A 42,432-nucleotide genomic window follows, 5' to 3' on the forward strand; every position below is an offset into this window, starting at 1 on the left:
CAGATGCTCCACGCGGCAGTGGTACTGAACCATGATCGACAGCCGTCCCCAATCACCGCCGCCAGGACCCGCCGCCAGACGCTCGACCACTTCTTTCTGCAGCATGAAGTGCATGTCGCGGATCAGGTAAGCGTTCTGCAGCAGATGGAAAATCAGCGGCGTCGAGATGTTGTACGGCAGGTTGCCGACGACACGGAGGCTGTTGGGTGCTGCGTTCAGGCTGGTGAAGTCGAACTTCAGCGCGTCACCCTGGTGCAGACTGAAATTCGGCTTGCTGCCGAACTGATGCATGAGAATCGGCACGAGGTCTTTGTCGAGCTCGACGACGTCCAATAGTGCGCCGCTGTTCAGCAGGCCCTCGGTCAGGGCGCCTTGTCCCGGGCCGATTTCCAGCATGCGGTCCTCGGTCTTGGCCCGAATGGAGCGCAGGATCTTGTCGATCACGCCGGCATCGTGCAGGAAGTTCTGGCCAAAACGCTTGCGCGCCTTGTGTTGGAATTGCTCGTTCATGAATGGGTCTCGGCCATCTGATAGGCGGTTTCCAGAGCGACCCTGAGGCTGCCGGTGTCAATCTTGCCGGTGCCCGCCAGATCCAGCGCCGTGCCGTGATCGACGGAGGTGCGAATGATCGGCAGGCCCAGCGTGATGTTGACGGCGGCGCCGAAGCCTTTGTACTTCAGCACGGGCAGGCCCTGGTCGTGGTACATCGCCAGCACTGCGTCGCAGTGCTCCAGATATTTGGGGGTGAAGAGCGTGTCGGCAGGCAGCGGGCCATGTAAATCCAGGCCCTCGCTGCGCAGACGCGCCAGGGTAGGTTCAATGATGTCGATTTCTTCGCGGCCCAGGTGACCGCTCTCGCCGGCATGGGGGTTCAGGCCACAGACCAGAATCCGCGGGCGGGCGATACCGAATTTGTTGACCAGATCCGCGTGCAGGATGCGCGTCACGCGCTCCAGCCGTTCAGCGGTGATCGCGTCGGCGACGTCACGCAGGGGCAGGTGAGTGGTCACCAGCGCCACCCGCAGATCACCGGTTGCCAGCATCATCACCACCTGTTCGGTGTGGGTCAGCTCGGCAAGAAATTCAGTGTGCCCGGAGAACGCGATGCCACTGTCGTTGATCACGCCCTTGTGCACCGGCGCTGTGATCATGCCGCCGAAGTGCCCGTCCAGGCAGCCCTGGCCGGCGCGGGTTAGGGTTTCGAGCACGAAGCCGCCATTGGCTTTGTCGAGCTGGCCGGCAATGACCGGCGCCTGAACCGGGGTGTCCCAGACATACAGACTGCCAGCGGGGGCCGGGACGTCAGGCCAGGCGGCGGGTGTGACGGGGATCAAGCTGACAGCCACACCCAGCTGGACGGCCCGCTCGGTGAGCAGGTCGCAGCTGGTAATGGCAATCAGGGGATGGGGCTGGGACTGCGCGGCGAGCAGCAGGCAAAGGTCGGGACCGATGCCGGCCGGCTCGCCGGGTGTCAGGGCGAAACGCTGGGGTTTCACTTGGCCGCCTGATCAGCTCCGGGGAGCTTGATCTCGACGTAGGCTTCATCACGGATCTGACGCAGCCAGGTTTGCAGCTCTTCGTCGTACTTGCGGTTACGCAGCACAGTCATCGCCTGTTGCTCACGGGCCTGACTGGTGCTGTCAGTCGAGCGACGGCCGAGGACTTCCAGAACGTGCCAGCCGAATTGAGTCTCGAACGGCTTGGACACGACACCCTGAGGTGTCTCGTTCATGACGTCGCGGAACTCCGGAACCAGCGAACGCGGGTCAACCCAGTTCATGTCGCCGCCGTTAAGCGCCGAACCCGGGTCTTCGGAAAAGCTCTTCGCCAGTTCGCCGAAGTCTTCGCCATTCTGGATCCGGTCGTAGATCCGTTGCGCCAGCAGCTTGGTCTCGGCTGGGCTACGGATTTCGCTTGGCTTGATCAGGATGTGACGAACGTGGACTTCGTCGCGCATCTGGGTCTGAGTCTCGCCGCCGCGTTTTTCCAGCAGTTTGAGAATGATGAAACCGCCCGGTGTACGCGCAGGAGGGGTGACCTCACCCGGACGCATCGACGATAGCATGTCACCAAACGGAGGCGGCAACTGAGCGGCTTTACGCCAGCCCATGTCACCACCGTCCAGAGCACTTTCACTGGCCGAGGACGCGATCGCCATCTGCTCGAAGTTCGCACCCTGTTGCAGCTTGCCGTAGAGGTCCTTGGCTTTAGCTGCAGCGGCCTGAATTTGATCCGACGTCGCGCTGTCCGGCGTCGGGATCAAGATGTTGGCCAAGTGGAATTCTTCGGAGAACTGAGCCTTACCCAGGTCGGAAGCGAGGAAGTTCTTCACTTCCTGCTCCGAGACCTGAATACGTTCGGCAACCCGGCGCTGCCGCACACGGCTTATGATCATTTCCCGGCGGATCTGCTCACGTGCGCTGGTGTATGACAACCCGTCGTGGGTCAGCGCAGCCTTGAACTGGTCAACGCTCATGTTGTTGCGTTGAGCGATGGTTGCAACCGCCTGATTCAGTTCTTCATCGCTGATGCGAATGCCGGAGCGTTCGCCGATCTGAATCTGCAGGTTTTCCAGGATCAGACGATCCAGGACCTGAGACTCCAGCGCGCTGGCAGGCGGAACGCCCTGCCCGCGCTTGGCGATGGTTTGCTGAACCTCACGGGTGCGCTGGTCGAGCTGGCTTTGCATGACCACGTCGTTGTCGACGATGGCAACTACCTTGTCGATGGTGCGCACTTCCGCGTGCGCAACAGTACCGATAAGCAGCGCGCCCAGCATCAGCGGGCGCAGACAATCAGAAAGCTTGGTCTTCACGTTCACGATAACCTTGGATGCCTTTGTCGAGGAAGCTTTCAACTTTTTGGCCAACGACGCCGCCAAGTCCCTTCAACACGATTTGTAGGAAGACGCCGCGGTCGCCTTTTTCGTTCTGCGGTATCTCTTGAGTGGACTCGTCATAGTCGACCCAGTACCGGTTGATCAGACGCAGCTTCCAGCAGCAGTTGTCATATTCAAAACCACCAAAGGCTTCGAGGGTGCGGTCACGGTTGTAGTCGTACTGCCAGCGAGCGATGGCGCTCCACTGCGGGACCACAGGCCAGATGACCGAGAAGTCATGTTGCTGAATCTTGTAGTAGTCCTTGATGACCCTGCCATCCGGGTAGGTGTAATCCCCCCCACCGACGCTCCACTTACCGGTGGTCTGGTCATAACGAACCTGGTCGTTGCGATAGCGATAGCCGGCGTTGATGATCTTGCCGGGGTTGTCTTCAGGCTGGTAGTGAACCATCGCGCTGCCGGAGCGAGTGCTGCGGCTGTCCGGGTCCCAGTTGAAGTCCGACGTGGCACGCCAGTCGCGGTTGAAGCGGTATTCGTATTCGAGTGCGTAAGGCGACACGTCGGACTGGGCGTCCTTGCGGTCTTCGAACGCGATGCCTGGCAGTTGCACCTTGCGATCTGCGAAGTACACGGCCTGACCGACGCTGACGCGCTGACGTTCGAAGCCGTTGTCTTCGATCCAGCGGTTGGTTACGCCCAGCGACAGCTTGTTCTCGTCACCGATACGGTCGGAGCCGACGAAGCGGTTGTCGCGGAACAGCGAGGCGTAGTTGAACGTGGTTTCACCCGAGTCGAAAATCGGGATATCGGTTTGATCTTTCTCTGGCACGTAGAGGTAGTACGCACGAGGCTCCAGCGTCTGGCGGTAGTTTTTCCCGAACCAGTTGGTGTTGCGATCGAAATACAGGCCGCTGTCGACGCTGAAAATTGGCACGCTGCGGTTTTCGCTGCTGTGATAAGTCTCATCCGCCAGCAACGTGCTCTTGCCCTGCGAGTCCAGGTCCAGATCGTACTGGGTGTAAACGTACTTCAGCTTGGGCGTTACAAAACCGTAGCTGGCAGTCAGCGGCAGGCTGATGGACGGCGCCAGGTTCAGACGATCGCCGTTCGCACGAGCAAGCCCCCGGACGTTGGTGTCCAGACGCGGCGAAGTCACGTCGTCTTCGTTGGTGTAGCCACCGGTTCTCAAATCACGATCAAAGCGAACAAGCTCAGTCTCGTAGTCGAACTTGAAGCCTGCAGGCTGGAACGGCAGCGAACCATTCAGCGTGAGCTGAGGCAGGCGGCCATAAGGCGTGATCTGGGTCACGGTGGTCAGTTGATACTGCTGAGCGTTCAGCGTCGCGGTGTAGTTGTCACCACGATAGTAGACCGCGCCCTGCTGGTTCAGGTAGTCGTGGGTGCTGACGCCTTCCTGACCGCTTTTCAGGTCCTTGAAGTAGTAAGGATCGCTGACTTTGGTGTAGTCGATCTTGCTGGTCAGACGCGAATCCAGACCACTTCGATCCTGCCAGTTGATCAACCAGCGGGTGTCTTTGTAGTCCGACTGATTTTTGCGATCGTCGTTGTCGTCGTTCAGGTAAGCCGCACCGAACTGACCTTCACTGCTCTTGGTCAGGTAACGGAACTCGCCTTCCAGCAACATGCCGCGCTTGGCCATGTAGGTCGGGTACAACGTGGCGTCGTAGTTCGGCGCCAGGTTGAAGTAGTACGGAGTGAGCAACGAGAAGCCGGTGTCGCTGTCCGTGCCGATGGTCGGTGGCAGGAAGCCGGACTGGCGACGGTCGTCGATCGGGAAATAGATGTAAGGCGTGTAAAGGATCGGAATGTCATGAACGCGCAGTGTGGCGTTGGTGGCAGTACCGAAACCGGTGGCCGGGTTCAGGGTGATGTTGTTGCCCTTAACGGTCCACGCGTTACTGTTCGGTTCGCACGTGGTGTACGTGCCGTCCTTCAAGCGGATGATCGCGTTCTCGGCACGACGAGCGTACAGGGCGTTACCGCGAACGTTGTTCTTGTGCAGCACGTATTCGGCGTTGTCGACTTTGGCTTCGCCGGTGTCGAGCTGAACTTCAGCATGGTCGCCGACGATCAGGGCGCCGTTGTCGCGCAGACGGACATCGCCGTTCAGCTCGCCACGGTTCTCGGCCTGATGCAGGCTGGCTTCGTCAGCCTCGACCTGCATGCTGCCCTGACGCAGGACGACGTCGCCGGCCAGAGTCGCAACCTGTTCTTCCTGCTGATAACGGGAAGCCTTGGCACCGATGAAAGTCGGTGCGTCGCTCTTCGGCGTCTTGTCGTCCATGCCCGGACGGATCGGTTCGATGTAGGCGCCCGAGCAGTACGGACCGGTCTCGGCCAGTTGGGCTGCGGTCAGCTTCTCGCGCGGAACCCAGTCAAGGTGGCTGTAATCGGCGCTGCGCGATTTCAGGCCACGGCCCTTGGCCTCGGTGACCAGCATCGTTTTGGGCACGACTTCGCCATCGGAGGTGGTGGTCGTCTGAGCGCCATCTGCCGTGCTGCTGTTGGACGAAACACTGTTGGCGTCGTGCACGGGGCGCGGAGGCAACTGGGCTGCGTTGGTTTTCGGAGAGCAATCCCATGCACCTGTTGCAGACACCGAGCAGTCATACTGTTCGGCGGCAACCACGTACGGGACGGCCAGGGGTTGCATCGCCAGCAAACTGCCGGTTACGAGCAACGGAAATTTTTTACGAAACGCGGGGGATTTCAATGCCATCTTATTAGTCCGGGCTTCCTGCGCGCCATCTGCCCGCGGGGGGGCCGCACGCCTCTCGATGGGCTGAAAAAGATGTCGGATAATAAAGCATGACCCGCTTGACGGCTAGCGCCGTCGGAGACCCTTGCAATGCCAGATCAAGATGTACGCCTGCAACACCTGAAAGTTTGGCTCGATGAGCAGCTCCCGCGGTTATTTGAGGCCCAGGGCTGGGGCCCGATTCCCCCGGCCACGTTGACTGCCGCCAGTAGCGACGCCAGTTTCCGTCGCTACTTTCGCTGGGAGGGGGAGGGCCGAACTTTTATTGTCATGGACGCGCCGCCGCCCCAGGAAAACTGCAAACCCTTCGTGGATATCGCTCATTTATTGAGCGGGTCGGGCATTAATGTTCCGAAAATTTATGCCGAAGACCTGAATCAGGGCTTTCTTTTGTTGAATGACCTGGGTCGTCAGACCTACCTGGATGTCATCGACGAGCAAAACGCCGATCGGCTGTTCATGGACGCAATCGACGCACTGCTCGCCTACCAGCAACTGCCGATGGACGCGCCGTTGCCGAGTTACGACGTGGCACTGCTGCGCCGCGAGCTGGAGCTGTTTCCCGAGTGGTACGTGAAGCGTCATCTGGGCGTCGAGTTTGACCAGGCCCAGCAGGCCAGTTGGCAGGCAGTCAGCGATCTGCTGATCGAAAGCGCGCTGGCCCAGCCAAAGGTGCTGGTGCACCGTGACTACATGCCGCGCAACCTGATGCTCAGTGAACCGAACCCTGGCGTGCTGGATTTTCAGGACGCGGTGTACGGCCCGGTCACCTACGACATCACCTGCCTGTTCAAGGATGCTTTCCTGAGTTGGCCGGAGGAGCGCGTAGCGGCATGGCTCGAGCTGTACTGGAACAAGGCTGCGGCGGCGGGCATCCCGGTGCAGGGCGAATTCGATGAATTCCGGCGTGCCAGCGATTTGATGGGCGTGCAGCGGCATTTGAAGGTGATCGGTATTTTCGCCCGCATCTGCCATCGTGATGGCAAGCCACGCTACGTCGCCGATGTGCCGCGCTTCTTATCTTATATAGAAGCGGTGTTGGCGCGACGCCCGGAGCTGGTTGAACTGAGTAATCTGTTGACCAGCCTTGGCCATACAAAACCGACACAGGCAAAACCAGCATCTGTTGTGTAACGGAATGGACTGCAATTGAAGAGGGACTGCACGTGAAGATTGTCTTGATGAGGGCCGCATGAAAGCGATGATTCTGGCGGCGGGTAAAGGCGAGCGCCTGCGCCCGTTGACCCTGCACACGCCCAAACCGCTGGTGCGAGCCGGCGGTGTTCCACTGATTGAATATCACCTGCGCGCAATCAAATCGGCCGGATTCGAGAGCGTTGTGATCAACCACGCGTGGTTGGGCCAGCAGATCGAAGATCATCTGGGCGACGGTCACCAGTGGGGTCTGAATATCTCCTACTCCCCTGAGGGCGAACCGCTGGAGACGGGCGGCGGGATCTTTCGTGCGCTGCCGCTTCTGGGCGACGAGCCGTTTCTGGTGGTCAACGGAGACATCTGGGTCGATTTCGATTTCAGCGTGTTGATGAAGCCGCTCAAGGGGCTCGCCCATCTGGTGCTGGTGGACAACCCACCGCATCACCCCGGCGGGGATTTCGCGCTGGTCGACGGGCACGTGCACGACGATGCTGATCAGCCGCGCCTGACCTACAGCGGTATCGCGGTGCTGCACCCGCAACTCTTCGCGGGCTGCACCGAAGGCGCGTTCAAGCTGGCGCCTCTGTTGCGTGACGCCATGGCGAAAGGCCTGGTGACCGGCGAACGTTTTGCCGGCCGCTGGGTGGATGTCGGTACCCATGAGCGACTGGCCGAAGTCGAGCAGATCCTTGCGGTGAAGCCCTAGATGCTGTGGCCATTCACGGTGGTTGGCGGTGGCGTCGGGTATCTGATTGCCAGCATTCCCGGCGCCATGCTCGGCGCGCTTCTGGGGCAGGCGCTTGATCGGCGGCTGCATTTCCGGAGCTGGGCGGAGATGCGCGAGCGTGCCAATGGCCGCACCGTGCCGCGCGACGACGAGCTTATTTTCATTCTGCTGGGGCGTCTGGCGAAGAGCGATGGCCGTGTGGTCGACGGGCACATTCAGCAGGCGCGCGTGGAAATGCGCCGACTGGACCTCAGCGAGGCGGCGCAGCGTCGGGCGATTCAGGCGTTCAATCGGGGCAAGGACGGGCGCGACAATTTGCGCGTCCACCTCACGCGCCTGAAAAGCCAGCCCCATGCGGCAGAGGGTTTGTTGCGTGCCTGTTGGCGCATGGCGTGGGCGGATGGCAGGGCGTCGCGCACCGAACGTGAATTGATTGTGCTGTGGGGCAAATGGCTGGGCTGGCCGGCGGGCAAAGTCGAAGGCTTGTCATCGACCGAAGACGAGCAGCGTTCGCGGGGTGCTCCCGCCAGCAGTGGCGGCGAGTTTCAGGATGCGCTGCGTTTGCTGGGCGTGAAAGCGGATGCGGAACCAGCGCAGATCAAGCGCGCCTACCGTCGATTGCTCAGTCGCCATCACCCGGACAAGATCGCTGGCAGTGGCGCCAATCAGATACAGGTTCGTGATGCCACCGAGAAGACCCGCGAGCTGCACCACGCCTATGCGGTCATTCGTGATCGGCGCGGGTTTCGCTGAGGCTTTGGGTCTGGATGCTGCCCGCAGCATGGGCAGCGTCGAAGGCGGTAATGGTTACTTTGCGGCGTCACCCTCCAGCCAACCCCGAACGCGACGAAACAATTGATCTTGCTCCATCGCGGGATTGCCGGGAATGGCGCTCAACGCCACTTGGGTGAACCTGGCGTTCTTGTTTCGTTTGCTGGCATCCAGGCGGTCTTGTGCCTGCTGACGCGGCACCGAACGGTCCTTGTTGACGAAGTCGGCCGTCGGGACTTTCAGCGTGGGCAGCAGCTCCATCAGCGACGGCGTTTCCTTGCCGGTGTCCACGGCCGTGACCATGACCAGGCGTTGAACGGCTGGCGAGGGCCGCTCGCTCATGTAACGCGCCGCCCAATACGCGCCGCTGCCGTGACCGAGGAGGACGATGCTCCGGGCTTTGTTCTGCTGGGCGAACGCCACGGCGCTGTCGATCCGGGTAAAGATTTTCTCGGCGCTGGCCTTGGCCATCTCGGCTTGGGCAGCTGCCTGTTCGGCGGCCGCTGCGGCCTCCGCTTCAGCAGTGGCTGCAGGATCCGGTGCCTTGACCGGCGCGTCCTTGGGTTTATCACCCGTAGAGGCCGCAGCCGGAGCATCCGCCGCGCGCGCGAATACGCCGTCATTGTGAGCGTCCGGCATGCTCAGACTGAGGCTGGACCACCCGACGTCCGGCAACTTGCGGCGCAACGGTGCCACCGCAGTCGGCCAGTCTGCTGACTCATCGGCCCCCGGCACGATGATCACCGCGCCTTTGGGCTCGTCGACATTCGCCGGTTTCCACAACGCCAGAAAAGCCTCGTCGCCCGCCTGCAACTGCTGCTGCTCGGCTTGCGGCACCTGACGCTCCAGCGCCAGGGTGTCTTCTTGAGTACGCGACGGCAGTGCCGCCCGCTCGACCGGCGCTTCAGCAGGCTTGGCGTCTTTATCGGGCGCCGGGTCAGCAGCCATTACAAGCGGCGAGCAAGGTAGTATCAGCGTCAGGCACAGCGCAGGAAATAGTGCGCGAAGGGTGTAGGACATCGAGTATTCCAAAGGCCGGAAACAATTCCGGCAGACTAATGGGTTGACGGCGGTTTGTCAGGCCAGGCAATCGCCGCGCCTCAGCGAGCGACAGGCACAGAGCATGATCGGCATGGGATTCAGGGAAATGGAGACGACAGTTTGAGAATCCGTGCGCTGTGCCTTCGGGTTATCGGCGATACCCGCGCGCTCTTGATCGGCCTGATGCTGATCGCGTTGCCAATGTCGCACTACGCCGTCGCCTCGCCCATGCAGGCCGACCCCTTGAGCCGCGAGCAGCGTGACTGGCTGACCCAGCGCGGGCAATTGCGTGTGGGGCTCGTCCTTCAAACGCCTTACGCCCAGCTCGATCGTCGTGCGCAGCAGTTGTCCGGCGCTAACGTCGACCTCATCAATCTCATGGCAAAGACCCTTCAGGTGGAGCTGCTGTGGCGCAGTTATGCCGATCAGGCCGAGCTCGAAAAAGCCTTGGCCGACGGCCAGATCGACTTCGCGCCGGGCCTGACCCAGACGCCCGCCGGCTTGCGCCTGTGGCTGTATTCCGATCCGTACATGCGCGTTCCGCAACTGATCGTTGGCGAACGTGACGGCGCCGGCGTGGTGGATCTGGAGAAGCTCGACGGCCAGGTGCGCGTCACTGTGCGCATGCCCAGCGCCACCGCTGACTACCTGCGCAGCAATTACACCCATCTCAATCTGCAAGGCGTGCCGCTGGAGCGTCAGGCGTTGCAGCTCTTGCTCAGTCAGCAGGCGCGATACGCCGTGATCGATGAGGCGCAACTCAGCCGTCTGTCCCGCGAAGCCGAGTTTGCCGGGCTCGCCGTGGTTGGCGACATTGGCTTCCCGCAGCTGCTGCGCGTGGCCTCCCGACGTGACACGCCGCAGCTCGCCGAGATTATCAGCCAGGCATTGAGCGCCATTCCGGCCCGGGATCTCGAACAACTGCATACGCAGTGGCTCCAGCCCAAATACCCGCAGATCAGTGAATCGCCGGGGCTGTGGAAGAACATCGCGCTGCTGCTGTTGGTCCTGCTCCTCGCCTGCGCGGCGATTGTTTACTGGCAGCGCAAACAACAGCAGCAACTGGAGAAACAATTACTCGCCGCCCGGGATGACATCGCCAGGCGTCTGGCAGGGGAGGAGGCATTGCGGCTGGCGCAGTTCTCCATCGATCAGAGCACCGTCGGCATTCTCTGGGTCAATTGGGATAGCCACGTGCGCTACGCCAATCAGGCCGCCGAAACCATGTTGGGTTATGCGCCGGGTGGAGTGGTGGACCGGCCGCTGATTGCTTTCGAGCCGGGGCTGAACATGGATCGCTGGCTCAATCTGTGGAAAACCGCACGCTCCAGCGAGGAAGGGCCGCAGAACTACGAAAGCAATTGCGTGCGCGCCGATGGCAGCATTCTGCCTGCCGATGTGTCGCTGAGCTTCCTGCGTTTTCGCGACGCCGAGTACCTGGTGGTGTTCATCACCGACGTGACCGAACGACGCCGGTCCCTCGCCGCGTTGCAGGAGAGCGAGGCGCGCCTGCAGGTGCTGGCCGAGCAGTTGCGCGAGCTGTCGGCTCACCTGGAAACCGTGCGCGAAGAAGAAAAGGCCCGAATCGCCCGGGAAGTTCACGACGAGCTGGGTCAGATGCTGACCGTGCTCAAGCTGGAAACGTCCATGTGTGAACTGGCCTACGCCGATCTTGACCCTGGCCTGCGTGATCGGTTGAACAGCATGAAGCGCCTGATTGCGCAGTTGTTCCAGTTAGTGCGGGACGTGGCGACCGCGCTGCGGCCACCGATTCTCGATGCAGGCATTGCGTCGGCCATTGAATGGCAGGCCCGGCGCTTCGAGGCACGCACCCAGATTCCGTGTCTGGTGCAGGTGCCGGACAACTTGCCCAGCCTGCCGGACGCAACGGCCATCGGGCTGTTCCGCATTCTTCAGGAGTCGCTGACCAACGTCATGCGCCATGCCGAAGCGCACACGGTCGAGCTGAGCCTGACGCTGAGCGATGGCGTGCTGTGCATGCGCATCGCCGACGACGGCAAGGGTTTCGATCAGCACGCAGAACGTCCGGCGTCGTTCGGCCTGGTGGGCATGCGCGAGCGGGTTCTGATCATGGGCGGGCAATTGCATCTGGACACCTTGCCCGGAGAAGGCACAACCTTGCGCATCCACATTCCGCTGGACCCGGTCGCTGAGGAGCACGTGCATTGATTCGCGTATTGGTTGCCGAAGACCACACGATTGTCCGCGAGGGCATCAAACAGCTGATCGGCCTGGCGAAGGATCTGCAAGTGGTCGGAGAGGCCAGCAATGGCGAGCAGTTGCTGGAGGCTCTGCGCCACATACCGTGCGAGGTGGTGCTGCTGGATATTTCCATGCCGGGGGTCAATGGCCTGGAGGCGATCCCGAGAATTCGCGCGCTGAACAATCCGCCCGCGATTCTGGTGCTGTCGATGCACGATGAAGCGCAAATGGCCGCGCGGGCCTTGAAGGTCGGCGCCGCCGGCTACGCGACCAAGGACAGCGACCCCGCGTTGCTGCTGACGGCGATCCGGCGGGTGGCTGCGGGCGGGCGTTATATCGACCCGGACCTGGCCGATCGCATGGTGTTTGAGGTCGGTCTGACGGACAGCCGGCCGTTGCACTCATTGTTGTCCGAGCGCGAGTTCTCGGTGTTCGAGCGCCTGGCCCAGGGCGCGAACGTCAACGACATCGCCCAGCAACTGGCGCTGAGCAGCAAGACCATCAGCACCCACAAGGCGCGCCTGATGCAGAAGCTGAAAATCAATTCGCTGGCCGAGCTGGTGAAGTATGCGATGGAGCACAAGTTGGTTTGATTGCGTGTCTAAAAACGACTTCCTGTGGTGCTTCGTAAAACGCTATCGCGAGCAAGCTCACTCCTACAGGTTATTGCGATCCCCTGTAGGAGTGAGCTTGCTCGCGAAGAAGCCAGACCAGGCCATAAATAACTTCCGGGCGACATACCTATCCCCGCCATCCCTGTAGGGCAATCCCTACCCGAAACCTTCCACCCCACCTAGGTCATTCTCTCTCACGCCCCGATTTGCGCGGCCTTCAGGCTCATCTATGTTTGATCCCTACGGTGGATCAAACAAAGGTGTGGGCAATGAGCAACGTCGATTCAAGCGCTGGGGCGAGTGATGTTCTGGTCAGCTTTCGCGGTGTGCAAAAGAGCTACGACGGCGAAGCCCTGATCGTCAAAGACCTCAACCTGGATATTTGCAAAGGCGAATTCCTCACCCTGCTCGGGCCGTCCGGCTCCGGCAAAACCACTAGCCTGATGATGCTCGCCGGGTTCGAGACGCCAACCGCCGGCGAGATCCTGCTGGCCGGCCGCTCGATCAACAATGTGCCGCCGCACAAGCGCGACATCGGCATGGTGTTCCAGAACTACGCGCTGTTCCCGCACATGACGGTCGCCGAGAACCTCGCGTTCCCGCTGTCGGTGCGCGGCATGAGCAAGACCGACGTCGCCGAAAAGGTCAAACGTGCCCTCGACATGGTGCAGCTCGGCACCTTCGCCCATCGCTACCCCGCGCAGTTGTCGGGTGGTCAGCAACAACGTGTCGCGCTGGCCCGCGCGTTGGTCTTCGAACCGCAGCTGGTACTGATGGACGAACCCCTCGGTGCGCTCGACAAGCAACTGCGCGAACACATGCAGATGGAAATCAAGCACCTGCACCAGCGCCTGGGCGTGACCGTCGTCTACGTCACCCACGATCAGGGCGAAGCGCTGACCATGTCTGACCGCGTCGCGGTATTCCATCAGGGCGAAATCCAGCAGATCGCCCCGCCGCGCACCCTCTACGAAGAACCGAAAAACACCTTCGTCGCCAACTTCATCGGCGAGAACAACCGCATCAACGGCACCTTGCTCAGCCAGAGCGGCGACCGTTGTGTAGTGGGCCTGGCACGCGGCGAAAAAGTCGAAGCGCTGGCGATCAACGTCGGCGCCACCGGCAGCCCGGTCACGCTCTCTATTCGTCCCGAGCGCGTAAACCTCAACGGCCGCAGCGAGAGTTGCGTCAACCGCTTCTCCGGCCGTGTTGCCGAATTCATCTACCTGGGCGACCACGTGCGAGTGCGCCTGGAAGTGGCCGGTAAAACCGATTTCTTCGTCAAGCAGCCCATCGCCGAGCTGGATCCGGCGCTGAGCGTTGGCGATGTCGTGCCCATTGGATGGCAGGTCGAGCACGCGCGCGCGCTGGACCCGTTGCTGGATGCACATTGATACACCCGCGTTACGCGTCAACCGAAGAACCCAGAGGCGAGCCAAATCGCCCCATCGCTTAACCAACATTGTTCGTGGAGAGAAAAACTGATGCTCAAGACATTGAAGCTCACCGCCTTATCGGTCGGCATGATGTGCGCGGCGCAAGCCATGGCAGCGGACCTGACGGTCATTTCCTTCGGTGGCGCGAACAAGGCGGCCCAGGAAAAGGCCTTCTATGCGCCGTGGGAAAAAGCCGGCAACGGCAAGATCATCGCTGGCGAATACAACGGTGAGATGGCCAAGGTCAAAGCCATGGTCGACACCAAGAGCGTGACCTGGGACCTGGTGGAGGTGGAATCGCCAGAGCTGTCCCGTGGCTGTGACGAAGACATGTTCGAGTCGCTGGCCTCGGTCGATCTCGGCAACAAGGACAACTACGTCAAGGGCGCCATTTCTGAGTGCGGCGTAGGCTTCTTCGTCTGGTCCACCGTGCTGGCCTACAACGCCGACAAGCTGAAATCCGCACCAACCGGTTGGGCTGATTTCTGGGACACCGAGAAATTCCCGGGCAAACGTGGCCTGCGCAAGGGCGCCAAATACACCCTGGAATTCGCCCTGATGGCCGACGGCGTTGCGCCGAAAGACGTCTACAAAGTGCTGGCGACCAAGGAAGGCCAGGACCGCGCCTTCAAGATGCTCGACAAGCTCAAGCCAAGCATTCAGTGGTGGGAAGCGGGCGCACAGCCGCCTCAATATCTGCAATCGGGCGACGTCGTGATGAGCTCGGCCTACAACGGTCGCATCGCTGCCGTGCAGAAAGAGAGCAACCTGAAAGTGGTCTGGACCGGCGGCGTGTATGACTTCGACGCATGGGCCATTCCGAAGGGCGCAAAAAACGCCGAAGAAGCGAAGAAGTTCATCGCTTACTCCCTCAAGCCAGAGCAGCAGAAGACCTATTCCGAAAACATCGCCTACGGCCCGGCCAATACTGGCGCGGTCCCATTGCTGAGCGCTGACACCCTGAAAAACATGCCGACCACCCCTGAGAACATCAAGGATCAGGTGCAGATCGACGTGAAATTCTGGGCCGACTTCGGTGAGTCGCTGGAACAGCGCTTCAACTCTTGGGCCGCCAAATAAGAGCACTGCCCAGTAAGCGCTTCGTTGTGAGTTAGATCCGGGTGCGTCGTCTGACCTGTCTGAAAGCAGGGCAGAGGACGCGCTCTTTGTTCAAAGATTTCGGAGTTCACTATGGCCATCGCCGTGCCCCTGACTGAAGGCGCCAGCCCGACCCTGAAGCAACGCCTGGCCCGTGCCGAGCGCGTCAATCGCTGGAAGGCTCAGGCGTTGATCGCGCCATTGGTGATCTTCCTGTTGCTGGTGTTTCTCGTGCCGATCGCGGCACTGCTCTACAAAAGCGTCAGCAACCCGGAAGTGGTGGGTGGCATGCCGCTCACTGTGGTCGAAGTGGCGAAATGGGACGGCAAGGGGCTGCCGCCGGACGCGGTGTACAAAGCCGCGAGCCAGGACCTGGCCGAAGCGCGCAAGAATCAGACCCTGGGCGATTTGTCCAAACGCTTGAACCAGGAGTTGGCGGGCTACCGCAGCTTGTTGGCGAAAACCGCCCGCGCCATGCCCTTCAAGGAAGAGCCGGCCTCTTATAAGGAAGCGCTGGAAGCCGTCGATGAACGCTGGGGCGATCCTGCGTATTGGCAGGCGATCCGCCGCAACACCTCAAGCTTTACCCCCTATTACTTGCTGGCCGCTGTCGACCATCGCATTGATGACCTCGGTGAAGTGGCGCCCGCGACGCCCGATCAGGCGATTTACATCGACATCTTCGCCCGCACTTTCTGGATGGGCCTGGTGATCACCGTGATCTGCCTGCTGCTGGCGTATCCGCTGGCGTACCTGTTGGCCAATCTGCCTGCGCGGCAGAGCAACCTGTTAATGATTCTGGTCCTGCTGCCCTTCTGGACGTCGATCCTGGTGCGCGTCGCCGCCTGGATTGTGTTGCTGCAATCGAGCGGCCTGATCAACGGCGCGCTGATGGCCATGGGCATCATCGATAAACCGCTGGAATTGGTGTTCAACCGGGTCGGCGTTTACATCTCGATGGTGCACATCATGCTGCCGTTCATGATCCTGCCCATCTACAGCGTGATGAAAGGCATCTCGCCGACCTACATGCGCGCCGCGATCTCCCTGGGCTGCAACCCGTTCGCGAGTTTCTGGCGCGTGTATTTCCCGCAGACCTACGCCGGTGTCGGCGCGGGCTGTCTGTTGGTGTTCATTCTCGCCATCGGTTACTACATCACCCCGGCGCTGCTGGGCAGCCCGAACGATCAGATGGTCAGTTATTTTGTGGCGTTCTACACCAACACCAGCATCAACTGGGGCATGGCGACGGCGCTGGGCGGGTTGTTGCTGCTGGCGACCGTCGTGCTGTACCTGATCTATAACTGGCTGGTCGGCGCCAGCCGCCTGCGTCTGAGCTGAGGAGAACGACCATGTTGAGCCCTTATTCCTCGCCCATCGAGCGGGTCTGGCATTACACGCTGCGCACGCTGTGCGGGTTGATTCTGCTGTTTCTAGTGCTGCCGGTGCTGGTGATCGTGCCGCTGTCGTTTAACTCCGGCAGCTTTCTGGTCTACCCGCTGCAGGGGTTTTCTCTGCACTGGTATCAGGACTTTTTCGGCTCGGCAGAGTGGATGCGCGCCCTGAAGAACAGCCTGATCGTCGCGCCAGCCGCCACGGTGCTGGCGATGGGGTTCGGGACGTTGGCGGCCATCGGTCTGACGCGCAGCAACTTCCCCGGCAAGGCGCTGGTAATGGCGCTGGTTATTTCGCCGATGGTGGTGCCGGTGGTGATTGTCGGGGTGGCGAGCTACCTGTTTTTTGCGCCGCTGGGGCTGGGCAACAGCTATATCTCGCTGATCCTGGTGCACGCCGTGCTGGGTGTGCCGTTCGTGATCATTACGGTGTCGGCCACGTTGCAGGGCTTCAATTACAACTTGGTGCGCGCAGCGGCGAGTCTGGGCGCTTCGCCCACCACAGCGTTTCGGCGTGTGACCCTGCCGCTGATTGCACCGGGTGTGATCTCCGGGGCGCTGTTCGCCTTCGCGACCTCGTTCGATGAAGTGGTGGTCACGCTGTTTCTAGCAGGCCCGGGCCAGGCGACCTTGCCCCGGCAGATGTTCAGCGGCATCCGCGAAAACCTCAGCCCGACGATTGCCGCCGCCGCCACCTTGCTCATCGGCTTCTCAGTGGTGCTGCTGCTGGTGCTGGAATGGCTGCGTGGTCGCAGCGAGAAACTGCGCACGGCGGTGGAATGATCAATCCCCGCCGCAGGAACTGACCGGGCCGCGAATGGTAGGACCGGTTTTAGCCGAAAATGCGTCGGGTGCCGCGCCGCAAAATTGATAGCGCACACAAGGGCCTCTTCCCGGCTGAAGCCGGTCCTACACATGCACCGCATGCTTTTTGTGGGACCGGCTTTAGCCGGGAAGGCGGCCTGCGTCACACTGCAAAATGGACGGTGTACACGCGGGCCTCTTCCCGGCTAAAGCCGGTCCCACAAATGCCATCTAACTCCCCCGCTTCACCGCAAAACTGACGCATCCCACGATCCGGTCTATGTTTCACTCACCGCATGCTGACCCTGCCTTGTAAAAGAGCCACGTCTCCAACAACAACGTAAAGGACGAGCCCGATGAGTGTTTCTGCCTTCAAAATCGCCAACAAACTGATCACCGGCCCGGCTGCCATCGAGCAGTTGTCGGCCGAGCTGACCCGGCTCAACGTTCAAAACCCGCTGATCGTCACCGACGCAATCCTGGTCAAATCCGGAACGGTAGATCTCGCGCTAGCCCAATTGGGCGGCCGTCGGTATGGCTTGTTTGATCAGGTCAAACCCGAGCCAGAAATCTCTATCGTTGAAGACTGCACCCGGGCCTACCGGGACGGCGGTCACGACGGCCTGATCGGCGTGGGCGGCGGCAGTGCTATCGACATCGCCAAAGGCGTCGCCGCGTTCGCCAGCCACGAAGGGCCGCTGGCCGGGTTATTCGGGGTTGATCTGGTCAAGCGCAAAGGCCCGCCACTGATTGCCATCCCGACCACCGCGGGCACCGGTTCGGAAGTCACCAACGTGGCGATCTTTTCGGACAAACAGGCTCAGCTGAAAAAAGGCATCGTCAGCGATTATCTGTTGCCCGACGTCGCGCTGGTCAGCCCGTTGATGACCCTGACCTGTCCGCGCAGCGTTACGGCAGCCAGCGGAGTCGATGCCCTGGTGCACGCCATCGAGGCATACCTTTCGGTGAATGCTTCGCCGATCACCGACGCTATCGCGTTGGGCGCCATCAAGCTGATCGTCAAAGCGCTGCCCAAGGCCTACGCCAATCCGTCCAGCTTGCAAGCGCGAGAAGACATGGCCACCGCCAGTCTCATGGCCGGCATGGCGTTCGGCAATGCCGGGGTTGGCGCGGTGCATGCGCTGGCGTATCCGCTGGGAGGGCGTTTCAACATCGCTCACGGCGTCAGCAACGCACTGCTGCTGCCCTACGTGATGGAATGGAACAAACTGGCCTGCGTCGAACGGATGCGCGACATTGCCGACGCGATGGGCGTCCGCGTCGCACATTTAGGCGACAGGGACGCCGCCGATCTGGCCGTGAAAGCCATGGCCGACTTGTGCGCAGCGGTGGAAATCCCGTCTGGCCTGCGCAGCTTCAATGTGCCCGAAGACGCCATTTCCGCGATGGCTGAGGAGGCCAGCAAGATCGATCGCCTCATGCGCAACAACCCGCGGAAACTGACCGCCGCCGACATCGAGAAAATCTACCGCGCGGCCTATTGATCCGGCTGGCCAGGCCAGGAACGTCAACCGCGACGACGGGCCAGCAACCAGCCGACGGTCAGCGTCAGGCCGGCGAGCACCATTAGCGTGGTACGTGGCCGTTGCTGGGTGAAGGTCGCCACTTCGTCCAGCAGATCGCCGTAACGTTCCTGCAGCTCACCCGCCGCTTGACGCGCCTTGCCTTCCATTTGGGTGCGCTCGTCACCGGTCAGGTTGCCGAAGACGTCTTGGGCCTTGCCGGCGGCTTGTTCCAGAACGCCTTTCACTTGTTCGCTTTTCATATCTTGGCTCCAGGAAATGAGTATCAGTGATGAATATCTCGCTGACCCAGACGGGGCAGCCACACTGATAGCGTAGAGCCCGGGCATCACTCCATGAAGGTGACTATGCACCAGAGGCACTGGCGCATTTGCATCACTCAGCGTTTGCTTTTGCCCTGATTGGCGAACAGGTTTCGCTCCCTAGCCCAGACAATGGCTTCCGCCCGGCTGTGCACGTCGAGCTTGGAATACACCGTCGCGACATGGTTGCGAATGGTGTTGAGCGCCAGGTTCAACCGTGCAGCGATCTCTTTGTCCGCCAGCCCCTCACAGATCAAACCCAGCACATCCCGCTCGCGAGCGGTCAGGTCGGTGAATGAAGCGCTGGGCATCTGTCGACTGTTGACCCGCTTGGCATTGGCCAGCTTTTCGATCAGCGTCTGGCTGAACCATGAGGCGTCCTGCATCACTGTTTCGATGGCCTCCACCAGCTCAAGCTCGGATCGCTTGCGCTCGGTAATGTCCATCAGTACGAAGAGGTAGCAGGCGTTGTCCTGAATCGTCACCGTGTCAGCGGCCAGCATGCAGTCCAGCGACTCGCTGCCTTTCTTGCGGACCTTCAGATCGAGCCCGTCGACGCGGCCGGTGGTTTCCAGGACGTTGAACAACCCGTCCATCACCGCGCCGTCCTCGATGAAGCCTAACTCCGCGACAGTCCGGCCAATCAGCTCCTGGGGGGTGTAACCGAGTGTGCTGAAGAACGCCTCGTTAGCTTCGACGATCTGTTGCCGATCAGCTGTACACACCAGTGTCGGCACCGGCGTCAGCTTGAACGCTTTGGCAAAACGCTCTTCGCTCTGGCGCAGCGCGGTTTCGGCTTTGCGTCTCGGCTCAAGGTCGGTGAACGAAAACAGCATGCAATCTTCTTCGTTCATGTCCAGCGGCTGCCCGGCGACGATGACCAGTTTGGTACCGCCCTCCGGCAACTTCAGCTCAGCCTGCATCTGCGGGATGGTCGCGCCCTGATTCAGACGCTCGATGGCAAGGTCCTTGCGCTCGGCATTTTCCAGCACGTCCACCTCGTACGCCGAGCGGCCAATCACGTTCTCTCTCGAGTGCCCGGTCATTTCCAGAAAGCCCTGATTGACCTTGATGAAGCGTAGATCACTCAGGCGGCAGATCACGGCGGGGGCGGGGTTGGCGTTGAAGGTCTTTTCGAAGCGCTGCTCGGCGCCGGCCCACTCCGTCGCGTCGGCGAGGATCAGCACCAGCGATTCGGGAGTGCCGGTGCTGTCTTCAAGCACCATGCTGCGGACGCGATGGACCCAGCTGCGGTCCTCTTCTTCACCGATCTTGCTGACCTCGATGAGCACGTCGCTGAACACCTCGCCTGCCGCCACGCGGCTGATCGGATATTGGTCAACGTCCAGCGGATGATTGTTGCGATAACGCAGGGAAAACTTTTCGCGATAGGCCTCGCCGTTGGCGCCCAGTTCGCTGATCTCTTCGACCCCGTGCATCAGCAGCGCCGCTTCGTTGGCCCAGATGATGGTCTGATCGACCTCCACCAGCATCACCCCGTCCGACAGACCCGAGATGATCTGCTGCAACTGGCGGCGGTTGGTTTCTCTGGCGAGGATGGCCTCTGACATGCTTGCTCTCCTGACGTCTCAATGCGGTCGGGCTTCGGTCAGCCGGGCGCTCCACGCTATCGGACCGGCTGGCAAAAGCTTAGTGCTGCAGCTTAGTGCAGCCGTGCTTGCGAGGGTCGGTGCGAATGCACCAGCCGAAGCGGTGCAAATGCGCCATCACATCTCTCAACGCGCTGATCAAACTGGTTTCACGTCTCATAAGACGCGGTGAGTCCGCCCTCGCAGGCTCGCCCTTATCAACGCAGGTGGTGCATTTGCACTGATACGTCGGTTGCACGCCTGATGTGCACCCCCTGCACCAGAGGAAATTTTCATGGCTTCGACCTACGCAACATCTGCTGTTCTGGGCAGCGCTTCGCCGTTTCGAGTGTCTTGGGGATCGGTGTTCGCTGGTGCGGCAATCACGCTGGTGACCTATCTGGTGCTCAGCGTGCTTGGCACGGCGATCGGCGCGGGCGCGCTTGATCCGATGGCTCAAGGCAACCCGCTCAGCGGTTTCGGCAAGGGCGCCGGCGCCTGGTTGTTTATCAGTACCCTGGTGGCCATTGCCGCCGGTGCCTGGGTGTCGGGTCGTACTGCGCCGGACCGTGGTGGTCTGCATGGTTTGCTCAGCTGGGCGGTCAGCACGTTGCTTACCACCTGGCTCCTCGCGTCGCTGGCCGGCTCGCTCGTCGGCACTGCCGGCAACATCGCCGGCAAGGGTATTTCCCTGGCGGCCGACGGCGTGGCTGCTGCCGCACCCGGTGTGGGCCAGAGCATCAAGCAACAGCTGGATAAGAACGGCATCAGCCTGGATTGGGACAGCCTGAAATCACAGCTGGACACTACGCTCAAGCAGTCCGGCAAGCCAGAGCTCGATCCTTCGAAGCTGGATCAGAAAGCTGACGTGGCTGGCGCCGATGCCAAGCAGACTGCAGAGCAGGCGTCTACCGATCCAACCCAGGCCGGCGATCAGTTGAAGCAGTGGTTTGATCGCGTCCAGAAAGCCGGCGAACCGGCCTTGAACGCTGCCGACAAGGACGCGCTGGTCAACATCGTTGCGGCCCGCACCGGCAAGAGCAAAGCCGAGGCGCAGCAGATCGTCGACAACTATGCCCAGGCCTATCAGCAAGCCGCGGCCAAAGTGGCGGAGCTCAAGCAGCAAGCTGAGCAACAGGCCCGTGAAGCGGCGGATGTCGCGGCCAAGCAGGTCGCCAAGGCGGCGTGGGGCACGTTCTTCATGCTGATCATCGGCGCGGCGTTGAGCTTTGGTCTGGCCCGTTATGCCCTGAGCTCGCGTCCTCGTCTGCTGGTCGAGACCGTGTAAGGTTTCAGCCGTCTCTTTTGATTCTGAATCCCTGAATCAAGCCTGGGCCCGGTGCGCAATGCTGTCGCACCGGGCCTTGTGCCGTTGACGCACCCTGAGTCACGCCGCTCGGATCACTCTCGTGCGACCCAACGCACGTTTCAAACTCTTGGAGTACAATGCGCGCCACCGTGATTTCGCTCATAAAAGGTGCGTCATGCAGCCCTTCGCTATTGCTCCTTCGATTCTGTCCGCCGATTTCGCCCGCCTGGGAGAGGAAGTCGACAACGTCCTGGCCGCTGGCGCCGACATCGTCCACTTCGACGTCATGGACAACCACTACGTCCCCAACCTGACGATCGGACCGATGGTCTGCGCGGCATTGCGCAAATACGGCATCACCGCGCCCATCGACGTTCACCTGATGGTCAGCCCGGTGGATCGCATCATCGGCGACTTCATCGAAGCCGGAGCAACCTTCATCACCTTCCACCCGGAAGCAACCCAGCACATCGACCGCTCTCTGCAACTGATCCGCGAAGGCGGCTGCAAGGCGGGTCTGGTGTTCAACCCTGCGACCCCGCTGAACCTGCTCGAATACGTCATGGACAAGGTCGACATGATCCTGCTCATGAGCGTCAACCCGGGCTTCGGCGGTCAGAAATTCATCCCCGGCACGATCAACAAGCTGCGCGAGGCCCGCGCGCTCATTGACGCGTCCGGTCGCGACATCCGTCTGGAGATCGACGGCGGCGTCAACGTCAACAACATCCGCGAGATCGCCGCAGCCGGTGCCGACACCTTCGTCGCAGGCTCGGCCATTTTCAACGCGCCTGATTACCGCGAAGTCATTGCGAAGATGCACGCAGAACTGGCGTTGGCCCGTTGACCAGCGGCTTCGAGCAGCTGTTTCCGGGCCGACTGCCCAAGCTGATCATGTTCGACCTCGACGGCACGCTGGTCGACTCGGTGCCGGATCTGGCTGCAGCTGTGGATAAAACCTTGATCCAGCTTGGCCGGCCGCCGGCAGGAATCGAACGGGTACGTGACTGGATCGGCAACGGTGTGCGCGTGCTGGTACGCCGCGCGTTGGCGAACGGCATGGATCACACCGCCGTGGATGAAGAGTCCACGGAGGCTGCGCTGGCGATTTTCATGGAGGCCTACAGCGGCAGGCACGCGCTGACCAAGGTCTACCCTGGCGTGCGGGAAACCCTGAAATGGCTGCAGAAGATGGGCGTCGAGATGGCGCTGATCACCAACAAGCCGGAGCGCTTTGTTGCGCCGTTGCTGGATGACCTAAAGCTCGGCCGGTTCTTTCGCTGGATCGTGGGTGGCGACACGCTGCCGCAGCAGAAACCCGACCCGGCGGCGCTGTTCTTTGTCATGAAAATGGCCGGCGTACCGGGGTCGCAGTCACTGTTCGTGGGTGACTCGCGCAACGACGTGCTGGCGGCGAAAGCGGCGGGTGTGGCCTGTGTGGCGTTGAGTTACGGCTACAACCACGGACGCCCGATCGCGGAAGAGTCACCGGCACTGGTCATCGACGATTTGCGCATGCTGATTCCGGGCAGTTCTGCCGGTTGCTTAGCGCAAGGCGCTGAGATAACGTTGCCCGACCTCAAGTCTCCCTCCTTTAGAGAATCCATCGTGGTGGTCACTCGCAAACTCTGGATGAAAGTCATCAAGGCCCTGGCCCGCTGGCGTTGGCGCGCCTGACTTGAATCTGGCCGGAATCCCGGCGCGTTTGCATCCCTGACCGTTTTCCCTCAGACCACGAGGCTGATATGACCCGCGAAGAATTCCTGCGTTTGGCCGCTGAAGGCTACAACCGCATTCCCCTTGCCTACGAAACCCTGGCCGACTTCGATACGCCGCTGTCGATCTATCTGAAGCTGGCTGACGAGCCCAACTCCTATCTGCTTGAGTCGGTGCAGGGCGGGGAGAAGTGGGGGCGTTATTCGATCATCGGGCTGCCATGCCGCACCGTCATGCGCGTGCATGACCATACCGTCAGCGTGACCCACGACCGCGTCGAGATCGAGCGCCTGGAAGTCAAAGACCCGCTGGACTTCGTCGAGACCTTCAAGGCCCGCTATAACGTTCCGACCATCGCCGGTCTGCCACGCTTCAATGGCGGCCTGGTGGGCTACTTCGGTTATGACTGCGTGCGTTATGTAGAGCCGCGTCTGGGCAAGTGCCCCAATCCTGATCCGTTGGGCGTGCCGGATATTCTGCTGATGGTGTCCGATGCCGTAGTGGTGTTCGATAACCTGGCCGGCAAGATGCACGCGATCGTCCTCGTCGATCCGGCTGAGCTTGAAGCCTACGAAGATGGCCTGGTGCGACTCGAAGCGTTGATGGAGAAATTGCGCCAGCCGATCACGCCCCGTCGTGGGCTGGACCTGACCCGTCCGCAGGCGGCGGATCCGGTGTTCCGTTCCAGCTTCACCCAGTCGGATTATGAAAAAGCCGTCGACACCATCAAGGAATACATCCTGGCGGGCGATTGCATGCAGGTCGTACCGTCCCAGCGCATGTCCATCGACTTCAGCGCCGCCCCGATCGACCTGTATCGCGCGCTGCGGTGCTTCAATCCGACGCCGTACATGTACTTCTTCAACTTCGGCGACTTCCATGTCGTCGGCAGTTCGCCGGAAGTGCTGGTGCGGGTCGAAGACAACTTGATCACCGTGCGCCCGATTGCCGGGACGCGTCCCCGTGGCGCCACCGAAGAAGAAGATCACGCGCTGGAAGTCGATCTGCTGTCCGATGACAAAGAGATCGCCGAGCACCTGATGCTCATCGACCTGGGACGCAACGACACCGGGCGCGTTTCGGAAGTCGGCTCGGTGAAGCTCACCGAGAAGATGGTCATCGAGCGTTATTCGAATGTCATGCACATCGTGTCCAACGTCACCGGTCAGCTGAAAAGCGGCCTGACTGCGATGGATGCGCTGCGGGCCATCTTGCCGGCGGGCACGTTGTCGGGCGCGCCGAAGATTCGTGCGATGGAAATCATCGACGAGCTGGAGCCGGTCAAGCGTGGTGTGTACGGCGGCGCCGTGGGCTACTTTGCCTGGAACGGCAACATGGACACCGCGATTGCCATTCGTACCGCGGTGATCAAGAACGGCGAGCTGCACGTGCAGGCCGGTGGCGGGATTGTCGCCGACTCTGTGCCAGCGCTGGAGTGGGAAGAAACCCTCAACAAGCGCCGCGCGATGTTCCGAGCGGTAGCCCTGGCGCAGCAGACGCCTGAGGCTTGATGGTTGGTCTGCTCATGAAAACGGCGCCCGGGGCGCCGTTTTTTATGCCGAACACAAATCCGTTGTAGGAGTGAGCTTGCTCGCGAAGGCTGATTCCGCGCCGCTCAATCTTTAGCGTGCTCAACGAAACCTTCGCGAGCAGGTGGAGCGCCACCCGGGGCGCTCCGACATGTTTTAAGTGCGTCAGAAATCCAGACTCACCGCCAGATTCACCCCTTGCTGCGTCACGTCATCATTCTTGCGCCAGTTATAGCCGGCCCGCAGCGTCAGGTCCGGCGCCAGTTTCTGGCTCAGGCCCACGCTTGCACGATTCAAACTGCGCTGGGGGTCATAGCCTTTTAGATCAAAGTCCACGCCCGGCACGCTGTTCAGCGCGATGGTCACGTCCTGCTGATCGGTGTCGAACTCGCGCTCATGGGCCACTTCGCCAAACACTTGAGTCTGCGGCGTGACGTCGAACTTGCCTTGCAGCCCCGCGCCTAAACGTTTCGACTTGCGCGTCTGGTCGTCGTAATTAAGTGCCGTCGCGCGCGCACTGTTCTCCGAATAGCCATCGACATTGACGTGGGAATAGTCGGCGCTGATGAACGGCGAGAAATGCCAGCGACTGCTCTGCTCGGCCAGATCAAAGCCCACGCGGCCACTGATGGCCCACAGGTCGCCGTCGGTGTCGCCTTTCTCTGCCCCTTCGCTGATGCCCAGCGCGAACTTGCGCTTGAGGTTGTCGTAGTCGAGCTTTCCGCCCGAAGCGGCCAGGTCCGCCCACCAGTGTTGCGCCTGATATTGCACGAACGCGGTCGCGATATAGCTGTTGAGTTTGTAGTCCGAGTCCTTGGCACCGGCTTCGAGGGTTTGCCGGTAAGCGCCCGCAACCAGGCCGGCTCTCCAATCCTCGGCGAAGCGGTAGCTGCCACCCACTGTGAGGTTGTAGCCATGACCGTCGCCGCTGGCGGAATTGCTTTGCGCGTCGAAATCCATTTTCTGACCGCCGCCGGCGACGATGGCGCGCCATTCACCAACGTTCTGCCAGTTGCCCCAGTCCGCCAGCCACTGACTGCGCAGTTCATCCTGCTGCGCGCGCAACGTACCGTTGGCCATTTCCGGCAGCAGAGTGGTCTCCCACGGTGCCGACAGAATCGAATACCCGTAATCGGCGATCAATCGCTGACCCGCCACGGTCGGATGCACGCCGTCGTTGAACAGCAGCTTGGTCGGATCCGGCGTCAGGCCGCCAATCCCGTAGACGCTGTTGGCGGTGCAGTTGTTGCCGTTGAAACAGGTGCCAACCAAGTTCTGATCGGCCGCCAGCCCGTAGCGCGCCGGGTCGGTCAGGACATCACGTATGAGCCCCGGGACATTGAGCGGAATGACCTCGGCATCAATTTGCCCTAGCCGATTCACCAACTGCTGGTTGAACACCCCGCTCAGCAACGTCGATGGCCCCTGTAATGGTGTGCCGAATACAGCGGGCGTGCGGCCGATGTCCGGCAGCAGCCAGACCATGATGTAACGCGCGCCGGCCTGGGACAGGATTTGTGCGCCGTTCGCCAGGTTGTTGGCAGCGTTGACGGCCTGTCCCGCACTCAGCACCCGGCCCTGAAGGAAGTCGTTGCCGCCCCCGGTCAGGTAGTAAAGGGCGTTCGGGTCAGCCCGCGAGCTGTTTTCAACCAGATAACCGGGTCGTGTCCGGAACACCGTCGTGACGCCCGTCGACGCATCGGTGTTGGCAACCTGTGATTGGGTGGTGATCGCCGCGAGGATCTGATCGGTCCGGTCGCCGCCCACGGCCCAGTTATTGCCGTCCGCCAACCCTTGCGCCGCGCGAACGGGGGAGGTCGACGCCTGCAAATCACCGGGCGCCACGCCAAGCATTCCGCCCAGCAACGTTGATGAGTTCAGACCGAATGCCTCTCCGCTGCCGTTCAGGTACGTCGGGCCGGTGCGGTTGGTGAAGCGCAAGGTGGCGCCCGGTGGTCCGCCCGCATCGGGGAACTGTCCGGCGTCGGCGAGGCTGTCGCCGAACACGATCATCGTTGAATAGGGGGAAGAGGCGGCCAGGGCGGAGGAGCAAGCGAGCGAGAGCAGGCAAGCCGCGAACGGCCAGCGCAGTGTGGCTTTGAGCATGGGGGCATCCCTTATTGTTTTAGTGCTGTACGAGAAGGTAGCAGCCGCGACACAAATCACCCACGATGCTGTGGCATTCACGGCAAATATTCTGTACCGCCTTCCACGCTGCAATCTGCACCTTGCGAGCGTTCAAATCCTGCCAATCGGCCTCTGGGCCGCGCCATCCGGGCACTGCGATATTGCGCGGCCTGCGGCGGTACGCTACTGTGCGGCAACGTATGAACGAGACCTTTCCTGTGTCGATTGTCAGCAGCTTCTTGATGCGCGTTATCAAGGGCCACGCCCGTTGGCGTTGGCGCGCCTGACTATTTCCCCCGCCGGCCCCGCCGGATCTGTATTGATATGCCTTCTGATGCCTCGGTTTTGCAGTGCCTCGCCGGAACACTTCCTGCGACCCCTCTGCGTGCCACTGAGGTCAGTAAACAGAAGGCCACGTTATAAAGTCAGTCATTCAAAAGGTTAAGCACCATGCTGCTGATGATCGATAACTACGACTCCTTCACCTACAACGTCGTGCAGTACTTGGGCGAGCTGGGTGCCGACGTCAAAGTCATTCGCAACGACGAGATGACCGTCGCCGAAATCGAAGCCCTGAACCCCGAGCGCATTGTCGTTTCCCCCGGCCCGTGCACGCCGAACGAAGCCGGCGTGTCCATTGACGTGATCAAACACTTTGCCGGCAAGCTGCCTGTGCTCGGCGTCTGCCTGGGCCATCAGTCAATCGGCCAGGCGTTTGGCGGCGACGTAGTGCGTGCGCGCCAGGTCATGCACGGCAAGACCAGCGAGCTGATCCACGAAGACAAAGGCGTGTTCGAAGGCCTCAAGCATCCGCTGACTGTGACCCGCTATCACTCGCTGGTGGTCAAGCGCGAGACACTCCCGGACTGCCTGGAATTAACCGCTTGGACTCAGCTCGAAGACGGCTCGGTCGATGAAGTCATGGGCCTGCGACACAAAACCCTTAACGTTGAGGGCGTGCAATTTCACCCTGAGTCGATTCTTTCCGAGCAGGGCCACGAGCTGTTCGCCAACTTCCTCAAGCAGACTGGCGGCACCCGTCAGGGTTAAGGGCAATTCGACATGGCAATGGATATCAAAACGGCGCTGGGCCGGGTTGTGAATCAACTGGACCTGAGCACCGATGAAATGCGCGACGTCATGCGCGAAATCATGACCGGCCAGTGCACACAGGCGCAGATCGGCGCATTCCTGATGGGCATGCGCATGAAGAGCGAAAGCATCGACGAAATCGTCGGTGCCGTGTCGGTCATGCGCGAGCTGGCGGATCAGGTACAGCTCAAGACGCTGGACGGCGTGGTCGACATCGTCGGCACCGGTGGCGATGGCGCGAACATCTTCAACGTCTCGACCGCCGCCTCATTCGTGATCGCGGCGGCCGGTTGCACAGTGGCCAAACACGGCAATCGCGCGGTCTCCGGCAAGAGCGGCAGCGCTGATCTACTGGAAGCCGCAGGCGTATACCTGAACCTGACCCCGGTACAAGTGGCGCGCTGCATCGACAGCGTCGGTATCGGCTTCATGTTCGCGCAAACCCATCATGGCGCCATGAAACACGCCGCCGGGCCACGCAAGGAACTGGGCCTGCGGACCCTGTTCAACATGCTCGGCCCACTGACCAATCCTGCCGGCGTCAAGCATCAGGTGGTCGGCGTGTTCAGTCAGGCGCTGTGCCGGCCATTGGCCGAGGTGCTACTGCGCATGGGCAGCAAACACGTGCTGGTGGTGCATTCCCAGGATGGCCTGGACGAATTCAGCATCGCCGCGCCGACGTTTGTCGCGGAACTGAAGAACGGCGAAGTGACCGAATACTGGGTGCAGCCGGAAGATCTGGGCATGAAGAGCCAGAGCCTGTTCGGCCTGGTGGTCGACAGCCCGGCGCAGTCGCTGGAATTGATTCGCGACGCGTTGGGGCGGCGCAAATCCGAGCACGGCCAGAAAGCCGCTGAAATGATCGTGCTCAACGCCGGCGCCGCGCTTTACGCGGCTGACCATGCGTCGTCATTGAGGGAAGGCGTGGCCTTGGCCCACGACGCATTGCACACGGGCCTGGCCCGCGAGAAGCTGGAAGAACTGGGTGCCTTTACCGCGGTATTCAAGCAGGAGAATGAAGAATGAGCGTGCCGACGGTATTGGAAAAGATTCTGGCCCGAAAGGTCGAGGAAGTCGCTGCGCGCCGTGCCAGCGTCAGCCTCGCCGAGTTGGAAACCTTGGCCGCCGCAGCCGATGCGCCGCGTGGGTTCGCTAAAGCAATGATTGCTCAGGCCAAGCGCAAGCAGCCGGCCGTCATTGCAGAAATCAAGAAGGCTTCGCCGAGCAAAGGCGTGATCCGCGAAAATTTCCAGCCGGCGGAGATCGCCAAGAGCTACGAAGCGGGCGGGGCCACCTGCCTTTCTGTGCTCACTGACATTGATTTCTTTCAAGGCGCTGACGAGTATCTGAAGCAAGCCCGGGCGGCGTGCTCGCTGCCGGTGATCCGCAAGGACTTCATGATCGACCCGTATCAGATTGTCGAAGCGCGGGCATTGGGCGCCGATTGCATCCTGTTGATCGTGTCGGCACTGGATGATGTGAAGATGGCCGAGCTGGCATCGGTCGCCAAAGATGTCGGCCTCGACGTGCTGGTTGAAGTCCACGATGGCGACGAGCTGGAGCGGGCACTCAAAACCCTCGACACCCCGCTGGTGGGCGTCAACAACCGCAACTTGCACACGTTCGACGTCAGCCTGGAAACCACCCTCGACCTGCTGCCACGTATTCCCCGTGATCGGCTGGTCATTACCGAAAGCGGTATTTTCCACCGCGCCGATGTCGAGCTCATGGAAATCAGCGATGTCTATTCCTTCCTGGTGGGCGAGGCGTTCATGCGCGCCGAGAAGCCGGGCGTGGAACTGCAGAGACTGTTCTTCCCGGAGAAAGGCACGGCGATCAAGTCCGGCGGGCTGGACTGATCCAGGGTTGTAGGCCAGAAAGCCATCGCTCTTCGCGTCAGGAGGCAGCATGACCCTTCAGCTCTTGGAAACCTGCGTTGAAGCCGGCCTCAAGGCCGAGCAAGACCTCCTGGCGTCGGTGTGTGATGGCCACGCTGACAGTGGCTTGCTGTTCTGGCGGCCTATTGATCGCGCGTTGGTTATGCCACGCCGGTTGAGTCGGCTTCCCGGCTTCACTGAAGCCAGCGAAACCCTCGCCGACAGTGGCTGGCCCGTCCTGTTGCGTGAAAGTGGCGGCGAGCCGGTGCCGCAATCTTCTTCAACCGTCAATGTGGCGCTCGTGTATGTCCAGCCGGACACCGATCTGGATCGCGACCGCATCGAAAATGCCTACATGCGCCTGTGTCAGCCGATCCTCGATACCCTGGGGGAGCTGGGCGGCGCTGCATCCCTGGGCGAAGTCGAAGGCGCCTTCTGCGATGGCCGCTTCAACGTCAACCTCAACGCTCGCAAGATGGTCGGCACCGCGCAGCGCTGGCGCCAGAGTCAGGGTGGCAAACGGCCGGTGGTCTTGGCCCATGCCGCGATGTTGCTGGATGATGAGCGCGTGGCAATGGTCAACGCGGTCAACCGCTTCAATGAGACCTGCGAGCTGGATCAACGCTGCAAAGCAGAAAGCCACATTGCTTTGCATGAGCTATTTGACGCGCCGGATTTTCTAACCCGCCTGAGGGAACGATATGAACGCCTGCTCGCCCGGATCTGATTCCGCTGCGGGCATCGATCACGTCGTTAGCGGGTGCCGAACACCACCATGGTTTTGCCCCGGACATGCACCAGATTCTGCTCTTCGAGTGACTTGAGCACACGACCGACCATTTCTCGGGAACACCCCACGATACGGCCAATCTCCTGGCGGGTGATCTTGATCTGCATGCCATCGGGGTGGGTCATCGCGTCGGGCTGTTTGCATAGATCGAGCAAGCTGCGGGCAACGCGCCCGGTGACGTCCAGAAACGCCAGATCGCCGACCTTGCGCGTGGTGTTGCGCAGCCTTTCGGCGATCTGCGAACCGATGGCGTACATCAACTCAGGGTCATGCTGACTGAGCTCGCGGAATTTGGCGTAGCTGATTTCGGCCACTTCACATTCGGTTTTAGCACGCACCCAGGCGCTGCGCTGGGCGCCGGCGGCCGTCTGCTGAAACAGCCCCAGTTCGCCAAAGAAATCCCCGCTGTTCAGGTAGGCCACAATCATCTCGCGGCCTTCGTTGTCTTCGATCAGGATCGTCACCGAGCCCTTGATGATCAGGTATAGCGAGTCCGATTCTTCGCCTGCGCAAATGATGTTGCTCTTCGCCGGGCATCGTCGTCGCTGGGCGTGCGGCAGCAGTTTGTCGGCGATTTTCATCTTGTTCGGAGGCGGCACGGCGAGCATGGCTGTATCCCGTAAAAAACTGCGCCCTGAGGCATTCCTAGAGGTATCGGCAGTATTTCCGATTTAACGCAGTTCAACAGCGGCAATTAGCCTTTTTTTCAGACACTTCCTACATTTCGGTCGTTTTCGGGCATGTCCAGTCCACTCAGCGACGGTAGGGCCCTGTGCTAAGCTGGCCGCCATTTTTCAAGCATTGGAGTCCGGTGATGAAGGCGCGTATTCAATGGGCGGGTGAGTCGATGTTCCTCGGTGAGTCCGGCAGCGGCCATGTGGTCGTGATGGATGGCCCACCCGAAAGCGGCGGTCGCAACCTGGGTGTTCGCCCGATGGAAATGGTGCTGATTGGCCTGGGTGGCTGCAGCAACTACGACGTGGTCAGCATCCTCAAGAAAGCCCGTCAGCCCATCGAAAGCTGCGAGGCGTTTCTGGAAGCAGAGCGCGCCAGCGAAGATCCCAAGGTGTTCACCAAGATCCACCTGCACTTTGTGGTTAAAGGACGCGGTCTGAAAGAAACGCAGGTCAAGCGTGCGATCGAGTTGTCGGCCGAGAAATACTGCTCGGCATCGATCATGCTGGGTAATGCGGGCGTCGAAATCACCCACGATTACGAGATCATCGAACTGGGCTGAGCAACGCTCAATTTTCACAAAAGCGGTGCAGGCTATGGCATGCGACTTCTGACGTCTGCATAATGCGCCCCTTTTTCAGGGCGCGACCGCCGGATAGCCGGCTCGCCTCCGACCAGACAACCAAAATCGCCAACGCGAAGAGGTGTTAACCGTCCTACGCAGCTGAGCCGGGCTCAGTTGACGGGCATGCTTGATCACGCGGCCAGCGCCGCACCCATATAGAGAGTTTTTAACGGTGAAAAGCAAACTCAAGCTCCACGGGTTCAATAACCTGACCAAGACCTTGAGCTTCAACATCTATGACATCTGCTATGCGGAAACCCCGCAGGACCAGCAGGCTTACGTCGAGTACATCAACAGCGTGTACGACGCCGAACGCCTGACGCGGATTCTCACCGATGTCGTCGATATCATTGGCGCGAACATCCTGAACATCGCGCGTCAGGACTACGACCCACAAGGCGCCAGTGTGACCATTCTGATCTCCGAGCAGCCGGTCACGCCGACTGACAGCCAGATCGAAGAATCGCCGGGCCCGCTGCCCGAGACTATCCTCGCGCACCTGGACAAGAGCCACATCACGGTTCACACCTATCCTGAAATCCATCCCGTAGACGGCATCGCCACCTTCCGAGTGGACATCGACGTGTCGACCTGCGGCGTGATCTCGCCGTTGAAAGCGCTGAACTACCTGATCCACAAGTTCGAGTCCGACATCGTGACCGTCGACTATCGCGTGCGCGGTTTCACCCGTGACGTCGAAGGCAAGAAGCACTTCATCGACCACGAGATCAACTCGATCCAGAATTACCTTTCCGACGACACCCGCGACAGCTACCAGATGACTGACGTGAACGTGTACCAGGAAAACCTGTTCCACACGAAAATGCTGCTCAAGCAGTTCGAGCTGGACAACTACCTGTTCGGCGACGCCACCAGCAATCTCTCCGCTGAACAGCGCGAGCAGGTGACTGGTCGGGTGAAGCACGAGATGCTCGAAATCTTCTACGGCCGCAACATGCCGGTCTAAGGTTTCAGCGGTACAAAAAAAGGCGCCTCTAGAGGCGCCTTCTTTGTATCTGGCCTTCAACGATAATCGGGCTCCGTAATAACAGCCCGAAATCGCAGTTTCGGTCAGATCCTGTAGGTGGTCTTGGTCATGACTTTGGCGATCAGGCTCATGCCGAATTTCACCGGCGCCGGAAAGCGGAATCCGCCTGCCTCGATCGCGCTTTCGGCGTGTTGCTCCTCGTCGGCACACATCTGTTTGAGAATCGCACGGGACTTCTCGTCCTCGACCGGCAATTGCTCCAGATGCTCATTCAAATGCTTGCAGACTTGATCTTCCGTCGCGGCAACGAAGCCCAGGCTGATCCGATCACTGATCAAGCCCGCCACTGCGCCGATGCCGAACGAAGCGCCGTAGAACAGCGGGTTGAGCACACTGGTATGACTGCCTAACTGATGAATGCGTTGCTCGCACCACACCAGGTGGTCGATTTCTTCCTCGGCGGCGTGCTCCATGGCTTTGCGCACCTGAGGCAATTTCGCGGTAAGCGCCTGCCCCTGATACAACGCCTGAGCACAGACTTCGCCGGTGTGATTAATGCGCATGAGCCCGGCGACATGTCGAGTGTCGGTCTCATTCATCTTGATATCGGGTTGAACAATGGCAGGCGAGGGTCGCTGTGCGTGCGCGCTGACGGGCAGCAGCGTCTTCATCGCAGCGTCGGCCTGAAGCAGAAAACGGTCGATAGGGGAGTAGTGACGTTCGGTAGCCATGGGCGCCTCCGGGTAAATCCACGATGGCCAGTCTACCGCAAACGATGAAGCCGGGCTTGTCCGGCGTCAGCCCGCCGAGGCGCAAGGCACGCACCCGGCAGGTCGATAGAATCCGAACGCGGTGACTCAGCCCGGCGGCCAGTTCATCTGGCGCTGACCCAGCACGTGCATGTGAATGTGATAAACGGTCTGCCCGCCTTTCTCGTTGGTGTTCATGACCACGCGAAAGCCGTCCTCGCAACCCAGTTCTTTCGCCAAGCGCTGCGCCGTGAACAGGATATGGCCCAGCAGCCCTTTATCGTCTTCAGTCACGTCGTTGAGGGTGGCGATCGGCTTCTTCGGAATGACCAGAAAATGCACTGGCGCCTGTGGGGCGATGTCGTGAAAGGCCAGCACTTGATCATCTTCGTAGATGATCTTCGCCGGGATTTCGCGGTTGATGATCTTGGTGAACAAAGTATCCACAGCCTTCTTGCTCCGTTTCGAGGGGGATGAAGGCAGTGTACTGAGCGTCCCGGGTCACGCCCAGCCGTTTGTTGCGACGGGTCGCGTCAGACTGACGTACGAGATTTGAGAATCGAGCCCCAGAGTTTTCGCGTCATCCAGCGACCGGCGAAGCGCGGAACCCGCGTCAGCAGCCTGTTACGCCAACCCGGGATAATCACCGCACGGTTCTTTTCCAGCGCGCGAACCGTGTACAGCGCAACTTCTTCGGCGGTCATGTGTTTGTCGTGGGTGAACTTGCCGGCGTCCAGCTGTGCGGTGCGGAAAAACGCCGTTCGCGTCGGCCCGGGGCACAACACCGAAACCTTCACGCCGGTTTTATGCAGCTCCTCGCGAAGCCCCTCGGAAAAATGCAGTACATACGCTTTGCTCGCGGCGTAGGTGCTCATCCACGGCCCTGGTTGAAAGCCCATGATCGAAGCAACGTTGAGAATCTGACCGCCGCCTTGGACCGCCATCAGGTTGCCAACCGTGTGACACAGCCGCGTCAATGCGAGCACATTAAGGTCGAGCAGGTCCTGCTCTTGCGCCCATTCTTGAGCGAGAAACGGCCCGCTGTTGCCGATGCCCGCGCAGTTGACCAACAAATCGATGCTTCGCGCGCCCTCTTCGAGCTCTAGCAGAAAGCCCGAGAGGCGCAGCGGTTCACCCAGATCGCAGGCGCGGAACAGCACCTCGACGCCAAACCGTTGGGTGAACTCAAGCGCAATGCTTTCCAGCATTTCCCGGTGCCTGGCCACCAGAATAAGGTTGCGACCTCGGCGGGCGAGGGCTTCTGCCATCGCCAGGCCAATACCGCTGGATGCCCCTGTGACCATGGCGTAACGGGTCATGCAATTCTCCAGTGTTTGCAGCTCGTATTGAGACAGCGTCCTTGCTGCCAGATAGTTATTGGTCGTCGTTGCTGTCGGACGAGTCACCAATATCTACAGGATCAACGGGGACGGTCGGTTCTTCCGCGTCATTGGTGTCATTGGTGTCATCGTCGTAGGGCAATGCTTGTTCGTATGCGCTGGTGGTGGCTTCAACTTCTTCCTGAATGGTTTTCAGGCCACCCATCACCCCAGCCACGATCGCCAGCGCCAGTACCACAATCCAGATCACTGCGAGGGCTTTGACGCGTGGCGTATTGGCGGGCGGCGGCGGACCATACTGATTAGGGCCTGTGCTACCGGGCACGGCCATCATCACGATTGGAAAGAAGCTGCCCACCACCGGCACCAGATTCAGCAGCAGCAGCCAGGCCGACATACCGGCGTCATGCAGGCGCTGGGCGCCGATCTGGACACTGATGACGACAAACGCGACGAACGCGACGGTGCCCAGCAGCCCTCCCGCCACGAGCGAAACGCTGAGAACGCCGACACACAGGGCGGCGACCAGTATGGCCACGCCCACCAGCGCCATGCTCCACGCCAGATAGCGCAGACGGCCGATCCGCCCCTGAGTGGTAAACACCTTTAATTCGCCGACGGCGGGCCAGTCTTGTGCAACCGGTGTGCGCGGCGGCGCGTAGGGCGATACCGCGGGTTCGAAATACGGACGCTGGGGCGCGTGTTCAACGACTTCTTCAAGGCTCAGTGATACCGAATCCTCAGGCTCGATACGGCCTTCGACACCCGCATCGTTCAGCGCCGCGAGATAGCGCTGCGCGTCGTCTCGCGTCAGACTGCGCTTGATGGTCACCGGGTTGCCGGTGAATAGACGATCAACGCCGGAAACGTCAGTCTTGAACAGCTGCGCCAGGTTCAGGCGCGCTGTTTCCAGCTCAACACCTGTCCGCAACTGTCCCTCGAAAACGATCTTGAAGTGCTCCGCCATGCTGGCTTCCTTGTCTTTTGAGTTCATACGATGTGAGCAGTGCGCGTCAGAACGGTTTGACGACTACCAGAATGACCACAGCCAGCAGGATCAACACCGGTATCTCGTTGAACCAGCGATAGAACACATGGCTGCGGCCTGGTACTCCGCGCGCGAAGCGTTTGACCTGAGCGCCGCACACGTGGTGATAGCCAATCAGCAGGACGACCAGGGTGAGCTTGGCATGCAACCAGCCTTGCTGCAGGAAACCCGGGGCCAGGACGATCAGCCAGATACCGAATACCAGTGTGGCGATCATCGAGGGAATCATGATGCCCCGGTACAACTTGCGCTCCATGGTGCAGAAACGCTCGCGGCTAACCGAGTCTTCGCTCATGGCGTGATAGACGAACAACCGCGGAAGATAGAACAGGGCTGCGAACCAGCACACCATGGCGACGATATGCAGGGCTTTGATCCAGAGATAGAGCATTTTGGTTTGTTTCCAGGAACACGGTGCCAAATAGTAGTGGCTTCGGCGCCCGTACGTCACGTTCGCGGTTGTCCCATTGGCAATCGACCCATATGATCAGCGGCTTTCCGCTGGTTTCGTTGAGGGGCAGGTTATGGTCAAGGTCGGTATCGTCGGCGGTACGGGTTACACCGGCGTCGAGTTGTTGCGTCTTCTGGCGCAACACCCGGAGGCTGAAGTGGTTGCGATCACCTCGCGCTCCGAGGCAGGTCTGCCTGTCGCTGACATGTATCCAAACCTGCGCGGTCACTATGACGGTCTGGCGTTCAGTGTGCCGGACGCCAAGGTGCTTGGCGCCTGCGACGTGGTGTTCTTCGCCACGCCTCACGGTGTCGCACATGCGTTAGCGGGCGAGTTGCTCGCCGCTGGCACCAAGGTCATCGACCTCTCCGCCGATTTTCGTCTGCAAGATCCGGTCGAGTGGGCCAAGTGGTACAACCAGCCCCATGGTGCACCGGAGCTGCTCGACGAGGCGGTATACGGCCTGCCGGAAGTCAACCGCGAGCACATCAAAGGCGCACGCCTGATTGCGGTTCCGGGTTGCTATCCCACCGCCACTCAGCTGGGCTTTCTGCCGCTGCTCGAAGCGGGCCTTGCTGATGCATCACGATTGATCGCCGACTGCAAATCGGGTGTCAGTGGTGCAGGTCGCGGCGCCAGCGTGGGCTCGCTGTATTCCGAAACCAGCGAGAGCTTCAAGGCTTATGCCGTTAAAGGGCATCGCCATCTTCCCGAAATCACCCAAGGGCTGCGTCGTGCAGCCGGCGGCGATGTCGGGCTGACGTTCGTGCCGCACCTGACGCCGATGATCCGTGGCATTCACGCCACGTTGTACGCGACCGTCGTCGACAGGTCGGTCGATCTGCAGGCGTTGTTTGAAAAACGCTATGCCAATGAGCCATTCGTCGACGTGATGCCCGCCGGCAGCCATCCGGAAACCCGCAGCGTACGTGGAGCCAACGTCTGCCGCATGGCTGTGCACCGTCCGCAGGATGGCGATCTGGTGGTGGTGCTGTCGGTCATCGACAATCTGGTCAAAGGCGCTTCGGGCCAGGCCGTGCAGAACATGAACATCATGTTTGGCCTCGATGAGCGCCTGGGGCTGTCCCACGCGGGGATGTTGCCTTAACAGCGCCAAGTCGTACGCTTCAGGTTGTAAGCCGGTAGCTGGCTGTTTCTTGCAGCTTGTCGCTTGCGGCTTGTGGCTGCCGTGACAATAGTTGACCAATTTTCTAGGAGAAGCGGATAATGCGCGACATTACGCATTATGACGGCTTAGCGCCGGGAGATTTTGAGCATGAGCGTTGAATCCTTCACCCCTGTGGCTTTGGAATTCACCCACGGTGCCGCGCACAAGGTGAAAACTCTGGTCGATGAAGAGGGCAATGACCGCCTGAAGCTCCGCGTCTTCGTGACCGGTGGCGGTTGTTCCGGCTTTCAGTACGGCTTCACGTTTGATGAAGACGTCGCCGAAGATGACACGATTGTTGAGCGCGAGGGTGTCAGCCTGGTGGTTGACCCCATGAGCTTCCAGTACCTGGCAGGTGCGGAAGTGGATTATCAGGAGGGTCTGGAAGGCTCTCGCTTCGTAATCAAGAATCCTAATGCCGCGACTACTTGCGGCTGCGGCTCTTCGTTTTCGATCTGATCCAACCGTCGCACACAAAAACGCCGCGCATTTGCGCGGCGTTTTGCATGGCGAGGGTAGAGCTTAGGCCGGGTAGATTGCGCCCAGAACACGCAACCCTTTGGCCCCGGTCACGCTCGGACGGTTGGCGGGTACGCTTTCCAGTGCGCAATGGGCAAGCCAGGCGAACGCCATTGCTTCCACCCAATCAGGATCAACGCCGAATTCCGCTGTGCTTGTGACCTTTGTTGCCGGCAGCAGCGCCGCCAGTCGACCCATCAATGCCTTGTTGTGAGCGCCGCCGCCGCAGACCAGCAGCTCTTTGGTCTGCGCCTGTGCCGATTGCAGCGACTCGGTAATGCTCAATGCGGTGACTTCCAGAAGTGTAGCCTGCACGTCTTCGGGTCTCAGCGTTGGCATCTGGAACAAATGGTGATGAACCCAGCCAAGGTTGAACACTTCACGGCCGGTGCTTTTCGGGCCCTTGGTCTGGAAGAACTGATCACTGAGCATGGACTTGAGCAGCGCATCATTGACTATTCCACTCGCGCCCCACGCGCCATCGCGGTCATAGCTCACGCCACGCTGTGCTTGTATCCACGCGTCGAGCAACACGTTGCCAGGACCTGAATCGAACCCGGAAACCGGTTTGTCGATCTCGATCAAGCTGAGGTTGCTGAAACCACCGACGTTGAGTACGGCGCGGTAGTCCTTGTTATCGTCGAACAACGCTTCGTGGAATGCCGGAACCAGCGGCGCGCCCTGTCCACCTGCAGCGATATCGCGCTTGCGGAAGTCACTGACAACGGTGATGCCGGTCATTTCGGCGAGCAGGGCAGGGTTGCCAATCTGAATGGTGAAGCCACGGGCCGGTTCGTGGCGAATCGTCTGGCCGTGGCTGCCAATCGCGCGGATTTCGCCGGCTGACACGTTCTGCTGATCCAGCAGGGCCAGTACGCCTTGAGCCGCGAGATGAACCCATTTCTGCTCGGCGATGCCGGCACGGGCCAGCTCATCCGGACCGCTGGCGCATAGCCCCAGCAGTTCGGCGCGAAGATCGTCCGGCATGGGAATGTAGTAGGTGCCGAGCAAACGTGGTCGGTCATCCTGTTCTACCAGCGCGAAGTCGAGTCCATCCAGACTGCTTCCGGACATTACACCTACATATAAAGTCATGGGTCAGCGCTTACTCGAGGCCAGCATGGTGGCCTTTTCCTGGTCCATGCGAGCCATCAAAGGTTGGCTCTCCTGCATGAACCGCTGTTTTTCGGACTTGGCGATCGGGTCAGCCATCGGCAGCTTCTGCCCCAACGGGTCGACATGAACGCCGTTTACCTGAAACTCGTAATGAACATGAGGACCCGTGGACAGGCCGGTGGTTCCAATATAGCCAATGACTTGGCCCTGCTTGACGCTGGATCCGGACTGAATACCCTTGGCAAAACCCTGCATGTGGCCGTACAGCGTCCGGTAGGTCTCACCGTGCTGAATGATCACGGTATTGCCGTAGCCGCCGCGCCGACCGGCAAGAATGACTTTGCCGTCGCCGGTCGCCTTGATTGGCGTACCACGAGGTGCAGCGTAGTCGATGCCTTGGTGGGCGCGAATCTTGTTCAGGATCGGGTGTTTGCGACCGGATGAAAACAGTGAGCTGATGCGGGCGAATTCGACCGGGGTACGGATGAATGCCTTACGCATGCTGTTGCCATCGGCGGTGTAGTAGTTGGTGTTGCCTTGCTTGTTCGTATAACGCACTGCGGTGTAAGTCTTGCCACGGTTTACAAAGCGCGCCGAAAGAATATTGCCCGTACTGACCGTCTTGCCGTTGACGACCTTTTGCTCGTAGATGACATCGAATTCGTCACCTTTGCGGATATCCTGGGTGAAGTCGACGTCGTAGCCGAAGATGTTTGCCATCTCCATGGTCATGGTATGGCTAAGGCCTGCACGCTGGGCGGATTGCGACAGCGAGTTGTTGATCATGCCGTGCACATAGGCAGTGCGAACATTGGGTTTGCTTACGTCACGGGTAAACGTGTAGCCCTTGTCTGTCCGGGACAAGCTGATGCTTTCTGTCTCGCTCAGCTTGCTGTGCAGCTGCTTAAGGCTGCCTTCAGGCGACAGTTCGAACTGCAGAACCTGGCCGTTTTTCAACTGGCTGAATTGCTTGGCTTGTTTGTCGCTGGCAATAACGTCATGCACTGCCGTTGCGGGTAAGCCAACTTTGCCGAACAGCGTCGACAGCGTATCGCCTTTCGATACCACCACTTCCCGGTGGGTGGGACCTTTGGCAGTGGCAACCTCTTTCGGCGCAGCCTTTGTGTCGGTGGAGGGCTTCGCTGTTTCAGTCGGCTCAGTCGCATCACCTTCGATCTGGGCGAAGGGAGAATCTACCGGCGCCTCTGTGGCTTGAGTCTGTTTTTGAGCGTCTTGTTCTTGCTCGATCTGATCAGCGGGTGTGTCCAGTTCAAGAGCAAGGTTTGTTCGTTTGGCTTCGACGTCACTGGATGGGAATACGAGGAGAGCCAGGCTGAGCAGTGCGGCGATACCGCTGGCTGCTAGCAGGTGGCTCTTCGGATAAAGCGGTGGCGCTTTAGGCGGAGTGTCGGTCATAGGTAATTTTGACTTTGAAAAAAGATGAAATGGAAAAGATGAATGACATGATGAAGATGAAATAACTGTATAAAATATAACCAAATCTCGCCTGAGGCAAGCTTGCGATCGGCTCGCTCCGCGATTCGTCGAGCACCTATTGTCAGAACTTGTATTTGGGCGCTGATCTTGTATGGTTGTTTCCCTTTGAAATAAGGCATTACGGGGCGGTTATGAAGTCGGTTGAAGAGCAGCTAGCGCTGATCAAGCGCGGTGCAGATGAACTCCTGGTCGAGGCCGAGCTGATCACAAAGCTCAAGCGTGGGCAGCCACTTCGCATCAAGGCCGGTTTTGATCCAACCGCGCCCGACCTGCACCTCGGGCACACAGTGCTAATTAATAAGCTGCGTCAATTCCAGGATCTCGGGCATCAGGTGATTTTCCTGATTGGCGATTTCACCGGGATGATCGGCGATCCAAGCGGCAAGAGCGCTACCCGTCCCCCGCTTACGCGCGAGCAAGTGCTCGACTATGCCGAGACCTATAAAGCTCAGGTCTTCAAGATTCTGGATCCGGCCAAAACCGAGGTGGCCTTCAATTCCACCTGGATGGACCAGCTGAGCCCCGCTGACTTCATTCGGCTTTCTTCCCAATACACCGTTGCCCGTATGCTTGAGCGTGATGACTTCGACAAGCGTTACAAGTCGAACCAGTCGATCGCCATCCACGAATTCCTTTATCCGCTGGTGCAGGGTTACGACTCGGTTGCCTTGCGCGCGGACGTCGAGCTGGGTGGCACCGATCAGAAATTCAACTTGCTCATGGGGCGTGAGCTTCAGCGCGCCTATGGTCAGGAGGCTCAGTGTGTTCTGACGATGCCGTTGCTGGAAGGGTTGGACGGCGTCAAGAAGATGTCCAAGTCCTTGGGTAACTATGTAGGTATCCAGGAAGCGCCCGGCATTATGTACAGCAAGCTCGTCTCTATTCCTGATGCGCTGATGTGGCGTTACTTTGAGCTGCTGAGCTTCCGCTCCATGGAAGAGATCGCTGCCTTTAAGGCGGATTGCGAAGCCGGGGCGAATCCGCGCGACATCAAGATCAAGCTTGCCGAAGAGATTGTCGCGCGCTTCCATGGTGAAGAGGCTGCAGCTTCTGCCCATCGTTCTGCAGGCAATCGTATGAAGGATGGGGAGCTTCCGGAAGATCTTCCGGAGATCGAGCTGGCCGCTTCCGAAGACATGCCGATTGCTGCCGTCCTTAATAAGGCGGGGCTGGTAAAGAACTCGGCAGTCGCTCGCGACCTGCTGGCATCCGGCGGCGTGCGTATAGATGGTGAGGTGGTGGAGCGCGGGTTTGTATTCAAGCTGGGGGCGACCCATGTTTGCCAGGCCGGCAAGAAGGCGTTCGGGCGGATTACACTTCGCTTGGAATAAAGTTTAAATAAGTGCTTGACGCCCCTCTGGATCTGTCTATAATTCGCCCCACTTCCGGCGCAGACGAAACGGAAAACTCCTTGATAATCAACGAGTTGGACGAAGTAAGCAGCGAGGAATGCTTCGGTTCAGATGCTTGAATCGACAGCGGTGAAAAAGGCAGTTGACA

The 42,432-nt window shown here is 60.2% G+C and carries 40 protein-coding genes (1 of these 40 cut by a window edge); 23 read left to right on the forward strand and 17 right to left on the reverse strand.

Going from position 1 to position 42,432, the window contains the following annotated elements:
- The 4 genes in view from rsmA to AC07VF_RS19995 are tightly spaced (each overlapping or abutting the next) and all read right to left on the reverse strand, a layout consistent with a single transcriptional unit that may run on beyond the window.
- On the reverse strand, positions 1-510 hold the 5' portion of the coding sequence (gene rsmA, locus AC07VF_RS19980; protein WP_423573484.1) for a 16S rRNA (adenine(1518)-N(6)/adenine(1519)-N(6))-dimethyltransferase RsmA. The gene continues 297 nt to the left of window position 1, outside the view; 510 of the gene's 807 nt are visible here — the first part of the coding sequence; its start codon is at positions 508-510; its stop codon lies off the left edge, out of view.
- Positions 507-1,496, reverse strand: coding sequence for a 4-hydroxythreonine-4-phosphate dehydrogenase PdxA (gene pdxA, locus AC07VF_RS19985; RefSeq protein WP_495009419.1), 990 nt, complete (start codon positions 1,494-1,496; stop codon positions 507-509). The genes rsmA and pdxA overlap by 4 nt, the downstream gene beginning before the upstream one ends.
- Positions 1,493-2,815, reverse strand: coding sequence for a peptidylprolyl isomerase (locus tag AC07VF_RS19990; RefSeq protein WP_192173103.1), 1,323 nt, complete (start codon positions 2,813-2,815; stop codon positions 1,493-1,495). Before AC07VF_RS19990 ends, pdxA begins: the two co-directional genes overlap by 4 nt.
- Positions 2,796-5,579, reverse strand: a complete 2,784-nt coding sequence (locus AC07VF_RS19995; RefSeq protein WP_495009420.1) for an LPS-assembly protein LptD — start codon at positions 5,577-5,579, stop codon at positions 2,796-2,798. The genes AC07VF_RS19990 and AC07VF_RS19995 overlap by 20 nt, the downstream gene beginning before the upstream one ends.
- Positions 5,580-5,708: 129 nt before the next feature.
- On the opposite strand from AC07VF_RS19995, the gene AC07VF_RS20000 reads away from it, so the two are divergent.
- From AC07VF_RS20000 to AC07VF_RS20010, 3 genes are read left to right on the forward strand one after another with little or no spacing between them, the layout of a single operon-like run.
- Positions 5,709-6,752 (forward strand): aminoglycoside phosphotransferase family protein, encoded by a 1,044-nt coding sequence (locus AC07VF_RS20000; RefSeq protein ID WP_495009421.1) that lies wholly within the window; start codon positions 5,709-5,711, stop codon positions 6,750-6,752.
- 58 nt (positions 6,753-6,810) lie between these two features.
- Positions 6,811-7,479, forward strand: a complete 669-nt coding sequence (murU, locus tag AC07VF_RS20005; RefSeq protein ID WP_463584528.1) for an N-acetylmuramate alpha-1-phosphate uridylyltransferase MurU — start codon at positions 6,811-6,813, stop codon at positions 7,477-7,479.
- Positions 7,480-8,253, forward strand: a complete 774-nt coding sequence (locus tag AC07VF_RS20010; RefSeq protein WP_495009422.1) for a DnaJ domain-containing protein — start codon at positions 7,480-7,482, stop codon at positions 8,251-8,253.
- 54 nt (positions 8,254-8,307) lie between these two features.
- Here the strand turns inward: AC07VF_RS20010 and AC07VF_RS20015 are convergent, their stop codons facing one another.
- A complete protein-coding gene (locus tag AC07VF_RS20015) occupies positions 8,308-9,291 on the reverse strand; it encodes an alpha/beta hydrolase family protein (RefSeq protein WP_495009423.1) in 984 nt (327 codons plus the stop codon).
- A gap of 222 nt (positions 9,292-9,513) precedes the next feature.
- Between AC07VF_RS20015 and AC07VF_RS20020 the strand changes: the two genes are divergently transcribed.
- From AC07VF_RS20020 to AC07VF_RS20050, 7 genes are all read left to right on the forward strand, one after another.
- A complete protein-coding gene (locus AC07VF_RS20020; protein ID WP_495009427.1) occupies positions 9,514-11,502 on the forward strand; it encodes a PAS domain-containing sensor histidine kinase in 1,989 nt (662 codons plus the stop codon).
- Positions 11,499-12,128: a response regulator gene (locus AC07VF_RS20025; RefSeq protein ID WP_122536572.1), complete on the forward strand. Its 630-nt coding sequence runs from the start codon at positions 11,499-11,501 to the stop codon at positions 12,126-12,128. Before AC07VF_RS20020 ends, AC07VF_RS20025 begins: the two co-directional genes overlap by 4 nt.
- Before the next feature lie 290 nt (positions 12,129-12,418).
- Complete coding sequence (locus AC07VF_RS20030; RefSeq protein ID WP_192173097.1) at positions 12,419-13,543, forward strand: ABC transporter ATP-binding protein; 1,125 nt, start codon at positions 12,419-12,421, stop codon at positions 13,541-13,543.
- A gap of 90 nt (positions 13,544-13,633) precedes the next feature.
- A complete protein-coding gene (locus AC07VF_RS20035) occupies positions 13,634-14,665 on the forward strand; it encodes a polyamine ABC transporter substrate-binding protein (protein ID WP_108121131.1) in 1,032 nt (343 codons plus the stop codon).
- A gap of 111 nt (positions 14,666-14,776) precedes the next feature.
- Positions 14,777-16,024: an ABC transporter permease gene (locus tag AC07VF_RS20040; protein WP_192173096.1), complete on the forward strand. Its 1,248-nt coding sequence runs from the start codon at positions 14,777-14,779 to the stop codon at positions 16,022-16,024.
- An 11-nt stretch (positions 16,025-16,035) separates the two neighbouring features.
- Positions 16,036-16,860, forward strand: coding sequence for an ABC transporter permease (locus AC07VF_RS20045; RefSeq protein ID WP_065991348.1), 825 nt, complete (start codon positions 16,036-16,038; stop codon positions 16,858-16,860).
- Between the two features lie 377 nt (positions 16,861-17,237).
- Entirely contained in the window at positions 17,238-18,386 is a 1,149-nt protein-coding gene (locus tag AC07VF_RS20050) for an iron-containing alcohol dehydrogenase (protein ID WP_192173095.1), read from the forward strand.
- A gap of 23 nt (positions 18,387-18,409) precedes the next feature.
- Here the strand turns inward: AC07VF_RS20050 and AC07VF_RS20055 are convergent, their stop codons facing one another.
- Complete coding sequence (locus tag AC07VF_RS20055) at positions 18,410-18,667, reverse strand: CsbD family protein (RefSeq protein WP_122536577.1); 258 nt, start codon at positions 18,665-18,667, stop codon at positions 18,410-18,412.
- A 137-nt stretch (positions 18,668-18,804) separates the two neighbouring features.
- Positions 18,805-20,298, reverse strand: coding sequence for a helix-turn-helix transcriptional regulator (locus tag AC07VF_RS20060; RefSeq protein WP_192173094.1), 1,494 nt, complete (start codon positions 20,296-20,298; stop codon positions 18,805-18,807).
- 313 nt (positions 20,299-20,611) lie between these two features.
- Here AC07VF_RS20060 and AC07VF_RS20065 point away from each other — a divergent pair, with 313 nt between their 5' ends.
- The 4 genes from AC07VF_RS20065 to trpE all read left to right on the forward strand — a co-directional run bounded on the left by AC07VF_RS20065 (position 20,612) and on the right by trpE (position 24,852).
- Complete coding sequence (locus tag AC07VF_RS20065) at positions 20,612-21,604, forward strand: hypothetical protein (RefSeq protein ID WP_495009424.1); 993 nt, start codon at positions 20,612-20,614, stop codon at positions 21,602-21,604.
- A gap of 196 nt (positions 21,605-21,800) precedes the next feature.
- Positions 21,801-22,472 carry a ribulose-phosphate 3-epimerase gene (rpe, locus tag AC07VF_RS20070; RefSeq protein ID WP_122536580.1) on the forward strand — a complete coding sequence of 224 codons (672 nt, stop codon included), beginning with the start codon at positions 21,801-21,803 and terminating at the stop codon, positions 22,470-22,472.
- Between the two features lie 47 nt (positions 22,473-22,519).
- Complete coding sequence (locus AC07VF_RS20075; protein ID WP_192173235.1) at positions 22,520-23,302, forward strand: phosphoglycolate phosphatase; 783 nt, start codon at positions 22,520-22,522, stop codon at positions 23,300-23,302.
- Between the two features lie 68 nt (positions 23,303-23,370).
- Positions 23,371-24,852 carry an anthranilate synthase component I gene (gene trpE, locus AC07VF_RS20080; protein WP_192173092.1) on the forward strand — a complete coding sequence of 494 codons (1,482 nt, stop codon included), beginning with the start codon at positions 23,371-23,373 and terminating at the stop codon, positions 24,850-24,852.
- 183 nt (positions 24,853-25,035) lie between these two features.
- On the opposite strand, the gene estP is transcribed toward trpE, so the two are convergent.
- Entirely contained in the window at positions 25,036-26,976 is a 1,941-nt protein-coding gene (estP, locus tag AC07VF_RS20085; RefSeq protein WP_192173091.1) for an esterase EstP, read from the reverse strand.
- 471 nt (positions 26,977-27,447) lie between these two features.
- Here estP and AC07VF_RS20090 point away from each other — a divergent pair, with 471 nt between their 5' ends.
- Genes AC07VF_RS20090 through AC07VF_RS20105 form a run of 4 tightly spaced genes read left to right on the forward strand, consistent with a single transcriptional unit; the run spans position 27,448 to position 30,693 of the window.
- On the forward strand, positions 27,448-28,047 hold the full coding sequence (locus tag AC07VF_RS20090; RefSeq protein WP_282372476.1) for an aminodeoxychorismate/anthranilate synthase component II: 600 nt from the start codon (positions 27,448-27,450) through the stop codon (positions 28,045-28,047).
- An 18-nt stretch (positions 28,048-28,065) separates the two neighbouring features.
- Positions 28,066-29,115 carry an anthranilate phosphoribosyltransferase gene (gene trpD / locus AC07VF_RS20095; protein WP_192173234.1) on the forward strand — a complete coding sequence of 350 codons (1,050 nt, stop codon included), beginning with the start codon at positions 28,066-28,068 and terminating at the stop codon, positions 29,113-29,115.
- The gene (gene trpC, locus AC07VF_RS20100; RefSeq protein WP_192173089.1) at positions 29,112-29,948 is read left to right on the forward strand and encodes an indole-3-glycerol phosphate synthase TrpC; all 837 of its coding nucleotides are present in this window, start codon (positions 29,112-29,114) and stop codon (positions 29,946-29,948) included. Before trpD ends, trpC begins: the two co-directional genes overlap by 4 nt.
- A gap of 49 nt (positions 29,949-29,997) precedes the next feature.
- Positions 29,998-30,693: a lipoate--protein ligase family protein gene (locus AC07VF_RS20105; protein WP_192173088.1), complete on the forward strand. Its 696-nt coding sequence runs from the start codon at positions 29,998-30,000 to the stop codon at positions 30,691-30,693.
- Positions 30,694-30,719: 26 nt separating this feature from the next.
- On the opposite strand, the gene crp is transcribed toward AC07VF_RS20105, so the two are convergent.
- Positions 30,720-31,364, reverse strand: a complete 645-nt coding sequence (gene crp, locus AC07VF_RS20110; RefSeq protein WP_192173087.1) for a cAMP-activated global transcriptional regulator CRP — start codon at positions 31,362-31,364, stop codon at positions 30,720-30,722.
- A gap of 206 nt (positions 31,365-31,570) precedes the next feature.
- Between crp and AC07VF_RS20115 the strand changes: the two genes are divergently transcribed.
- Both AC07VF_RS20115 and speD read left to right on the forward strand, forming a co-directional pair.
- Positions 31,571-31,993 carry an OsmC family protein gene (locus tag AC07VF_RS20115; RefSeq protein ID WP_192173086.1) on the forward strand — a complete coding sequence of 141 codons (423 nt, stop codon included), beginning with the start codon at positions 31,571-31,573 and terminating at the stop codon, positions 31,991-31,993.
- Positions 31,994-32,228: 235 nt separating this feature from the next.
- Positions 32,229-33,023: an adenosylmethionine decarboxylase gene (gene speD / locus AC07VF_RS20120; protein WP_037019204.1), complete on the forward strand. Its 795-nt coding sequence runs from the start codon at positions 32,229-32,231 to the stop codon at positions 33,021-33,023.
- A gap of 104 nt (positions 33,024-33,127) precedes the next feature.
- On the opposite strand, the gene coq7 is transcribed toward speD, so the two are convergent.
- The 5 genes from coq7 to hemJ all read right to left on the reverse strand — a co-directional run bounded on the left by coq7 (position 33,128) and on the right by hemJ (position 36,572).
- The gene (coq7, locus tag AC07VF_RS20125) at positions 33,128-33,775 is read right to left on the reverse strand and encodes a 2-polyprenyl-3-methyl-6-methoxy-1,4-benzoquinone monooxygenase (RefSeq protein ID WP_192173085.1); all 648 of its coding nucleotides are present in this window, start codon (positions 33,773-33,775) and stop codon (positions 33,128-33,130) included.
- Positions 33,776-33,901: 126 nt separating this feature from the next.
- Positions 33,902-34,240: a histidine triad nucleotide-binding protein gene (locus AC07VF_RS20130; protein ID WP_065991361.1), complete on the reverse strand. Its 339-nt coding sequence runs from the start codon at positions 34,238-34,240 to the stop codon at positions 33,902-33,904.
- A gap of 86 nt (positions 34,241-34,326) precedes the next feature.
- The gene (locus AC07VF_RS20135; RefSeq protein WP_282372471.1) at positions 34,327-35,112 is read right to left on the reverse strand and encodes an SDR family NAD(P)-dependent oxidoreductase; all 786 of its coding nucleotides are present in this window, start codon (positions 35,110-35,112) and stop codon (positions 34,327-34,329) included.
- 55 nt (positions 35,113-35,167) lie between these two features.
- Positions 35,168-36,100 carry a DUF805 domain-containing protein gene (locus AC07VF_RS20140; protein WP_495009425.1) on the reverse strand — a complete coding sequence of 311 codons (933 nt, stop codon included), beginning with the start codon at positions 36,098-36,100 and terminating at the stop codon, positions 35,168-35,170.
- A gap of 46 nt (positions 36,101-36,146) precedes the next feature.
- On the reverse strand, positions 36,147-36,572 hold the full coding sequence (gene hemJ, locus AC07VF_RS20145) for a protoporphyrinogen oxidase HemJ (protein WP_346627128.1): 426 nt from the start codon (positions 36,570-36,572) through the stop codon (positions 36,147-36,149).
- A gap of 133 nt (positions 36,573-36,705) precedes the next feature.
- On the opposite strand from hemJ, the gene argC reads away from it, so the two are divergent.
- Positions 36,706-37,740 carry an N-acetyl-gamma-glutamyl-phosphate reductase gene (argC, locus tag AC07VF_RS20150; protein WP_495009426.1) on the forward strand — a complete coding sequence of 345 codons (1,035 nt, stop codon included), beginning with the start codon at positions 36,706-36,708 and terminating at the stop codon, positions 37,738-37,740.
- A gap of 168 nt (positions 37,741-37,908) precedes the next feature.
- On the forward strand, positions 37,909-38,259 hold the full coding sequence (gene erpA, locus AC07VF_RS20155) for an iron-sulfur cluster insertion protein ErpA (protein WP_122536594.1): 351 nt from the start codon (positions 37,909-37,911) through the stop codon (positions 38,257-38,259).
- Between the two features lie 63 nt (positions 38,260-38,322).
- On the opposite strand, the gene AC07VF_RS20160 is transcribed toward erpA, so the two are convergent.
- Positions 38,323-39,414, reverse strand: a complete 1,092-nt coding sequence (locus tag AC07VF_RS20160; protein ID WP_192173080.1) for an anhydro-N-acetylmuramic acid kinase — start codon at positions 39,412-39,414, stop codon at positions 38,323-38,325.
- 3 nt (positions 39,415-39,417) lie between these two features.
- Entirely contained in the window at positions 39,418-40,851 is a 1,434-nt protein-coding gene (locus AC07VF_RS20165) for a peptidoglycan DD-metalloendopeptidase family protein (RefSeq protein ID WP_192173079.1), read from the reverse strand.
- A gap of 212 nt (positions 40,852-41,063) precedes the next feature.
- Between AC07VF_RS20165 and tyrS the strand changes: the two genes are divergently transcribed.
- Entirely contained in the window at positions 41,064-42,263 is a 1,200-nt protein-coding gene (gene tyrS / locus AC07VF_RS20170) for a tyrosine--tRNA ligase (RefSeq protein WP_346627126.1), read from the forward strand.
- Here the strand turns inward: tyrS and AC07VF_RS20175 are convergent.
- Positions 42,244-42,432 (reverse strand): hypothetical protein (locus AC07VF_RS20175; protein ID WP_495031061.1); only part of this gene is annotated, 189 nt, incomplete at its 5' end. The two genes, tyrS and AC07VF_RS20175, sit on opposite strands and share 20 nt — an antisense overlap.

The sequence above is a fragment of the Pseudomonas sp. GW821-FHT02H06 genome, assembly GCF_059421525.1.

Coding starts and splice junctions, on each gene's coding strand:
- AC07VF_RS20115 (WP_192173086.1), top strand. CDS start 31,571: ATGAAGGCGCGTATTCAATGGGCGGGTGAGTCGATGTTCCTCGGTGAG.
- trpD (WP_192173234.1), top strand. CDS start 28,066: ATGGATATCAAAACGGCGCTGGGCCGGGTTGTGAATCAACTGGACCTG.
- erpA (WP_122536594.1), top strand. CDS start 37,909: ATGAGCGTTGAATCCTTCACCCCTGTGGCTTTGGAATTCACCCACGGT.
- AC07VF_RS20055 (WP_122536577.1), bottom strand. CDS start 18,667: ATGAAAAGCGAACAAGTGAAAGGCGTTCTGGAACAAGCCGCCGGCAAG.
- AC07VF_RS20000 (WP_495009421.1), top strand. CDS start 5,709: ATGCCAGATCAAGATGTACGCCTGCAACACCTGAAAGTTTGGCTCGAT.
- AC07VF_RS20165 (WP_192173079.1), bottom strand. CDS start 40,851: ATGACCGACACTCCGCCTAAAGCGCCACCGCTTTATCCGAAGAGCCAC.
- AC07VF_RS20035 (WP_108121131.1), top strand. CDS start 13,634: ATGCTCAAGACATTGAAGCTCACCGCCTTATCGGTCGGCATGATGTGC.
- AC07VF_RS20050 (WP_192173095.1), top strand. CDS start 17,238: ATGAGTGTTTCTGCCTTCAAAATCGCCAACAAACTGATCACCGGCCCG.
- coq7 (WP_192173085.1), bottom strand. CDS start 33,775: ATGGCTACCGAACGTCACTACTCCCCTATCGACCGTTTTCTGCTTCAG.
- AC07VF_RS20010 (WP_495009422.1), top strand. CDS start 7,480: ATGCTGTGGCCATTCACGGTGGTTGGCGGTGGCGTCGGGTATCTGATT.
- AC07VF_RS20065 (WP_495009424.1), top strand. CDS start 20,612: ATGGCTTCGACCTACGCAACATCTGCTGTTCTGGGCAGCGCTTCGCCG.
- AC07VF_RS20140 (WP_495009425.1), bottom strand. CDS start 36,100: ATGGCGGAGCACTTCAAGATCGTTTTCGAGGGACAGTTGCGGACAGGT.
- AC07VF_RS20090 (WP_282372476.1), top strand. CDS start 27,448: ATGCTGCTGATGATCGATAACTACGACTCCTTCACCTACAACGTCGTG.
- trpE (WP_192173092.1), top strand. CDS start 23,371: ATGACCCGCGAAGAATTCCTGCGTTTGGCCGCTGAAGGCTACAACCGC.
- AC07VF_RS20160 (WP_192173080.1), bottom strand. CDS start 39,414: ATGACTTTATATGTAGGTGTAATGTCCGGAAGCAGTCTGGATGGACTC.
- hemJ (WP_346627128.1), bottom strand. CDS start 36,572: ATGCTCTATCTCTGGATCAAAGCCCTGCATATCGTCGCCATGGTGTGC.
- AC07VF_RS20015 (WP_495009423.1), bottom strand. CDS start 9,291: ATGTCCTACACCCTTCGCGCACTATTTCCTGCGCTGTGCCTGACGCTG.
- murU (WP_463584528.1), top strand. CDS start 6,811: ATGAAAGCGATGATTCTGGCGGCGGGTAAAGGCGAGCGCCTGCGCCCG.
- AC07VF_RS20020 (WP_495009427.1), top strand. CDS start 9,514: ATGTCGCACTACGCCGTCGCCTCGCCCATGCAGGCCGACCCCTTGAGC.
- argC (WP_495009426.1), top strand. CDS start 36,706: ATGGTCAAGGTCGGTATCGTCGGCGGTACGGGTTACACCGGCGTCGAG.
- AC07VF_RS20105 (WP_192173088.1), top strand. CDS start 29,998: ATGACCCTTCAGCTCTTGGAAACCTGCGTTGAAGCCGGCCTCAAGGCC.
- AC07VF_RS20030 (WP_192173097.1), top strand. CDS start 12,419: ATGAGCAACGTCGATTCAAGCGCTGGGGCGAGTGATGTTCTGGTCAGC.
- estP (WP_192173091.1), bottom strand. CDS start 26,976: ATGCTCAAAGCCACACTGCGCTGGCCGTTCGCGGCTTGCCTGCTCTCG.
- crp (WP_192173087.1), bottom strand. CDS start 31,364: ATGCTCGCCGTGCCGCCTCCGAACAAGATGAAAATCGCCGACAAACTG.
- tyrS (WP_346627126.1), top strand. CDS start 41,064: ATGAAGTCGGTTGAAGAGCAGCTAGCGCTGATCAAGCGCGGTGCAGAT.
- AC07VF_RS20075 (WP_192173235.1), top strand. CDS start 22,520: ATGTTCGACCTCGACGGCACGCTGGTCGACTCGGTGCCGGATCTGGCT.
- AC07VF_RS19995 (WP_495009420.1), bottom strand. CDS start 5,579: ATGGCATTGAAATCCCCCGCGTTTCGTAAAAAATTTCCGTTGCTCGTA.
- AC07VF_RS20135 (WP_282372471.1), bottom strand. CDS start 35,112: ATGACCCGTTACGCCATGGTCACAGGGGCATCCAGCGGTATTGGCCTG.
- trpC (WP_192173089.1), top strand. CDS start 29,112: ATGAGCGTGCCGACGGTATTGGAAAAGATTCTGGCCCGAAAGGTCGAG.
- AC07VF_RS20040 (WP_192173096.1), top strand. CDS start 14,777: ATGGCCATCGCCGTGCCCCTGACTGAAGGCGCCAGCCCGACCCTGAAG.
- AC07VF_RS20045 (WP_065991348.1), top strand. CDS start 16,036: ATGTTGAGCCCTTATTCCTCGCCCATCGAGCGGGTCTGGCATTACACG.
- rpe (WP_122536580.1), top strand. CDS start 21,801: ATGCAGCCCTTCGCTATTGCTCCTTCGATTCTGTCCGCCGATTTCGCC.
- AC07VF_RS20060 (WP_192173094.1), bottom strand. CDS start 20,298: ATGTCAGAGGCCATCCTCGCCAGAGAAACCAACCGCCGCCAGTTGCAG.